A 57419-nucleotide genomic window follows, 5' to 3' on the forward strand; every position below is an offset into this window, starting at 1 on the left:
CCGACCAGGCAGCGGCCGAACCAGTGAACCTGAAAACATGTCAACCCGCCCTGACCTGCTAGTCAGCCACTCCCGCGCAGCGGGGGAACCTCAAGCTGACATCAGCGCCCGACATCAACAAGCTTGAACGGGGCCGGCCACCCACGCGACCACCACCAGGGGTAGCCTTCCCGTCCATTCGAAGGCCTCTGGAGGCGCGCAGTGCACACCATCGTTTTCCTGCTGCGGAGCACGCTGGGCCTTGGTGGCAGTCTGGTGTTTATGTGGGAGCTGAACCGCCAGGCTTCGGGTCCGGGCTGGAGGAAGCCGCGGGTCTCCTCCGCGGTGGCGGCTTTGCTGTTCGCCGGGCTACTCGCCGTCTAGAGATCGCCAGACGACGGGCCCTTCCTGTGCCCGTTCGGTCGGGAAACAGCAGGGAGCCACGGTCGCTGGCGGACAACGCTCACGAGAACCACCTCTGAACTATAGATACCTGGTCAGGGGCCGTTCGTAGCCATGTTGTTCGTCGTGCTCGGCGGGGCGCTTCAGATCTTCGGCAGGTCAAAGCCATGAGCAGCCCTAGTGCCGACATCGCTGACTGGTGCCAACAAGCCCGAGCTGCACCGAGCAGTGGCAGACGTCAGCGGTTGACCGGCCGAAGAAGAGCAAGGCTCGACCCCTGTCACAGGTGGCCCACGATCGACCTGACCCGGGAGTCCGCATGGCTCCGCGCCTTGCGGCTGGGCAAGGGCCAGGTGACGTGACGTGTATCGCCGTGACCTGGTTCGGCTCCAGGCCCTGTACGGCGAGGGGACTCTACGGATCGCTTCCATCGTCTTTTGGTGCTGGACGTGCTCTCGGCTGGAGGCGCCGTCCTCGATTACGTCCGCCCTCCTGCGAAGCGGCGCCGGTCACTGGAGAAGCGGGACGCGGGTTGAGTCCTGGCCGACAAGGCGTGCTCCCGCCGCCCGCTCGCGGGCGGCGGATCCGGGATCGGTTGGCGCCGGTTCGCCTTTGGTTGCTTCCCCAGCCCCCCAAGTCAGGCGCCGTATCCGAAGCCGCCGACGCTCGGCGCTCGGCGCTCGGCGCTCGGCGCTCGGCGCTCGGCGCTCGGCGCTCGGCGCTCGGCGCTCGGCGCTCGGCGCTCGGCGCTCGGGCGAGGAAGACCAATGGTGAACGTACAACCGCCGCGCGATGGCCGCCACGGCGCGATCCGCCACACACCCGCAGAGCACGACGGACAAAGCGGCCTACGGCCCAAGCGGCCGAGCTGGATTCGTAGTTGAACCCGAGAAGCTGCACGCTTCCCTCTAGATACGTTACTACTAGTTCCGTTATTGTCCCCGTCACGCCGGAGCGGCACTGGCCTCTGACCTGAACGGGCCGCGCCCCAGCCTTGCCACCGCTGCGATCCACCGACTCTGAAGGAGCCGCTATGCGCAGGCTCGACTGCCAGCACAACGTCTCCGTCCTCGTCCCCGGAGGCGGCGAGAACCGTTTCCGCCCCGGCTGGATCGCCAAAGTCCTGGAGCTCGCCGAACGCGGTCAGGATCTCTGACTCTCGTCGTTGTGGATCCTCCTTGCCACACGGTCGCGCCGGTCTCGTCGACCATCGCCGCCCGGTGGTGCCTTGCGCCCGCATCGATGCAGGCCCATACCTGGGCCCGTCGCTGGGTTCATCCGCCCTTCCTCGTTGCGAGCCGCATGCCGTCGGCCCGAGGAACCCGCCGTCGTCTGCGCAAACAACGACTACAACGCACATCCCAATCAGCAATCAGGGTGCCCCGAACAGCCGGGCGGCCACTCCTGCCGAGTCGCACAAGACAAGCCGCGCATCTGCCAGACCCGGCTCTTGGACCGCCCAACAACGTACGGAGACCGCCATGACCCACCCGCACGCCCCCCGCCTTCATCATCGTCCACGGCCTCACCGCCCAGGTGTGTCCTTCGCCCTGGTCAACGGCTCGGCCTTCGCCGTGCACGTGCTGCTCGCCTGCTCCGCAGCCGAGTTGATGGCCACCCGTGTCTGGGGAGGGGCCAGCGTCGGCATGCTGGCCCTGCTCTTCCAGGGCTCCCTGCTGGTGTGGACAGCGGCGCGGTACGACCGCCGCGCGGACCGACGACCGGCTCCTCAGGAGATCTGGGAGGAGAGCCGATGAGTCAGCGGATCCTGCTCGCCGCGCCCGGCGTCCTGGACAGTGACACGCACGTCTTCGTCCTTCTGGGCTTTCTGGCCTTCATCGTCCCCATCCTGTTCATCTGCGTTCTCAGCGGCCCCGAGAGGGACCGGGTCAACGAGTTCTATACAGCGGGCCGCAGGCTCAAGCCTCTGCGCGGGGCCCTCGTCCTGTCCGGCGTCTACCTGCCCACGGCCGCGGTGCTCGGCAACACGGGAAGTGTCGCGATCTTCGGCTACGACGGTCTGTTCATGACCCTGTGCACCGCGCTGTCCCTCGGCGTCCTCCTCCTGCTGGCGCGCCCCCTGAGGGAGCGCGCCGGTTACACCCTGGGCGACACGTTCGCCCTGCGGGCTCCAGGGCCGGGGGCGAGGATCGCTACCGCCGTCGTGACCTTGAGCGTGTGCGTCCCCGTCATGGTCGTACAGCTCTCCGGCGCGGGCGTGACCACCACGATGCTGCTGGGAATGACGGGGTCCGGTGCGGAGAAGACAGCCATCGTAATGATCGGCGCACTGGTCGTCTGCGCCACGGCGTTCGGCGGGATGCGCGGCACGGTCGTCATCCAGACGATCAAAACGGTGGTGCTGCTCGGCGCGGCCCTGACGGTGACAGCTGTGCTGCTCCATCGTTTTCACTGGAACACCGCTGCCCTGATCGACGCCGCCGGACAGGGCAGCGGCCGACCCGCCGGCTATACGCGCCCCGGCCTCCGCTACGCCGGCAGCGGCGATTGGCAGGGCACTCTCGACTTCATCGGCCTGATGATCACCATCGTGCTGGGTGTGGCGTGCCTGCCACACGTTGCCTTGCAACTGAGCAGCTCACCCGACGCGGCCACCGCACGCCGTACGGTGCGCCATACGATCGGCATCGTCACCTCTTTCTGCCTCATAACAGCCCTGATGGGCTTCGCGGCCGCCGCGTTGATCGGCGTACCCACGATCATTGCCGCCGATCCCGGAGGCAACAGCGCCCTGCTGCTGCTCACCGGCGAACTGGCAGGCGGCGCGTCCGCCGGCGCGAACGGGGCAATTCTCGTCGCCCTGGTCTCCTCCGCGGTATTCCTCACCACGCTGGGGGCGGTGGCGAGCATCACCCTGGCCGCTGCGGGAGCGATCGCCCACGACCTCTACACGAAGGCGCTCCGCCATGGGCGCATGACCGAGGGCCGGGAGGTGGCCGCCGCCCGCCTGGCGTCCGCCGGGGTCGGTGCACTGTGCATCGTGCTGGCAGTCTGGGTCCAGGGATGGAACGTCCTGTTCCTGACAGCGATGTCCCTGGCGGTGGCGGCCTCCTGCCTGCTTCCGGCGCTGGTGTACTCCGTCTTCTGGAGCGGCTACACACGGGCCGGGCTCCTCTGCACGCTGTACGGGGGCCTGCTCTGCGCCGTCGGACTACAGATATGCAGCCCCGTCTTCTCCGGCACCCCCTTGGCGCTCTTCCCTGAGTGGCGTATCGACTGGTTCCCCCTGCAGACGGTCACCCTCGTCTCGCTTCCTAGCGGCTTCCTGTTCGGCTGGCTGGGCAGCATCGTGCGAAGGCGCGATGCTCCACCAGCGCCACCGACCAGCTCGCCGGGCGTGATGTCGGCTCCGACACCGGCATTTGGCCACGTTGAGCGTCTGTGATGATTTGCGACTGCGCGCACCGATGGCTCCAGCACGAGTCTCACAGGGGCTTTGTGCGGATATCCAACTGATAGACGGTGCTCGTGCCGGTGGAGCGCCACTGTCTCAGCTCGACCACTGGGCCAGGGGCGTCAGCAGGGGGACGGGATGCTGCCTGCAGCGTTCACAGCATTGGCCGTTGCGGATGGGTCCGCGGTAGTGGCGGACGCGGGCACGGATGCGTGGCGAGAGTTGCGCGATCGGTTGGCCCGATGGTTCGGCCACGGGGATGCGGACCGTGAGCGGGAGGAGTTTGGCAGGGCCCGCGGTCTCACTCCTCGCCCGGCCGCGTGCGCCGCCGGCGCCAGGCCCGTTTGCGGCAACGGGGGGACAAGTGCCTTGCCGAGGCGGGACATTTCACGCCGACCACCCAACTCGCCTAGCACGCAGGGCAGTTCGCCGTCCGGGCAGCCTGGACCGCCTCGGTCCTCGCCCTCGAACGTCTCAGTCGTCGCCCAGTGCCGCGAGCGGCACTGGGCGACGAACAGAACACTGCCGTCGACGTCACCGACGGCATCAGCGGACGCTTCGACAAGGCTGCCAGCAGCTATGCAGCGAACCCTCCCTCCTAACCGCCTGCCCTGAGCCTGGCAGCGTCGTGATCGAAAGAATTTGACTGGCGGGGCAGTCGAACCCCCTTCCGTACCCGTCTTTACGGGGGAACGAGGGAGGGCACGATGAACGCCGACGAGGAACGCCAGTTCCGCGAGTTCGTGGCGGCGCGGTCGAGATCGCTGCTGCACACGGCCTACCTGCTGACCGGGGACTGGGAGCAGGGCCGTGATCTGCTCCAGACCGCGCTTGCCTCCACCGCTCGGCGTTGGTCGAAGCTGCGCGACCGGCAGCAGCCGGAGATCTATGTGCGCCGGGCGATCTACCACGCCCAGGTGGACCGCTTCCGACTGCTCAGCTGGGGACGGGAGACGGTCACCGACACACTGCCGGACCAACCGTCCGCGCAAGGCGCTGACTTGGCCGACGCCGTGGTCCAGCGGCAGGACATCATGGCCGCACTGCGGCGGCTGCCCAAGCGCCAGCGCGCGGTGATCGTTCTGCGCTACTTCGAGGACCGGCCGGACACCGAGATCGCGGCGATTCTGGGCGTCGCCCAGGGGACGGTCCGCAGCCAGACCCACAAGGCCCTCGCTTCCCTCCGCACCACCTTGGCCGAGGCAGGGCCGTCCGCCGCCTCCTCCACTGCCTCCGGAAGGGGCGTCATCGCATGAACGACTCGACCGAACACCCGCTGCACGAAACCTTGCTGCACGATGCCTTGCACGCCCATGTCCGAGAGAGCGGCAGTAATGCCGCCGGTCCTTATCTGGTCGGCCTGGCCGACGGCGCATTGAAGGTCGCCCGGCGGCGGCAGCGGCTGGCCCGCGCCGGGGTCGGCATCGCCGCCACCGCCGTGGTCGCCACCGCCTGGGTGGCCGTCGCAAACGGCGCGCCCCAGCATGCGCACGTAGTTCAGCCCGCCGTAGGGGGCACGGGGAACACCGAAAAGGTGGCACTGATGTCCATCCTGCCGGTCACCTCGTCCACGGAGCACCCCTGCACCCATGGCAGCGGGGGCTACACCGTGCACGCGAGCGCGACCCACCCGGCGTTCTGTATCCGCGCCGACCGGGCCAGGGGCATGACCGACGTCCGTGTCACCTCCGCGAAGGCCGACAAAAGCACTGTCGACGGCACCTGGAAGGTCGAGGTGACCCTCAACTCCGTCGACCGGACCCGCTTCGCCGCCCTCACCGGTTCCATCGCCGCGGCCCCGTTTCCGCGCAACGGATTCGCCATCGTCATCGACGGCACACTCTGGGGCAACCCCTTCGTGACCTCCTCGATCACTGGCGGCCGTCTCGAAATCGTCGGGGCCTTCGACGGGGACCTCACCAGCGCCACCGCCCACGACCTCGCCCTCCGGCTGGATACCGGCAGGTGACCCCCATGCCCTGTGACGTGCACCGATAGCCGGCGCAAGTGAGACGTCCGCCGGACTCCCCCCATGTCGCAGGGCAAACCCGGCTTCTGGGATACCGCCTTCACCCGCGGCAAGTCTTGGCGCCGGGCGAGCTTCCCGGCGCCTGAAGCCAACTCCTGCTGTGGCGTTGACGAACCTCTGACCAAGGTGCGCGAGTCCGTTCCGCACTCGATCGGCGAGGCGTTCAACCACCACCGCCTTCCTTTGAACCCGGTCGAACCGCCGACTGTGGCCATGCCGGCGACGGGAGTTGACCTCCTCTCTCACACGATCAACATCCCCGGCGCAACGCATGATTCGCAGGCCGGCCCGCCGGTCGAGCCGTTCCTCAACCACTCCGACTCGGAGGTGCGCGAGGAAGCAGGAGTCACAGCAGCCCAGATCACCGGATCCACCCCGGGAGCCCTCAACCACAACTCTTGACGACTGCTGCCAGGTTGGCCCCACAGTCGCTGTCGGTGGCGTCTTCTACCATCACCCTCATGGGAAGCCACTTCCAAACCGTCGTCGACCTGGACGCCACTCAAGCGGAAGCTCCAGCTCTTGCAGCCAGCGCCCTTGACTGGCTTGTCAGGGAAGGGATAGTCCGGGCCGAGCTCACCAATTGCGTTCTCGGGGCGCCGCTGGGCCACCCGCCCGGTCCTCTCTGGGGCAAGGCGGTCAGCCAGGCGGACTGGGAGCCCAGCGACGGACTCAAGATCGAGACAGGACGAACCGTCTTCCATGGTGGCCAGGGTGATGCCATGTTCGCGGTTTGCCCTCACTGCGCCGGCCAAGTGCACCTGTACACGGATGAGTGGGACGTGATCGAGGGCGCGTGGGAGCCCTTCGGGAAGGCCATCGAGACCTGGCAAGGCGCGGGCCGAGCCGCCGTTACCTGCCCACGCTGTCACCGAGCCGGTGACCTGACTGCGTGGACTTGGGACGACGACTACTACGCCTTCGGCTACCTGGGCTTTGAGTTCTGGGACTGGCCCGAGTTCAGTCCCAGCTTCCTCGAACAATTCACACACGCGCTGGGTGGCCATCGCATGACCTTGGTGGGGGGCAAACTCTGAGGGACGGAGCTATGCATGACTGCTTCTGGCCCCAATCGGCCCAGCCTGCGATGAACGATGCTCGCTGGGTCGTTCAGGACCCAGAGCCAGCCCGTCTCAGTTCCCGTCCCGGTTCCCGTCTCATTCAGCCCCGTTCACGGCCGTTCGGGGCGGGACCGCCAGCAGGCTTAGCCAGCCGCGCCGGCCGCCCATGAACCCAGGTGAACACCCCTGCACACAACCCAACAGCCCACCAACGCAGTTGGGAAGCGGGTGGTCCAATGCCCGGCGGTGAGTGAGGGGCGTAGAGCAGGCGCCGACGCACGCGCCATGGTCGAGAATGCCGCCATGGCTATGGACCTGGTGGCGTTCCTCAAGACGCGTCTGGACGAGGAGGCCGACCTGGCCCGACGCTGCGCCGGAGCCGGGTTTTCGGCGAAGTGGACCGCGCTCGGAACGGCAGTCGACTTCGGCCAAGGGGATGTCACCGGATTCGCACGCACCGGAGACCCCGCTCCCCCTCGCCGAACAGCCAGCGGGCACGCGGCACGCGGCACGCGGCACGCGGCAGCGTCGCACCTGATCGCCGGCGCCTGCCGACAACCGTGTGCGCACGGTCACGACGCGGCAAGATTCCACCCCGCGGTCGCCCAGCACGTGGCCCTGCACGACCCTGTCCGCGTACTGCGCGAAGTCGAGGCCAAGCAGCGTGCGCTGAACCGGCACACCCTCAGTCCGGCCGAAGGCGATCCCGAGCGGCCTTGGGACGACAGTGACGACTGCCCGTTCGACGGCGACCTCTGGCCCTGCGACGACCTACTCGATCTTGCCCTCCCCTACCGAGAGCACCCCGACTTTCCCGAGCACTACAAGACGAACTGGGCAACCCGGGAACAGGGCGACCGCACCCACAAGCGCACCGGATGGTGCGGAGAACAGCGGGGAATCCCGGTGAAGATATGCGAGCCCGTCGAAGCCGTACCTCGCCCGTACCTCCAGGTCGGCGTCAAGACCAGCCGCAAGTGATCGCAGCTTCCAAAGCTGAGGGCACCGTCCTGTTCTCGGGCGCCGTCTCTCGCTAACGTTGAGCCGTCGACCTCACGCACTTCAGGAGCTCTCGTGGCCATCGTGAAGTACACCTACGACGCAAAGTTGCACCGCGAGGGCACGGTGGGACGACGGGGCGGCTGTTCGTGGCATGGCCAGAATGGGTGTGGGGATCCGACCAGCAGCTACGAGACGCCGAACGGGATGATGGCCGCGTGCCCTCGCGCCGAGCGCCAGATCGAAGACCTTTACGGGCCGCCGTCAAGTCATGAGCGATAGTGTCGCCAGACTCCGCGAGGTGCAAGGCCACGTGCCGCGGGCGCCAGGTGCAGGGGTCAGCCACGGTCAACAAGGTTGGCTGGCGGGCGCAGTCGGGTTCGTCGGCTTGCCCGCGAAGGCGCAGGTCAAGGGGAAGGTACCGCACTCTCTCCTACATCGGGTGTTGATGGTCTTCATCGGACTGACGCCTCTATCCGAAGCCGATCCGCTGGCCCGGACAGTAGGGTGCACGTTCACAGGGGGGTGTGATGAGGTCATGGGGTCTCTCGCCATCACGTGGACTCTGTGGAGTCACGGCTGGGCCTTGGTCAAGGTGACTGACAATGAAAACGACGCGGATATCCTCCCTTCGTACGTCACTGACGGACCCGAGCAGTTCCTGTACGCGATTGCCAGGCTGGTGCTGGGAGACCGAGAGACGCGCGCCGAACTGGAGGGGGAGCCCCAGGTCTACCGATGGCTCTTCCGTCGGGACGGAGCTGAGGTCGACATCCGCCTCGTCGTGGCCGACGGCGACCAGGCGCCAGAAAGTTCGGGAACCGTTCTGTGGTCAGGTCGCCATACCGTTGCGGCACTGGCCAGGTCAGCCATACGCGCATTCGACCAGGTCTCTCACGAGCTCGGTGACGATGCCTACGCTGCTCAGTGGGGGCGTCCGTTTCCCCGAACCGAACTCGAAGCCCTACGCACCGCGATGCGGGCTCATGTCAGGGGCGCCGCGGTTCCTGACATCACCAGCTGAGATCAACGACTGCGGAGACAAGGAACGTTGAACAGTAGCGAGCTGTCGATGCAGAGCAGATCGACGCGCCCGTGGCGGGCGATCGTCTTGGTGAGCTGATTCTCGTCGGCGGCCTCGCTCGAGTTCGTTGACCAGCTTCCCGGCGAGTGCGTAACGGACGCGGGAGCCGGCCATCGCGGCGGCGGAGCCCAGCCGATCAGCAGGTGGGACTTGCCGGTGCCGGAGTCGCCGATCAAGCAGAGTGGTTCGCCTCTCTTGACCCATTCGCCGGTGGCGAGGTTACGGATCTGGGCGGGGTGACGTTGGGGTAGGCCGTGTAGTCGAAGTCGGAGAGCCATTTCTGGGGTGGGAAGCCGGCTGCGCGGATCCTTCGTTCGGACCGGCGCCGGTCGCGGTCCTCGCATTCGGCCATCAGCAGTTCGGCGAGGCAGCCGAGGTAGGACAGGTGCTCGCGTTCGGCGCCGTCCCCGCCGAGGTGGTCCAGCACGTAGGAGCGGACCTCGTCGCGCACCCCGTCGGCGTCCCAGCGTGTGCGCTTCGCAGGAGCCTCTGCATCGCGCCGGGACGGGCGTGGCCGGCCTCTTCGGCCGGCGGCCAGCCGTTCTTGCGTTCGACGCCGGACAGCAGTCCGAGGGTGAACGCCCGTTCCGTCGCCCGCGGTTCCACTCGGCGAAACCGGCCCGCGATGCGGGCGATGGCCTGGTCGAACATCGTCTGCCGGCGGGCCGCGTCCATGCTGTGGCCCGCGGCCATCGCACGATCTTCAGGAGTCCACACAATCGCTGATGATCACGCGTTGGCCGTTCTCATACTCACCCGGGCCCAGCGCAAAATCGCGAGGGCCGGCTGGATGGGGATGGCGCGCTCCGGCCCGAGGCAGCTGATCCACCTGTCAATCCCTTTGCGCGACCGGGCAGGTCATCCCTAGCGTGCCAGCGCATAGGAACCGTGCGCCAGAGCAGCGCGCCACACGAATGAGGAGCAACCGCCGTGGGAACCATGGTCTCGGTCAGGGGCTGGCTGGAGTGTGACGACGGACAGTTGGCCCAGATCCGTACCGAGCTGATGGTGGACGCCTCGACCACCTGGGCGGAGCTGCCCATCGACGACTACGCGGAGCGCACGGCGGCCACCAAGAAGGCCTGGCAGTCCATGAACGGTCAGCAGGTCGGTGACCCGGCCGAACTGTTCGCCGCCCTGCTCACCCTCTTCGGCCAGGAGCAGCCCCCGGCCCGTTTCATTGCCGGTGCCGACGCGATCGAAGCCGTTACCGTCAAGACCGACGCGCTGCGTGCGCAGGCCGATGCCTCGCGCGAGCTCGGCTCCGACCTCGCCTGCACCAACGTCTGAGGATCAGCCCCGGCAACTCCTCCCGATCAAAGAAGAGAGCCATGGAACACATCACGTCCACCACCACGCTGAAGGCCCCCGCCGAGCGCTTCACAGGCGACGTCTACCTCAACATGATCGAAACGCCCACCGAGCCCGCCCGCCTCACGGCCGGTCTGGTGCGCTTCACGCCGGGCGCCCACACCAACTGGCACTCCCACGCACTCGGCCAGGTTCTGTACATCACCGACGGTATCGGCCTGGTAGGCACCCGCGACGGGAACGTCGTACGTGTGAGCGCGGGCGAGACCGTCAAGTGCCCGGCCGGCGAGGAACACTGGCACGGTGCCACGGACACCACCCTCATGGCACACATCGCCCTGGTGGTCGGCGACGGCAATGGCGATGGCACCACCTGGCTGGAGCCCGTCACCGATGAGCAGTACGCCGCGGCCCTCGCCAGCGTCACGGGCTGAAGGTCTGGAGGAGACGGAGAGGAGGGTGAGTCACCGCGGCACCGGCCGGGGGCGGCGAAGGCTCTGGCGACCTGTCAGCCGCGGTCCAGTGGCAGGGGTGGCAGGAGTCGAACCTGCGGCATCCGGTTTTGGAGACCGGCGCTCTGGCCTCTGAGCTACACCCCTTCGATGCGTGACAGCTTTGCACGGACACCAGGTCCCTCTCCAACGGTTTTCCGTCTCCTCAGAGCAGGTGCGAGATACAGGCGTCCTTGCCCGGGATCACGCCTTGGTTGGTGTGGGGGGGGCGGCCGCAGGTGGTGCAGGTGCCGGTCGAGCACGGCAATATCTCTCGCCGGCACCGCCCGTTTGGCGGCGCTGGGGGCACCCGCGCGCGAGGAATCCATCCATCATGCAGCCCTCCACGCGCACCGCCGCCGGACAAGCCCCCGCCGAGTCCCCTGGTGGCGCCCCACCAGTCGGCGCGAGGCCATTGCGGCCTCCGGTCGACGGTCTCGAGGCCCGCATGGCCGCCGTCAAGAAGGACATGGACGCCCGGCTCGCGCTGGCGGCCGTCGCCTACGAGGTCAACACCGCGCACATCGAGACCACCCCTGTCGATTGGTCCCACATCGCGGCCCCACCACTGATTCCCACAGCACCGCTGACAACCCCGTGCCCGTACACCACACCCATTGCGGCGCTCCTGCACAGCGCCTCCCTGCGGCTGCAGGAAGGAGGCTGGTGCGCGGGAGCACTGATCGATGAGGACGGGAGCCTGTGTTCCCAGGGCGCGATCCGCATGGAGTCCGGCGGCGACCGCCACCTGGAGGCGCAGGCCATGGAGGTGCTGATGGAAGCAATCCGCAGACGGTTCGGCCCGCACGTGGAATCGGTGCCCTCCTTCAATGACGCCTGGGGCAACGGCCGTGAACCGACACGCATGCTGGAGCAGGCCGGCATCCTCGCGGACGCCCGTGGCATCTGAATCCGCGCGCTTGGACCAGATGGATGTGGGTCTTTTCGGGTCGCCTGGCCGTAGCCCACATGAAGGCCGTCACACCGGTGAGGGAAGTGCGGCCGCGCGCGCTGGGAGAAGAGGAACGCCGTGCTGTTGTGGTGGGGGCACGTCCCGGGCAGTCCGTGGGAGCCCGGCCCCTGCCCAGAACGTCCACCCAGCCCGAACCCGAGAGCCAGAGCAACCCAACGGAGTCCTACTCGCCGGCGCCGCCACCGGGCCCGTCCAGGGTGATGTCGTCGGCGTAGTACCTGCCCTGCGCGTACCAGCCGTGCACGTAGATCGTCGCGCTGGTCTGGGAGGCGCCGGTGGTGAAGGAGACGGTCAGTGGGCTGTATCCGGAGGGGGAAGTGGTCCAGGTGGAGGCACCGCCGTTCACGCCCAGGTAGACGTAGGAGCCGCGGACCCAGCCGCTGAGTGAGTAGGTGGTGTGCGGCCGTACCGCGATGGTCTGGTTGCACTGCGCGGTGTCGCTCGAACTCACCGTCCCCTGGAGGGCCTTGGAGCCGGCGTGGACGGGCGAGGTGACGATCGAGCCCGGGTTGCCGGTGCAGCTCCACGGCGAGAGGCTGCCCGACTCGAAGCCGGGGTTGGTCAGGACGTCGGCGGCTCCGACCGCGCCCGGGGCGGCCGACGTCGGGGCCGCCGACGCGCTCGCCGAGGGTGCGGCTGGGGTGGCGTCGGTACGGCTGGGGACCAGGAGGGAGCAGCCGAAGCCGACGACGGCCGCCGCGACGACCGCGATCACCACGGCCGCCCGGCGCTGTCCGGGCCCCAGGCGCGGGCGACCTGCGGGACCCGGTGGGCGGGAGTCGCCGTCGGGTGCGGGGAGTTCCTCCGTCTTGCCGCCGGGGACGGGCGGGAGTTCCTCTGTCTCGCCGCCGGCCTGGGTGTGTGAGAGGGGTGTGGCCACGGTCTCGTGGCTGCGGTAGTCCTTGTCCTGGCGTATCTCGTCGAGCAGTTGGGCCAGCGCGTCGGTGCGGCGCCGGCGCAGCACGCGGATGGGCTCCAGCGCGGGGCGGTCGTCCGGTGAGTCGGGCGCGGGCGGTGTGGGCACGGTGCTCTCCTTCCGTCCCGTGGCAGAGACCTGAGCTGTCGCTCTGGAATTGATACGCAACGCGGGCTCCGGAGGTTCAGCCGACGCCGCGCCTGGGGACAGGACGCGGGACGCCCGTGAGGTCAGGGACAGCCGTACGTCGATCAGGCGTTGACGCGGGCCGGTCCGAAGTCCTCGACCTTCATGCGCGCGGCGTTGGTGCCACGACGGCCGTAACGCATGACCCTCGCTGCTGAGTGTTCCGGTCGTGCCTGGGGGCATACCCGAGTGGCGCACCCACGACTACGTCCGCAACGGCCTGACCACCCAGTTCGCCGCGGTGATGGAGGCGATTCGGGTGCCTGGGCCCGGGCCGCCCCCGCATCAAGCCCTCCCAGTGATCGGCGGCAAGGGCTACAGCTCGAACGTGATCCGCAACTGGCTGCGTCGACGAGGCATCGCCCACTCCATCCCCGAGCAGGCCGATCAAGTCCGCAAACGCCTCAGGCGCGGCAGCCGCGGCGGTCGGCCACCCGTCTTCGACCAGCACTTCTACAAGCGGCGCAACGTGGTGCAACGGTGACAGGTTCCTGATCCCCAGCCGGGCGCAGGCCCGTCGGCTGCTGGAGACCGCGCGTGACGAGCTCGTGCGACTGACGGTGAAGGCGTCGAAGAGTGGTCTGGCCGCGATGGCGGTCCACCGGTTCGGGCGCCGATGATCCGGGCCGGCTGGGAGTGCGAGGTACTCCCAAATCTCCTGCCGCCGTGCAAGCAGGTCACCATCAACGTCCCCCGGCCGCCGGGTTCCGGCGGCGCTCGCCTGTCCTCGTTGCCGAGTCGCTTGATCTTGCGCCGTACCCGCTCCCCCATCCCCTGCCGCTGTCCGGCCTTCGACGCTGCCTGGTGCCGGCAGAGGTCAGCTGCCGATCGCGGTCATCACGTGCTTGATGCGCGTGTAGTCCTCAAAGCCGTACGAGGACAGGTCTTTGCCGTACCCGGACTTCTTGAAGCCGCCGTGTGGCATCTCGGCGACCAGCGGGATGTGGGTGTTGATCCACACGCAGCCGAAGTCCAGGCGGCGGGACATCCGCATGGCACGGGCGTGGTCCTTGGTCCACACGGAGGAGGCCAGCGCGAACTCCACGCCGTTGGCGTAGAAGATCGCCTGCTCCTCGTCGGAGAACTTTTGCACGGTGATGACCGGGCCGAAGACCTCGTTCTGGATGATCTCGTCGTCCTGCCGCAGCCCGGAGACGACGGTCGGGGCGTAGAAGTAGCCGACCTCTCCGACGCGATGGCCGCCGGTCGCTACCGATGCGTGGGCGGGGAGGCGCTCGATGAATCCGCTGACTTGCTTCAGCTGGTTGGCGTTATTGAGCGGGCCGTAGAACACGTCCTCGTCGTCGATCCCGCCGGTCTTGATCTCGGCTGCGGCCTTGGCCAGCGCGGCGACGAACTCGTCGTGGATCGACTCGTGCACCAGGACGCGGGTGGCGGCGGTGCAGTCCTGGCCGGCGTTGAAGAAGCCCGCCGCTGAGATTCCGTTGACGGCCTCGGTGATGTCGGCGTCCTCGAAGACCACGACCGGGGCCTTGCCGCCGAGCTCCAGGTGGACCCGCTTGACGTCCTTGGAGGCGGACTCGGCGACCTGGATGCCGGCGCGGACCGAGCCGGTGATGGAGGCCATCGCCGGGGTCTCGTGCTCGACCATCAGGCGGCCGGTCTCGCGGTCGCCGCAGATCACGTTGAGGACGCCGTTCGGCATTCCCATCCCGCGCAGCACGTCGCCGACGATCTCGGCGAGCAGCACGGTGGAGGCCGGGGTGGTGTCAGAAGGCTTGAGGACGACGGTGTTGCCCGCGGCGATCGCCGGGGCGAACTTCCAGACCGCCGTCATCATCGGGTAGTTCCACGGCGCGACCTGGGCACAGACTCCGACCGGTTCGCGGCGGATGATCGAGGTCATCCCATTCGTGTACTCGCCTGCGGACTTGCCCTCCAGCAGGCGGGCCGAACCGGCGAAAAAGCGGATGTGGTCGACCATCGGGCCGATCTCTTCGCTAGCGGTGATCCTTTTGGGCTTGCCGGTGTCGCGGCACTCGGCGTCGATCAGCTCCTGTGCCCGCGCCTCGACCGCGTCCGCGATCTTCAGCAGAGCCAGCTGGCGCTGGGCCGGGGTGGTGTCTCTCCAGCGTCCGAAGGCGGCTGCGGCGGCGGCCATCGCCCGGTCGACGTCGGCGGCGGCGGACACCGGCGCGGTGGCGTAGGCCTCGCCCGTGGCAGGGTCGATGACCAGGGTGGTCCGTCCGTCGGCCGCGTCGGTGAACGCACCGTCGATGTAGTTGCGCAGCGTGCTGAGCGCGCTCATGGCTCTCCTCCATAGGGTGTGGCGTGGTGGGTCGGAAGGACGGATGGGGCCGGGCGGGATTCCGGCCCGGCGGGCCGTCGACCCGAACGAGGCGACGGGCGCTGCCGGAATGTCGGGGGCGGACGTCAGCGATGCGCGGGGTTCAGGACTCCAGGTGGGTCGGTGCGAACATCCGCAGCAGGGCCGGCAGGACGACCACCGATGGCCCGGGGGCGGCGAGCGCCGCCGCCAGGTCCTCGCTCAGCCGTTCCGGGGTGGTCGCGATGGCGGAGACGCCGAAGGCCTCCGCGAGCCGGACGAAGTCCGGGCGGGTCAGTTCGGTGGCGGTGGCCTCGCCGAAGACGCCCTCCATGTACTCGCGCAGGATGCCGTAGCCGCCGTCGTCAACGATCAGCCAGGTGACCGGCAGCTGGTGCTGGGCTGCGGTGGCCAGTTCGGCAACGGAGTACATCGCGCCACCGTCGCCGGAGACGGCGAGCACGGGACGAGACTGTCCAGCCGCGTCGCCGTTGAGGGCCGCGGCGGCGCCGAGCGCGGCCGGCAGGCCGTACCCGAGGCCGCCTGCGCCCTGGGCGGACTGCATGGCCCCGGAGCGGCGGGCGTCCCAGGCGGACCAGGCCCAATAGCCGAGGATGGTCATGTCGAAGAACACGGGGGCGTCGTCGGGCAGGGCTTCCCGGACGGAGGCCAGCACCTGCTGCTCCAGCTCCAGGCCCTGGCCGTCGATCCGCTCACGGACCCGCTTGAGCAGTTCAGCGGTGGCGGCCTCGGCGCGGCCGTCGGCCTCTCTGGCCGGTACCGCGCCGGACAGCGCGGCCAGGGCGTTCCGGGCGTCGGCGTGGATGCCGAGCGCGGGATGGTTGGACTCCAGCTTGCCGAGGTCGGCCTCGATCTGGATCACCCGCCCGCGCGGGGCGAAGGTGTGGTAGTTGCTGGAGAGTTCGCCGAGCCCGGAGCCGACGACCAGGAGAACGTCGGCGTTCTCCAGGAGGTCGGTGGTGTGCCGGTCCTCGAGCCAGGTCTGAAGCGAGAGCGGGTGCTCCCAGGGGAAGGCGCCCTTGGCTCCGAAGGTGCAGGCGACGGGAGCGCGCAACTGTTCGGCGAGGCGCAGCAGTTCGGTCTCGGCGCCGGAGCGGACCACTCCCCCGCCGGCCAGGATCACCGGGCGTTCGGCGCGGGCGAGCAGCAGCGCCGCCTCGGACACCAGTTCGACGCGCGGGGCCAGCGGGCGGGGCTCGGGGCGCAGGTCGGCGACGGGCGGGATGGTGGTCTCGGCGAGGAGCACGTCCTGCGGGATCTCGACCCAGACCGGGCCGTGCGGGACCGTGAACGCGGACTCCCAGGCGGCCGCGACCGCGGAGGGGATCTGGGAGGCGTGCCGGGCGGTGTGCACGGACTTGACCACGTCGCGGAAGCTGGCCTGCTGGTCGACGAGTTCGTGCAGGTAGCCCTTGCGGCGCCCGCCGAGTCCGGCGCTGGGGATCTGGCTGCTGACTGCGAGGACCGGGACGGAGGCGGCGGCGGCCTCCTGCAGCGCGGCCAGTGAGGTGAGCGCGCCGGGGCCGGTGGAGAGGAGCAGCGGGGCGACGGTACCGGTGGTACGGGCGTACCCGTCGGCCGCGAAACCGGCGTTGTTCTCCACCCGCAGGCCGACGTAGCGCAGCGGGGAGCGGCGCAGCGCGTCGAACAGGCCGAGGGCGTGCTGGCCAGGGATGCCGAAGACGGTCTCGGCGCCGAGTGCGGTGAGCGACTCGACGACCAGGTCGCCGCCGTTGCGTGCCTTGGTCACTGGACGGTCTCCTTGCGGGCGGCGGCAATCTGACGGGTCATGATGGTCGTGAGTTCGCAGGCGGTGTGGGAGGCGGCGACGGAGGTGATCTCGGCGTGGTCGTGCGCGGGGGCGACCTCGACCAGGTCGGCCGAACCCGGGTTGCACGAGGGCAGCCCGCGGACGGTCTCGAGGAGCTCGCGGGAGGTGAGGCCGCCGGCCTCGGGAGTACCCGTGCCGGGTGCGTGCGCCGGGTCCAGGGCGTCGATGTCGATGGAGATGTGGAGCGGGCGGTCGCCGATACGTCGGCGCAGCTGATCGGCGACCTCGTCGACACCGTGGCGCATGACGTCGGCGGAGGTGACGATGCCGAAACCCAGCTTGGCGTCGGAGTCGAGGCCCTGCTTGCCGTACAGCCGGCCGTGCGTTCCGAGGTGGGAGAGCGCGGACGTGTCGAGGATGCCCTCCTCGACGGCGCGGCGGAACGGGGTGCCGTGGGTGTACTCGGCGCCGAAGTAGGTGTCCCACGTGTCGAGATGGGCGTCGAAGTGGAGCAGTGCGACCGGGCCCTGCTTCTTCGCGACGGACCGCAGCAGGGGCAACTCAATGGTGTGGTCGCCGCCGAGCGGCATCAGGCGGGCGCCGGTACCGAGCGGATCGTCGGCCGCGGCCTCGATCGTCTCGACGGCCTCGTCGATGTGGCACGGGTTTGCCGCGATGTCACCGGCGTCCGCGACCTGCGCGAGGGCGAACGGGGAGGTGTCCTGCGCCGGGCTATACGGGCGCAGCAGGCGCGGCCTCACGGATGGCGTTGCCACCGAAGCGGGCGCCGGGGTGGTACGAGACACCCGTGTCGAAAGGCACGCCGCCGACGGCGACATCGGCGGTGCCGACCTCGTCGAGTCGCGGCAGCCGCGCGAATGTCGCGGGACCGGCACAGCGGGGGAACGGCTGGCGTCAACCGGCCCCCGCGGGTGGAAGGTGCTGCTCATGAGGGTCCTCAGACGTTCTCAGTCGATGTGGTCGGGGGCGATCCGGAGCCGGGCGGCCCAGTCGAGCCCGTAGACCGTCGAGGTGGGGAATTGTTCAGAGCGCCGCGGTGGCGGGCTCGGCCTCGACCGAGGTGCGGTCGGACAGGCGGTCGCGCCAGTTCTCCAGGACCCGGGCCTCGGTGGGCCGGGTGACCAGGCTGACCGCCAGGTAGGCGCAGAGACTGACGCCGAGGCCGTAGTAGATCGGCTCGTTGGCCATGGTGCCCTTGATGATCATGAGCGCGATGACAGTGACACCACCGCCGATCATCGAGGCGAGCGCGCCCTGGACGTTTCCGCGCCGCCAGAGCAGGCCACCCAGGATCGGCACCAGCAGGCCGCCGACCAGCAGGTTGTAGGCGACGGTCAAGGCTGCAAGCACGTCGTCCAGCAGGCAGGCCAGGCCGATCGCGACCGCACCCAGGACGATGATCGCCAGCCGGTTGGAACCCACCTCGTCCTGCCCGGCGGCCTCCGACCGGTCCCGGCCGAAGCGGGTCCGCAGCCGGGCCCAGATGTCGTTGTTGGCGACGGTCGCGGAGGCGATCAGTGCGCCGCTGGCGGTGGACATCATCGCTGACAGCGCGGCGGCCAGCACCAGGCCGCGCACGCCGGTGGGCAGTGCGCTCTTGACTATGGTCGCGAAGGCGCTGTCGGCGCCCGGCAGTTGCGGGTAGAGCGCCTTGGTGGCCATGCCGATGACGGCCCCTGCCAGCGCGTAGACCAGGCAGTAGGCGCCGGCCACGGTGCCGCCCCAGGAGGCGACCTTGTCGGTGCGGGCGGTGAACACACGCTGCCAGATGTCCTGGCCGATCAGCATGCCGAAGGTGTAGATGAGCACGAAGGTGAGGATTGACTCACCGCCGATCGAGCCGAACGAGAAGTAGCCGTCGGGCAGCTTGTCGGCCATCGCGCCGAAGCCGCCGGCCTTGACCACGGCGATCGGCAGCAGGAGCAGCAGCACGCCGATCGACTTGACCACGAACTGCACCATGTCGGTCAGGGTGATCGACCACATGCCACCGAGCGCCGAGTAGCCGACCACGATGGTGCCGCCGATCACCACAGCCGCCCAGCGCGGCACGTCGAACAGCACGTCGAAGACGGTGGCGTAGGCGATGGTGGAGGTCACCGCGAGCATCAGCGTGTAGACCCACATGACCACGCCGGAGATGACGCTGGCGGCGTCGCCGTAGCGCAGCGAGAGCATCTCGGCCACGGTGTAGACCCGCAGCCGGGCGATCCTGGCGGAGAAGAAGATGCTGAGTGCCAGCAGGCCGAGGCCGATCGCGAAGACCATCCAGGCGCCGGAAAGGCCGTAGGTGTAGCCGAGGCGGACGCCGCCGATCGTGGAGGCGCCGCCGAGGACCACGGCCGCCATGGTGCCGGTGTACATCAGCGGGCCGAGGCGACGGCCGGCGACCAGGAAGTCACTCTTGGACCGGGCGCGTCTCTTGCCCCACCAGCCGACGCCGATGATGCCCAACAGGTAGGCGATGATCACGACATAGTCGACGGCCATGCGGTTCTCCGAATCCGTTGCGCCCCGTCGGTCGGGGACAGTGCTGTGGGGTGTCGCCGACGCGCGGTGGCTCGACAGCGGGTGGGGCCGGGTCCGTGGCGGACCGGGCCCGTACCAGGGTGGGAGGGCGGCGAAGACCTGGTGCGGTCCGCCGGGGCGGGAGCGGCGTGTACCGGCTCTCGGTACGAACCTAGGCCGGGCAGCCAGGCGGGTGGAAGTGTGCGTTCTGCCCATTGGTCAGTGCTGCAGTGGATTCGGTGCACACTGGGTCTGGGGCCGCGGGCACACTCGGACGGGGCACGCGACCAGCCCCTTCCCGAGCGATGAGGCAGAGCAATGTCGGATGCCCAGCAGGACGCGAGCGGTCCTTCCTCTCCGGCGGTACCGCCGTTGCCGCCCGGGCAGATTCCGCAGATCACCGTGCCGTTGAGCGCTGTGCTCGCACACGCCGAACTGGGGCTGCGCCGCGTGGCCGGGCCGGCCGAGGACCGGCCGGTTGCCATGGTGCACACCACCGAGTGGGAGGACCCGAGCGAGTACCTGCTCGGTGGCGAGCTGCTTCTCACCGCAGGCCGGCACCTGGGCACCGATGCATGGGATGCCGACGCCTACGTGCGGCGGCTGGTCGCTGCAGACGTAGCGGCACTCGGTTTCGGGGTGGCTCCGGTGCACGACGAGGTGCCCGCCACGCTCGTCGAGGCGTGCGACCGACACGGTCTGCGTCTGCTGAGGGTGCCGCCGCAGACGCCGTTCGTGGCCGTCGGACGCGTGGTGCACCTGGCCATGGCCGAGGTGCGCAGCCGGGACCTGCGGCGCATGTCCCAGGCTCAGGCCTCCTTGGCCTCTGCCGCGGCTCGGCCCGATGCGGTGGAGGCGGTGCTGCGGCAGCTGGCGTCCCACCTCGGTGCGTGGGTGGTGCTCTTGGACGGTGAGGGCGAGGAGCTCTTCGGTGCAGGTATGCGCCCCGCCGAGCCGGCGCCGCAGCGGCTGCGCGATCTCGCGTTCCGGTTGAGCGCACGACGGCGTCCGACGGCGGAGAACCCCCAGACGGTCCGCACTCCCGGGTCGGACACCGAGCACCACGGCGGAAGGCAGTTGCTCGCCCACACGCTGCCGGGCAGCGACACCAGCCCACTGGTGCTCGGCCTGGCCGCCCCGGCGCAGCTCTCCGCCGGCGACCGGTCGGTGACCGGTTTGGGTGTGGTGCTGCTGTCGCTGCTGACCGGCCCGCGACACGCGCTGGGCGGAGACACACGCAGCGCGGCGGCGCTGGTCCGGCTCCTGTTCGGCGCCGACGCGGCGGAGGTTGCCGCGCTGCTGCACCCTGCTGCGGGCACCCCCGACGGGTCGGCGCAGCGCTGGGTCGTGATCCACGGCCGCCGGGCCGCAGGGACCGCCCGCCGCTCGCAGCCGTCCTCGGACCCGGTCCATGTCGCGGCGCTGGGCACTGCGCTGGGCACCCCGTATCTGGAAGTCGACGGCGACGCCCTGCGTGCTGCGGTTCCGCTGGTCAAGGGCGGGCTCGGGGACGAGGCGACAGGCACACCCGCGGCCTGGGACGCGGCTGCCCGGCTCGGCTGGACGCTGGGCATCAGCTCACCGGCGACGGCCGCGGAGCTCCCGCTGGCCGCGGCCCGCGCCGAACGCGCCCTGCGCCAAGCGCTGGGCACACGGAGCAGGGTGGTACGCGATCGCGGCGGCGAGTTGAGCCTGCACACCCTGGTCGCGCCGGACGGTGCGCGCGCGCTGGCCCAAGCCCGGTTCGCTCCGCTGGCGGACGCCGGGGCACCGGGCGCGGAAGCGCTGCGAGAGACCCTGCAGACGTGGCTGTCGCTGAACTCCAGCTTCGACCGGACAGCGGCCGCGCTCGACCTGCACCGCAACACGGTGCGCCAGCGCATCACGCGCCTTGGTGTGCTGCTGGACGCCGATCTCCAGGACGCAGACGTGCGCATGGAGTTGTGGTTCGCTCTGCGCTGGCTGCCGGGCGGGGACGAGGCGGGTGGGCGGCCGACCGCAGCCACGTGACGGCACCGACCCGGCCGGGCATGCCGCGCCGGTAGTTCGCATGGTGGGCCGGCACCGCGAGTGTGTCTGCTGAGAAACAATCGTTGACGCATAGACAACTCGACCCTATGGTTGCGGCACCCGGCAGCGATCACGCAGTCCGAACGGACCGGTGATCCCTCAGGATCCAAGGGTCCGCGGCGCAGACGGGGCGAACCCGCAGAGCGCCCCGGCGGCCGACCACGGCCGCGCGAGGAGCGGCTGCACTCTGGACACCATCTCGTGGCGTGGATTCCCCTTTGCCGGCAGCGGCCGTCATCGTCCGATCCCGCATGCGCGAAAAGCCAAGAGAGGCCATGCCAAGATGAACGAGCAGACGACGACACCCCTCAACCGGCGGTCCTTCCTGCGGGCGGGGGCCGTCACCGCGCTCAGCGTCCCGTTCGCGGGCAGTCTCCTCACCGCCTGCAGCACCAAGTCCTCCAGCACGGCCGCGGCGAACACGACGGTGACCGTCACGTCGTACGGCGGTTCCTACAACGACCAGTTGACGAAGACGATCCTGACGCCGTTTCAGAAGAAGACGGGCATCCGGCCGACGCTGCTCGCCAATACCAGCCTGGCCGCGCTCAAGTCGCAGGTGCAGTCCGGTGACGTCCAGTGGGACCTGGTGGAACTCACCGCCCCCGAGTACGTCCAGGCCGTCGGCGAGGGGCTGCTGGAGAAGTTCGACTACGGCATCATCAGCGACAAGGGCCTGCCGGCCTACGCGAAGGCCGACTACGGCATCAAGTACCTGAGCTTCCTGTTCGTGATGGCCTGGGACCAGACGCACATCCCAGACGCCTCGGCGCCCACCAGTTGGGCACAGTTCTTCGACCAGGGACGGTACCGCACCAAGCGATCCGTGTACGGGCAGCTGTCGGACAGCTCGGTCCTGGAAGCGGCGCGCCTGGCGGAGGGCGTCCCATTCGACAAGATCTACCCGCTCGACGTGGACGCTGCCTTGCGCTACCTTGCGCAGCACCCGGGCCGCGACCGGCTCATTTACCACACCGCGAACCAAGAGCCGATCCAGCAGCTGACCTCGGGAGAGGTCGCGCTGTCGACGAGTTTCAACAACCGTATCAACGCCGCTCGCAAGGACGGCGCCAGGCTCAACTTCTCTTCCAGGAACGGGGTCTTGGCCGGCGACTACTTCGTGGTCCCCAAGGGCGCCCGCAACAAGGAGGCGGCGTTCCGGCTGATGGACTTCATGAGCAACGACGCGGACGCCGGCGCCGACTTCGACACGACGACCAACCTCACGCTGGCGAACACCGCCGCGCTCGCGAAGCTGCCCGCCGACGTCGCGGACGCCCTTCCCACCAGTCCGAAGCTGGCGGACAGCATCCTGGTCCGCGACGACCGCTGGTGGGCCGAGAACCTCAAGGCGACGGAGCAGGCATTCAAGCTGTGGCAGGCGGGTAGCTGACGATGCCCCTCGCCACATCGGCTCCCCCGCGGGCACCAAGCGCCGCGGCCCGCAGCCCCCTCCGCCGCCTCCGCGCAGGATGGCTTCTCCTCCTCGCGCCGATCGCCGTGTTCGACGCGCTCCTCTTCCTCACCCCGCTGGGCCGGCTCGTCACCTCCAGCATGCGCGACCAGGCCTACCAGCGGGTCCTGCGGGACCCGTTGGTCATCCGGTCACTGGTGAACACCCTCGAAATCAGCGCGCTGTCCACGCTGGCGACCATCGTCCTCGGCTATCTGCTGGCCATGGTGATCTGGCGTCGAGGCCCGCTCGCACGCGTCGTGCTGTTCGCGCTGGTCCTCCTGCCCTTTTGGACCGGCGTCCTCGTGAAGAACTTCGCGTGGGCGGTCCTCCTGCAGGACAACGGACTGGTGAACAGCGCCCTGCAGGCACTGGGCCTCACCGACCACTCGCTGGCGCTCTTGCACAACCGGTTCGCCGTCGTGGTCGGCATGGTGCACTACCTGCTCCCCTATGCCGTGTTCCCGATCTTCGCGGCACTGGCCGCGATCGACAACCGGCTGGAGCTGGCGGCGCGTTCCCTGGGCGCGAGCGAGTCCTCGATCTTCCGCCGGGTCATCCTGCCCCTCACCATGCCGGGCGTGTCCGCGGCAGGGCTTCTGGTGTTCATCATCAGCACCGGCTTCTTCATCACACCGGTCGTCCTCGGCGGCCCCGGGGACATGATGATCGCCAACGAAATCGACTTCTACGCGCGGCAGTTGACCGACTTCGCCGGCGCGTCGGCACTCGCGCTCGTACTGACCGCCATAGTGAGCGTCCTTGTGGCCGCGTACCAGCGGATCCTTCGCGCAGGAGGCGCACATGACGTCGGCTAGACCTCGGTTCTCGCCAGCCCTGCTGGCCGCTGTGCCCATCTTCGTCTTCCTCGTCGTGCCCACGGTGATCGTGGTACCGATGGCGTTCAACCAGAGCCGGTACATCACGTTCCCGCCTGACCATCTCTCTCTCGACGCGGTCAACGGATTCCTCGGGGATCAGGCCTGGACCAGCGCCGTGGCCGCAAGCATGCAGGCTGCCGGGATCGCGGTGGCACTCGCCGTGTTGTTGGGCGGCACCGCCGCCGTGGCCCTGCACGGACGCACCTTTCCCGGGCGGGCTGCTGTCACCGGGGTGATCCTCGCCCCCATGATTGTCCCGGCCATCGTCCTGGCTCTGGCGTTCTATCAGTTCTTCACCTCCGCCGGCCTGGTCGGCACCATCCTTCCCATCGGCCTGGCCCACGCGGTCATCGCCACGCCCTACGCCTTCCTCACCGTCCGCGCCAGCCTGTCCGGACTCAACCCGGCCCTGGTCCGCTCGGCTCGGAGCCTCGGAGCGGGATGGCTGTCGGTGGCGCGCTTCGTCCACCTGCCCGTCATTCGGCCCGGACTCATCGCAGGAGCGCTCTTCGCCTTCTCCGTCTCCATCGACGAGACGGTGATCGCCCTGTTCCTGCAGTCGCCGGCCGCCACGACACTCCCCGTCAAGATGTTCACCGACATCCAGTACAACCTGACACCGAAGATCGCGGTCTCCTCGGCCATGCTGGTCACCGTCGCCACGCTCGGGCTGCTGGTGCAGGTCTGCTTCACGATCCGCCGCCGTTCCACCACCCAGATGCTGCCGCTGACCACCACGGCCGCCGAACCGAAAGGGTGAGCCCATGGCCACGTCAGCTGCACTTCAAGCAGCCACCCCCACCGCCAGTGCCGCGGAAGAGGGCTCCATCGAACTGCGCCGCGTCCGCAGGACCTACGGTGATGTCACGGCCGTCGACGATCTCGACCTGACCGTGCGCCCCGGCGAGTTCGTCACCCTCTTGGGACCGAGCGGCTCGGGCAAGACGACGACCATGATGATGGTCGCCGGCTTCGAGGAACTCACTTCCGGCATGGTCCTGATCAACGGCCGGCCGGTCGACACGCTGCCGCCCAAGGACCGCGACTTGGGCATCGTGTTCCAGAGCTACGCGCTCTTCCCGCACATGAGTGCCCGGGAGAACGTCGAGTTCCCGCTGCGGATGCGTCGGGTCCGGCCGACCGAGCGACGCCGCCGGGCCGAGGAAGCACTCGACCGCGTCGGCCTGGCGAAGCTCGGCGACCGCCGCCCCCGCGAGCTCTCCGGCGGGCAGCAGCAGCGCGTCGCCCTGGCCCGCGCCCTGGTCTTCAATCCGTCGGCGCTCCTGCTCGACGAGCCAATGGCCGCGCTGGACAAACGGCTCCGTGAGCAGATGCAGGAGGAGATCAAAACCATCCAGCGTTCCCTCGGGATCTCCGTCCTGTTCGTCACCCACGATCAAGACGAAGCCATGTCCATGTCGGACAGAATCGTGGTCATGCGAGACGGCAGGATCGTGCAGCAGGGCCCGCCCGAGGACGTGTACGCACACCCCGTGAACGACTGGGTGGCCAACTTCCTCGGCGACACCAATCTCCTGCCCTGCACCGTACTGGAACGATCCGGCGACACCGCCGTCGTCGACCTCGGCGCCCTCGGCACGGGCCGGGTACGCGACCGCGGAGCCCACGGCGAACGGTACGCCGTGTCCATCCGCCCCGAACACCTGGCGTTCCTTCCCGAAAACCGGACGGAGAACAGCGCTACGGGCCGCCTCACTTCCTCCACCAACCTCGGCGCGACCATCCGCCACCGCGTGCACGCTGGAGGACAGGACCTCCTCCTGCGGGAACTCTGCGCAAGCCAACGCGCCCCCCGCGCGACCGGTGACGACGTGTGCATCGGCTGGAACCAAGAGGAAGCCCAACTGCTCGTCCTCGATTCCTGACCGTCCAGGATTCCCACCCCCCAGTCGTACCGACGCCCAACCGACCGGCGGCAGGGCCCCGACCCGCTCGAAGGCGGAGTCGGGGCCCTGCCTACGGCCTCCGCCGGCCCCGACATCACCCGAACACCCCGGCCACCGAGCCGCTAGTCTTGAACACGCCACGGCGTGAGCGCTGAATCGCAGGCGGAGGGGACATCTTGAGAGCACTGCCCATCTCCCCCCGGCACGCCAAGCTGCAGATCGGCGCACGGCTCCGCGCGGCCCGCCAGGCCTCCAGGCTCACCATCGAACAGGTCGCCGACAGCACCGGGCTCACCAAGGGCTTCATCAGCCGCGTGGAGCGCGACGAGACCTCCCCCAGCGTCGCCACCCTCGTCACCCTGTGCGATGTCCTCTCGCTCCAGATCGGCAAGCTGTTCGACTCCGCCGACATCGAACTGGTCCGCCACACCGACGCACCTCTGATCAACCTCGGCGGAACCGGCGTCGAAGAGCGCCTCATGACCCCACGCGGACAGTCCCGGCTACAGATGATCCACTCGATCGTCGAACCCGGAGGCAACGGCGGAAGCAAGCTTTACACCATCAACTGCGAACTCGAGACGGCCTACGTGCTCACCGGCACGATCGACCTGCACTTCAGCGAAACCAGCACACGGCTCGAAGCCGGCGATGCACTGACCTTCACCGGAGGCGAACCGCACAACTGGAGCAATCCCGACGACTCCCACGGTGCCGAGATCATCTGGATCCTCGCCCCCGCCCCATGGAGCGGGACCTCATAGCCGCCCCGCCGGACGTCATCGTCCGCCGAGCGGCCGCCGGCATGCTGCCCCACGTGCACGACCGCTTCCCCATGATCACCCCGAAACGAGGTCACGCCACCCAGCCGACCAGCCACTTCAAGATGGCGGAGCTTCACTGACGGGTCACCTCGGCAGCCCAGCGCCAGGCACTCGCGCGGCTGCCCTGCGCGTCCTGAGTTCCGTTCGCGTATTTGAGATCTCCGGTGTGCTGCTCGCACCGGGCCTGGTGCATCTGACGTTCGAGACCATGCGCGGCGAGCGCAGGACGAGGCATGGCTCGATCTGGCGCAAGAGGAACGAAGCCACCGGCTGGCGGATGTACTACCACCAGGCCACGCGCGTGCCACCCGGCGTCGACCCGTGGGCTTGGCGCCCATCGTGCAGCCATGCTCGCGCGCCGCCAGGACTCGCTTGCGCTGAAGGCGGGGGTCACGGAGGCTCAGTCCATTTCCCGTTCCCCGCCGGCTCACCCGGGTTCCGACGGTTGAAGCCGACGCAGCTCATGACCTTCAGGCGCGGTGCCCGCTTCAGCTTCGGATCATCGACATCAGCAGCCGGTGGGTTTCGGCGTCGGCCGCCGCCACAAGTCCGTGGCCTGTCTGCCCGATCGGGGCACCGTCGATCCCGGTGACGACGCAGTCGGCGGCCTGGCACAAGGCGATGCCGGCGGCGAAATGCACGCTCCCGGACAGCTCGCCTCCGTCCGTCACGTACGCGGCGCGCCGACCGGCGGCTACCCAGGCCAACGCCAGAGTCGTGGACACGACCCGGGGCCGGAAACGTTCCACGAAGTCGGGCTGAGCCAGCAGGTCCACAGCCCGGAAGTTGGGCGCGCTGGTGAACGGGGGGTCGAGATTGACGTCGACTAGTCGGCTGGCGGACGTGGGCGCCATCGGGGCATCGACGCCGTCGCGCCGCACCCAGGCCTTCTCACCGTCGGTGAAGAAGACCTCGCCGCTGAACGGGTCGGCCACTGCCGCGGCGCCGCCGCGAAGCGCCACGTTGACCGCCACCAGCATGTTGCCGACCGCGTAGTTCAGCGTGCCGCAGAGGGGATCCACCAACCATTGGCGCGCGGCCTCCGCGACACCTTGCTGTCCACTCTCTTCGCCGAGCACGGCGTCGTCGGGCCGCGCGGCACGAAGGACATTGAGGATCGTCTCCTCGGCCTCTACATCCGCGGCGGTGGCGAAGTCTCCGCCACCTTTGTCGATGCGCGTGAGCCGCCTGCCGTACATGGCGCGCACCACGTCCGCGCCCGCACGTGCCGCAGTTGTCGCTACCTCGACATCGTCAAGGCTCGCATACGAGTTGATCACGTCACGCAGGATATCGGCGGAATCAGCGGGCCGGTCCGCGGCTGCTTCAAGAGCCGGAAGCCCGGTTGCCGGACCCACGCCCTGAGGAATTCCGCTGAGCCGCAGGCCGCATCCGACAGATCTGTCGTCGTCGCGACGATGCCCGGAAGGCCGGCCACGATCGGCACTTGATCCTCACGAAGTTCGGCGTTGGCGACGCCGCCGATCACGTCGGGCCAATGGGGACTTCCGACCCCACTCGATTGCTCGCCGCCCCCCTCCCCCACCTCCGGGCCGCGAACCGTCGCTCGAGCGCGTCGGGGGCGCCCTGCGGACCGGCAAAGGCTCCGGTGCGCCGGGCGGGACCTTTGTGGGTGCCGGGAGCGATTGTCAGTGGCCGACGCTAGCGTTCAGCGCATAGTCGCACTCGGCCCGGGACGGACTGACCTGGCTGAACTGTGCTCTCAATCTTGTGTTCTTGACGCGGAAGGCTGTGCCTCGTGGGTTGGCTGTCAGCGGGTGACGGGTATGAAGTCGCCCTTGTGGAGGGGCGGGTGGCGGCGCGTGCCACCGCGGGCCGGTCGGCGGGACGGCAGTTGAAGTCGCTCCCGCGCGCGCTCAAGAACCACCCGGAGGTGGACCGGCTGCGGCGGTTCGCCGAGTGGCTGGACCGGCATGCCACGGCGTGTGTCGCGCAGGTCGACGCGTGGATGGTGTCGTCGCTGCCCGTACCCACCGGGCTGCTGGCCCGGGTGTGGCCCGACGAGGCCTGGCAGTCCGCGCTGCGGGATCTGGCCGTGGTCGGCGACGACCCGGACGAGGTGGGCTTCCTGCGCGGGGCCACCGAAGCCGGCGAGCTGCGACTGGTGAACCTGGACGGCGAGACCGTCCGGATGGCCCCGCGCACGGTCACGCTGCCGCACCCGGTGCTGCTGCCGGACCTCGACGACCTGCGGGAGTTCGCCGCTGAACTGGGCATGGTCCAGCGCGTCGAGCAGATCCACCGGGCGATGTGGCGGCGGCCCGAGGACCTCGACGCCAAGTCCACCGAGGTGCGGGACTTCACCGGGGGCTCGTTCCGCTCGCGCTTCGCCCTCGCCGCACGCGCCAGTTCGCTCGGCTACCGCGTGTCCGGTGGTTACGCGACCGCCCGGGTGCGGGACGGCGGACGCACCGTGGAGGCCTCGGTGTGGATCGGGGAGCCGTACTCGGAGGACGGGGTCGAGACCGGCGCTCTCACCTGGCAGGACCAGGACGGCCGCGCCCTGCCGCTGCGCGAGGTCGGACCGGTCGCCTGGTCGGAGGGGATGCGGATGGCCGCGGCGCTCTACGCCGGCCGTGTCATCGAGGAGGGCAAGAACGCATGAGCGGGGGGACGCAGGTGTCGTACGAGGAACTGCTGACGGCGGGCGCGGTGCTGCCGCCCGACACGGAAGACGCCGGGGAGCGGGGGGTGCCGCTGACCGCGCGGACGTACCGTCACCCGGGCCTGGACGACCGGGTGGTGGTGCGTCTGGTCGCCGGCGAACTGGGGGCGGCGGAGGATCTGGCCGCCGGATTCCTCGGCCTGGAGCAGGACGCCGAGCCCGCCGTGGTCGGATTCGGGCTGCGCCAGTCGCTGGGCTTTCCGGAGTGGGTGCTGGTGCACCACCCTAAGGACGGTCACCACGCGCTGGGCGTCGTACCGGATCTGGAGCGGGCCGCCCGGCAGGCCAAGTCCCGTCCGAAGACCGCGATGGACGCCTTCGTGGAACTCGGCGAGCGGCTCGCGGCCTCGGTGCCGCACTTCCTGCCGACGTTCTACGAGCAGGCCGGGCGGGTGTTCCTCGCGGAGGAGAACGCCACGTACGCGGCCCAGTTGTTCACCCGCGCGCGCAAGGCCGAGGCGGAGCACGGGCTGACGGTCCAGGAGGAGCGGCTGGACGCCGTGTTCCTGGAGTTCGCGCTGGCCGGGGCGCTCCCGGTGAAGGTGCTGTCGGCCTACGCCAGGGAGCTGGCGGCGCGCGTGCCGGCCGAGGAGGCGCTGCGGCGTTTCACCCGTCTGTGTCTGCGCCGTACGGCGGGCGGGCTGCCGCCGTCGGCGCAGATGGCGAACGACCTGCGCAAGCTGGCCCGAGCCGCCGGCCGGGACGCGGACCTCGCCGAACAGGAGTACCTGTCCGAACTCCTCGCTCTGCCGGCCACCCTGCGCGCGGCGGCCGGCTGGTGGAAGGGACACCGTACGGCGCTGGTGGCGCTGGCCGCACGCGAACCGCGCGTGCGGGGCACCCTGCTCGATCTGATCCCTGTCAGTCATGAGGCCGAGATGCCGGCCTTGTGGCTGGGGCTGTTGGAGGCCTCCGGTGCCACGGCGGGACTGTGGGACGCCACCCTGCCCGAGGAGCAGCGGCCGCACGACGGTGCGGCGGGCTGGCTGGAGCGGTTCCTGACCTACCGGGAGCGGGCCCGGTCGTGGCGTGACTCCAGCCGCATGACTGAGCTGTATCCGCTGGTGGAGCGGACGGCGGACCGGCTGCGGACCGAACTCGCAAGTTCCGGCCGCGCGTTGAAGGTCCTCCACGACATGGACCTGATCGACCTGCTGCTGTCCCTGGACGTTCCGGTGGCCGCTCCGAAGAAGGACGAGCCGCTGCTGCTGACGCAGTGGGCCCTGGGCGAGGGCCACCGTGACCTGGTGTCGCTGGCCGCCGACACCCGCTTCCACGAGGCCTTCCGGCGGGGCGCGGACCGGTTCGGCAACGACGACCACACGCTGCGGGCCATCAGGCTCCTGGCGTCGTCGCCGGGCGGCAGCCCGCTGCTCGCGGACTGGGTGCGCGCCGTCGTACGGCGGTTCACCGCGGTCGGCCTGCCCGAGCTGCCCGATGCGCTGGCCCGTCTGAAGTGGTTGCCCGCCGAGGCGCTGGCGCTGGCCGAGGACGAGGTGCGCGCGGCCGCCGGAACCGACCTCGCGCCGGTCCTCGCGCGCACGCTGCGGGCCGGGCTCTTCGACGAACTCGGCTGGCCCGCCTGGGAGGACGCGGTCGCCGCCCTCGTCCCCAAGGCCGACATCGAGGACGTGATCGTCGCCGACGCCTGGCCGAACCTGATCGTCGCCGGCGCCGCACAGGCCCGGGTGATCGGCGCCGAGGGCACGCTCCTCACCCACGACCTGCGGATCCCGGCGAACAGCAGCTGGGGCGATCCCGGCTTCCACCATGTCGACGAAGAGCTCCTCGTCTACTGGAACGACCGCACCGATGGCCTGCGCGGCTACTGGCACACCCGTGCCGGCCTCCCCCAATCCCTGGAAGGCGCCCGGCACACCCGGGGCACCCAGATGGACTGGTACCGGGGCGACATGCCGATCACGCTGGCCCTGCCGGGCGGCGGCCGTACCACCGGCGGCGGTGTCCTGCATGCTGGGGACACCACTCTGCCCCCGGAGCGGCACGTGCTCTGCGACGGCGTCTCGTACTGGGTGTGGAGCGCGGAGGGCGAGGACCACAAGGAGCACGGCTGGTACGAGTACGACCCGGTGACGGGTGAGCGGGGTCGTATGAGCAGGCCCGCCTTCCTCGCGGACGCACTGGGCGACGCCCCCGAGGGCAGCACTTTCGACGGCGGCCGGCTGCACCCCTCGCCGACCTCCGGTGCCGCGCCGGCCTCCGCTCCCGTGGACGGGCTGGTCGGTCTGCGCGTGGTGCAGTTGCCCGATGGCTCCGTGCGCGCCCAGGATCTTTCCGGACACACCGTCACCGTGCCCGCGAACATCGGCCGTCCCGGCACGCTCGTGGTCTTCCCCGGCGCCGAGGAGGCGCGGGCCGTCGTCCGCTACAACTGGCAGCTCGCCATCGTGGACACGGACGGCGTCACGACCTCGGTGGCCAAGACCGACCGTGCTCCCGGTGTCTTCGGCGAGGGCTCGCTGCTGCTGCCGCCGTTGCAGTACTGGGAGTGCATGACGGCCCGCGACCGGCGGGGATCCGAAGCGCTGCGGACGATCGATCGCGACACGGCGGCGGCTCTGTTGGCAGCCGCGGCCCACGAGAACGAGGAGGCGCTGCCCGACACGATCCGTTCCCTCCTCCCGGTCACCCACACCGCGCTGGTCGCGGGCATCGCCGGGGTCGTGCGCCACGCGGCCGGTCAGCAGGCCGTCCTGGACGCGGCGGCCGCCAGGCTCACCCAGGCGCTCGACGGCGGCCTGCGGGACGAAGGCCCGGCCGGGCCACCGGACGCCGTGCTCCTCGACGCGGTCAACGGTCTCTGCGGATCCACCCGCTCCTGGTGGAACCGTGACCATGAGGCCGACACCGTGTTCCGTGTCCTGCGCGAGATGAAGCGGGCGGCCCAACTCTCCGATGCAGCCGTGGTGGAGGGACCGGCCGCGCGTCTCCATCTCGACGGAAGCCGGCTTCCCGTCGGACAACCTGGCCTGGAGACGCTGCTCGACCGCGTCACCGCCCTGGCCTTCCGGGCAGCCGCCCGCACCACGCCCGACGATCACCGGGAGGCGCTGCACGCGCTGCTCGCCGAGTTCGACGCCCTGGGTCTGGTGCCGGCTGCCGAGCCCGCGCACTGGCGCAAGGTGGAACTGCACCTGGAGGCCGGCCCGTTGCGCACCGCGTCCGGCGCATGGCGTGAGGGCGCGTGGAACGGGCTGCTGCCCCTGGGCGGCGGTTCCTTCATCGCCTTCGTGGGACGCACCTCGCAGGGTGACGACGGCTGCGTGTTCACCGGATACTTCCATGATCCCGTCGGGCGCTTCGCGACCCCGGAGCCCTACACGCTCCGGGCGTCGGCCGGGCTGGGCGAGGGCGAGGACGCGGGCCGCCTCGGCGCTCTCCTCACGGAACTGGCCGCGCGCGGACCGGCGCCGTGGTTCCCGCAGGCCGCCGAAGAGTTCGCGCGGCTGACGGGCGTCACCGAGACGATGGCCCGGCTGATCGTGGCCGGTCTGCCGCAAGTCGACGTCTACGAACGGACGTTCCTCACCACACAGGCACGCGACGCCATCGGGGTGAAGGCCGCTCCGGTGGCGGTCGCCAAGGATGAGCTTCGATATGTCGATCCCGCGATCCGTTCCGCGGTCGTGGCCGCGCTGCTGCCCGCCGAGCCCGCCCGGCTGTGGACCGAGGGACCGGATTGGGCCGCCGCGGCCGAGGTCTGGAACAGCAGGATGGGCCGACGGGAGGCCGTACCCGAGGAGTTGCTGAGCGAGGCGGTACGCGCGTTCAAGCACGGGCAGTGGAATGTCCGCGAGGCGCTGCCCGCGCTGCTGAACCCGGCAGGTGAGCCCCGGCTCACCCGCGACCTGGAGTGGGCGGTCGACGGCGACCGGGTCAAGCCCGTCGACAAGGAGTCGGTCGGATTCAACGGAGCGACGCTGGTCGGCGCCGTCGGCCTCGCCGCCTGGCTCGCCCACCGTCTGCCCGCCGGCGATCCGATCCGCGCCACGCTGCCGGGTGCGCTCGGCGCCGTACGTGACCGGCTGGCCCACCCCGGGCTGATGCTCGACCTCGGGCAGTACGTCAGCCTCTCCGGTTTCCGGAAGACCGCGGGCGCACCGACCGAGGTCGGCAAGGGCTTCGAGCGGTACGGTGCCGTCGTCCTCGCCACCCATGACGACCAGCCGTCCCCCGCGCTCCGGGTCGCCCTGCTCGACGAGGCGGGCCAGGACCCGTACCTGCCCGCACTGCGCGTCGACGGCCAACGCCCCTACCAGGTCGAGGTGGCACTGCGCCTGGCCCGCTCCGCCCGCTTCGCGGCCCTCCTCGCCGACCCGGGCGACCCGCAGGCGGGCGAGCGGGGCAAGGACGGCACCTGGTGGCCGCAGGACCCGGGCCGCTCGGTGCCGGATCTGGTGACCGAGGCCGCCAAGGAGTACGGCGTCAGCGAGGACGCCGCGACGCTGTATCTGATGCTGCTCGCCATGCCCGACCCGACCGACCGGATGACGGCCCGGTGGACGGGGTGGAAGCCGGCCCGCCTCAAGGCGGCCCGAGCCGAACTGGCCGCCACCGACCTGGTGGTGGAGGCCACCCGCACCAGGGCCGGACGTTCGCTCTTCCTGCCCGGCGGCTGCGTGGACCCGAAGGCTCCGCGCCTTCCGCTGGAGCGGTGGAAAGAGCCGCTGTTCGACGGCCTGCTCAGCGGCGAGGCGGCTCTGCTGGCCGCCATCGTGCCGACCGAACCGGCAGCGGACCTGTACCGCAGGGTCTGGCAGCTGGTCCAGGACGGCGGCGGCCCCCGCTTCGAGGAGCTCAAGGTGCGGCGGGGTCGCCGCCGCTGACGTACCTCCGGGGCGCAGTCACTGACCTACCTCCCGGGCGCCGGCCCCGACCGGCCGGCGCCCACGGCACCCCCTGCCACGACGACAGACCGACCCACCGAACAAGGACGAACCCATGCCCCCGACCGACACGGCGACGGCCCTTCCGGCCCGGCAGACCCTGCCCGCCGAAGAGCGCCACGCCACCGAACTCGCCTTCCTCGCCGCCCACGACACAGGCCCCCGCCCGCCCGGCTGGTGGCTGACACCCCGATCCGTGATCACCTTCGTCTGCGGCAGCGGCGGCGAGGCCCTCAAGCTCCCCCAGCGGCACGCGACACTGCCGGACCGTCTGGTGATCGCCCCCAAGTTCGTCGGCGAACGCGCCCTGGTGGAACGGTGCGTGGTCACCCTCGCCGGAGAACGCGGGCTCCTGCTCGTCGGTGAACCGGGCACAGCCAAGTCGATGCTCTCCGAGCTGCTGTCCGCCGCCGTGTGCGGCACCAGCGCGCTGACCGTGCAGGGCACCGCGGGCACCACCGAGGACGCCATGCGCTACGGGTGGAACTACGCCCTGCTTCTGGCCCAGGGCCCCACGCCGAAGGCGCTGGTCGACTCCCCCGTGCTGGCCGCCATGCGCGCCGGCCGGGTGGCCCGCGTAGAGGAGATCACCCGCTGTCTGCCCGAGGTTCAGGACGCCCTGGTGTCGATCCTGTCCGACCGGCGGATGAGTGTGCCCGAACTGGTCGGCACGGACGATGCCCAGGTCGCGGCCGCCCCCGGATTCACCGTCATCGCCACCGCGAACCTGCGCGACCGCGGTGTCTCGGAGATGTCGGCCGCGCTCAAGCGCCGGTTCAACTTCGAGACGGTCCACCCGATCGCCGATGTCGACGCCGAGACCGCGCTCGTACGGCGGCAGGCCGTGGCGGCCGTCGAGCGGGCGGGCGCCGTCTTCGGTGTGGACGACGCGGTGCTGGATGTGCTGGTCACCGTCTTCCGTGACCTGCGGGCCGGCCGGTCCGCGGAGGGCTGGGACGTGGAACGGCCCGGCACGGTGATGTCGACGGCCGAGGCCGTGCAGGTCGCCGTCTCCCTCGGGGTGGCGGCCGCCTACCTTCCCGGGGCCGACTCCCTCGACCTGGTCCCCGGTCATCTGCTGGGCGTGGTCCGCAAGGACGACCCGGCCGACCACGCGCGTCTGCTCGGCTACTGGGACGGTCCGGTGCGCCGCCGCGCCGAGGACGGTTCGGCGCTGTGGCGCCGTCTGTGGGACCTGCGGGAGAACCTCCGGTGACACACGCCCAGGATCCACGGGCGGCCGTCTCCGCCCTCGCCGGCTCCGTGACGCCGTACCTGCTGGGCGTACGGCATCACAGCCCGGCGCTCGCCGCGGCGGTGCCCGCCCTGCTCGACGCGTGCGGGGCGGAGGTCGTCTGCGTGGAACTGCCCGCCGACTTCCAGTCGTGGCTGACCCACCTGGCCGCGCCGGGCACCATCGCGCCGGTCGCACTCGCCGGGGCGGGTGAGAACGGGCGGCTCGGCTTCTATCCGTTCGCCGACTTCTCCCCGGAGCTGGCCGCGCTCCGCTGGGCGCGCGAGCGGGGAGCGGAGGTCGTGTGCTGCGATCTGCCGATGTCCGATCCGCGATGGAACGCGGACGGGCCCCTGCCGGCGGCAGACACGCGAACAGCGGTCGCCGACGTGGCGCGCGTGGCGGCCCCCGTCTCCTTCGGGAACGCGCTCGCCGCATCCGGGACCGGCCGTGACGGCGACGATCTGTGGGACCGCTGTGTGGAGGTCCTCGCCCCGGGATCCGCCCCCGAGGCGATCCGCCGCGCCGCCCTCGGTGTCGGCTGGGCGCTGCGCAGCGACGCCGAGGCCGGGGGTGGGGTACCGGCCGTGGACCTGGCCCGGGAGTCCCACATGCGCGAGACGATCGCCCGCGCCACGGGTGACGGGCGCCGGGTCGCGGCCGTGGTCGGCGCGTTCCACGCCCCGGCGCTGACGGCAGCCGCCCTGTCGCCCGATACGGTTCCGGTTCCGGGCCAGGACGCCGCCGATGTCGTGTCGACCGCGGTCGATCACAGCGTCCTCGGGGAGCACCCGGGCGTCGTCACCTCTCTCGTGCCCTATGCCTTCGATCTGCTGGACTCCCGTTCCGGCTACCCGGCCGGCATCCGGGACCCGCGCTGGCAGCAGGCGGTGTTCACGGCCGGCGGCGATCCCGAGCGGGTGCGGGGCGCGGCCGCGCGAGCGGTCACCGGCGTGTGCCGGGAGCTCCGCGCGGCCGGGCACACCGCCGGAACGGGCGAGGCCGCCGAGACGCTGCGGATGGCGTGCGACCTCGCGCGGGTGCGCGGGCTCGCGGCGCCGGGGCGGGGCGAGGTCATCGAAGCGCTGACGAGCGTGATGGGCCAGGGCGAACCGCTCGGCCGGGGCCGAGCCCTCGCACGGGCGCTCGAAGTGGTCCTGGTCGGCACCGACCGGGGCCGGATCGCGCCGGGCACCCCGCGCTCCGGCCTCGGCCCTTCGGTGGAGGCGGAGGTCACCGCGCTGCGGCTGCCCGGCCCGGACCACCCCGCGGCGCGCGAGGTACGGCTCGACCCGCTGCGTTCCGCTCTCGACGGCCGACGCGAAATCCTGCTCCAGCGCCTTGCCGTGTGCGGCGCCGGCTACGGCGAGGCCGTGGCGGTGGCCGGAACGGGCGACGCGGCTGCCCTGACCACCCGGTGGCGAGTGGCGTGGACGCCGGCCGTCCCCGTACGACTGGACCTGGCCGGGATACGGGGTGTCACCGCGGCCCTGGCCGCCGAGGGCACCCTGCGGGAGACCTTCCGCAGAGAGTCGGCGGACGGCGGTCCCACCTGCGCCCTTGTCCTCGCGGCCCTCGGTGCGGCCGCCCGCTGCGATCTGCCGTCGCTGGTGGCCGAACGGCTCACCGATGCCGCCGCCGTACTCCCCGCCACCGCCACACTGCCCGAACTCCTCACCGCACTGGACCTGTTGGAGACCCTGTGTCGCGGCCATCTGCCCGGCACCACCCCGGACAGTCGGCAGGCGGCCGCCGAACTGGCCACCGGTCTCACGGAGTCGGCGGTCCGCGCCCTGCCCGGGTTGGCGGGCAGTGACCGGCCGGAGGACGCGGGCGCGCTCATCGAGCTGGCCTCTCGGGCCGGTGAACACCGACTCGGACTGCGGATGGACGACGCCCTCGACGGCCTTGCCCGCAGCGGCTTCCCGCTCATCCAGGGTGCCGCGCTGGCAGCCCGGGTCCTGCTCGACCTCGACGACGCCGGCACCCTCGGCGCGCGTACGGCGGGCTGGATCGACACAGCCACGGGCCCGGAGGCACGGCATGTGCTGGGCCGTCGGCTCGGCGGGCTCCTCAGCGGTGCGGCCGCGTTGCTGCAGTCCGCGCCGACGGCGCTGGACCCGCTCCTCGACCGCATCGACACGCTCACCGACCAGGGGTTCCTCGACCGACTGCCCGCCCTGCGCGGGGGCTTCGACACGCTCACCCCTGCAGGCCGCGACCGTCTCCTGCACACCGTGACCGAGCGGCTCGGCGACCGCCTCGACCTGTCACTCACCGCCTCACCGCGACTCCTCGCCCTGTGGACGGCCGCGGACGCGGCGGGACTCGCGGCCCTGCGCGAACTGCGTCTGCCCACCGGGACGAACGCTGCGGCGCCCGCGGATTCCCGGCTCCCCGCGGTCCCGGACAATCCCGAGCGCCCCACAACCGCACGCTCTGCCGTACCACGCTCCACGGAGACACCAGCCTCCACGGCCCCGTCCCCCACGCTCCGGATCACTGCCACCGACCGCTGGCGGCTGCTTCTCGGCCGACAGACCGACAAACTCCCGCAGAGCGCCCGCCGATACGCGCACGCGCTCGACGAGTTGTACGGCACCGGCCGCGGTGAGGGCTCCTCCGACCTCGGCCGGGAAGGCGGCACCCGGGGGCAGGGCGGCGGCCGGGACGCGTCCTTCCCGACGGCCCGCGAATGGGCCGAGGAACTGGAGGCGTTGTTCGGCGCGGAGGTCCGCGAGGAGGTGCTGGCACGCGCCGCCGACCAGGGCCGCAGCGACGTACTGGCCGAACTCGACCCCGCCGCGGTCCGCCCGTCGGTCGACCTCCTGACCTCCGTGCTGTCCCTCGCCGGCGGAATGCCCGAGCAGCAACTGGCCACGCTGCGGCCCCTCGTACGCCGTCTGGTCGACGAACTGGCCAAGGAACTCGCCACCCGGATGCGCCCCGCCCTCACCGGGCTCGCGACACCACGCCCCACCAGGCGGCCCGGCGGCCGGCTCGACCTGCCCCGCACCCTGCGCGCCAACCTCGCCCACGCGCGCCGGACGTCCGACGGCCGGACCGTGGTCGTACCGGAGCGGCCGGTGTTCAGCACCCGCTCGCGCAAGGAGTCGGACTGGCGCCTGATCCTCGTGGTCGACGTGTCCGGGTCGATGGAGGCCTCCGTCATCTGGTCGGCCCTGACCGCGGCCGTCCTGGGCGGCGTCCCCACCCTGTCAACGCACTTCCTCACGTTCTCGACGAACGTGATCGACCTGACGGACCGGGTCGACGACCCGCTGTCGCTGCTCCTGGAAGTGCGGGTCGGCGGCGGCACCCACATCGCGGCCGGGCTCGCCCACGCCCGCTCCCTGGTCACCGTGCCCAGCCGGACCCTCGTGGTGGTGGTGAGCGACTTCGAGGAGGGCTACCCGCTGGGCGGACTCCTCGGCGAGGTACGGGCCCTGGCGGGCTCCGGGGTGCACCTGATGGGCTGCGCCGCCCTGGACGACACGGGCACCCCGCGTTACTCGGTCCCCGTGGCCCAGCAACTCGTCGCGGCCGGCATGCCCGTCGCCGCGCTCAGTCCTCTCGCTCTCGCCCGCTGGGTGGGCGACCGTCTCCGCGGAGAGACCCGTTGAACACCGAACTGCCCCCGGTGACGCCCGATGTGGTCGCCGCCGCCGTCGAGAGCCTGACCACCAGGCTCCGCAAGAAGCTGGACGCCGCGATCGAGTCGTACGCGGCCGTAGCGGTCGTCACTGACGGTACCGTCCGGCGCGTACGCTGCGGTGAGGATGCGGAGGTCACGCTCACACCCGGTCCTTCCGGCACCGTCACGGACGCGGTCCAGGTGGTGTGCAGTTGCCTGCTCGCGCCCCGGTGCCTGCACCGGGCCGCTGTCCTCGGCGCGTGCCCACTGGCCGACGCGGACACCGAAGCCGGTGCCGACGGCGACGGCGCGCCGCAGGAGACCTCCGACGCGGTGGCAGCTGCGGCTGCGGCCCTCGGCACTCCGAGCGCCACCGGGCCCGCCGCCCCGATCGTCGCCGATACCGTCGCGGAACCAGATGAGGACGTCCCCCTCAACGATGCCCAGCTGGCCGCCGCGTCCGAGCTGTGGACGGCGGCGGCGGCCGTGCTGGCCGCCGGGGTACCCGCCGCGGGCGCTGTCCCCCAGGCCGAGTTGCTACGAGCCGCGCACACGGCCCGACTCGCCGGGCTGCACCGCGCCGAGGCAGCCGCACTGCGGGTCGTACGGGGGCTGCGTGGCGCGCGTGCCCGCCACGACGGCCACCGGCTGTCCGACCTCATCGCGAACATGCGGGAACTGCTACTCACCACCGCCCTGTTGGCCGCGGCCGACCCGAAACAGGCCCTGATCGGCACCGCCCGCCGCAGTTACCGACCGGGCGGCGGCCTGCGGGTTCACGGAGTGTGCCGGGAACCGGTGATCGCGGCCACCGGGTACGGCGGTGTCGTCACTCATCTCGTCTCCGAAGACGGACGCTGGTTCTCGGTCGCCGACGTCAGGCCCGGCGGCCCGGCCCGCGCCCAGGGCGCGGCCACGGCCACCGTCGCGCTCGGCTCGGGAAACCTCAATCACGCCCAACTCGCCCGTGGCGGGCTGCTGATCTCCGGCGCGACGGTCTCCTCCGACGGCCGCCTCGGCTCCGGCAAGGGGGTGCGCGCGACTCCGCTCACCGGTCACTCGTGGACATCGGGCCCGCTCGCCGCGCTGTTCGCCCGCCCGCTGACCGAGGTCGTCGCCGAACGGCTCGCCGTCACACCGGGCGCCGACCCGGAGCGGGCCGAACAGGCGACGCGCGAGCTGGTCGGCTGCGACCTGGTCCTCGTCGGAGCGGTCGGCGAGCATCTGATCGCCCGGGAGCTGTCGCCCGGACGGCCCGATGCGGACGGCCTGTTGGTCCGGCTGGCCCCGTCCAACAGTCACCCCGGCCTCGCCCACACGGCCAACTTCCGTCGGCTCGCGTCCCGGCCGGGGGTGCGGCTCCGCGTGATCGGCCGCCTTGACCCCGACCGCGCCGCCACGCTCCGCCCTCTCGCGGTCGCCCCGCTGCCGGACACCGAGGCGACGCTGCGGCTGCCCGCGGACTGGCAGGGCCACGCCGACCTGGGCTATGACCGACTGGAGGGCGCGCATCTCCCGCCGACGGACGTCCTCCCCGCCGTGCCCACCATGGACGGCCTGAGCGAGGTCCCTCCAAACCCGCTGGCGGAGGCTCCCCTGTGGCGGCTGCGGCGGCTGATCGAGGTCGCCGTGTCGGGTGGTCGCAGAGCCGTCGCGGAACCAGCGCGCGACGGCGACCGGAGCGGGGGTGGGACAGCGATGCGCCGCGGCGGCTTCCACACGGCCGCGGACCTGGCGGCCGACCTCACCGCCGAGGCGGACCGGCGCACCCGCGATGTCTTCGGCCGCATCGGCGAGGCCGACCCGGACCGTTACGCACGGGCGTGGCTCGCCGCGGCCGTCTATCTGACGGGCGTCGAGCGGGCCTTGGTTCAGGCCACCTGGCGGCCGGAGACCGCCGATTCCTGATCACCCGACCCCGAGGGTTCTGGTGGGCGGACCCGGCTCGGGGCGAGCGAGTCCACCAGGACTTCTTGGTACGTGAGGCCGGCGCCGAGGACGGCGAGGCGGTGCCGACATGGACCAGCTCGGACGCGCCTGTCGGCGGGCCGCGTGGACGGGTGTGTGGTGTCGCCCGTGAAAGATCCGTCACCCGCTGGGCCGACTGCCATGGCCGGTGGCGGGCATGCGCCCTGTGAAGGGCTTGCCGCCCGGTGAACCCGCGAACAGTGACTGAAGGTGCCACGGGTCAGGGTGGCGGACGGCCTCGAAGGGACTTTGCCTCCACGGCGAAAGGCGATGCGATGGTTGAGGCAGTGCGTGACGTGATGACCGGGCCGCCTCGGTCGGTCCTGCCGCAGACCCCCGTCACCGTCGTCGCCCGGTACATGCGCGACGAGGGGATCGGCGCCGTCCTGGTCACCGAAGGCGGACGCCTGCGCGGCGTCGTCACCGACCGGGATCTCGTCGTCCGCGTGATGTGCCAGGGCGGGAACATCGACCATGTGACCGCGGCGCAGGCTTGTAGCGACGTACTGGTCACGGTCTCGCCCGACGACGACATCGACCGGGCTGTCACCCTCATGCGCCAGCGCGCCGTCCGGCGCATCCCGGTCATCGACGACGGCCGCCCGGTCGGCATCGTCACGCTCGGCGACATCGCCGTGGAGAACGAACCCGACTCCATCCTGTCCGCGATAACCACCGCCGCGCCCAACGAGTGACGAGAACACCCGAGACGAGCAGCTGCCTGCCGGACTCCACCGCGAATCCCGGCGGGGCCGGTGGTGACCGGGCCAGGCGGCTTCCCGTCGGACTCCGTGGAGCAGCCCCCGGGCCGTCAGCCGTTCTGCCGGGGCAGGCGCACCACCGGTCCCCTCCTCGGCGAGTCCAGTGAGCACCACGACGGCGACGTGTTCGGCGCGCTCGCGCACCCGCGACACCGCCTCCAGGCCCTGCACGTCCGGGAGGTGCAGGTCGAGAAGCACGCAGTCCGGGGCTTCGGACGTGAGCACGTCGCACGCCTCGGCCATCGAGCGCACCCAGCGCAGGCGCATACCGAGCGCGCTGTCGGCGACCATCTCCTCCACGAGCAGCGGGTCGCCCGGGTCGTCCTCGACTAGCAGTACCGACGGTTCTTCCGTCCCCCAGGCCGCCGCGCGGTCCAGCTCAGGCGAAGCCAGGCCGGTAGCCCCGGGCTGCGACGTCATCATTGAATGAACCGTTGCTGAGTCCGTAGTCAGGTCTCAGCATTCCGGGCATTTCGGCCAGGAAGGTCCGTCACATCACCAGAGCGTTAGGGGCTCGGCTTGAGTACGGTCTCCCGTTTCTGTCTGCTGCTGGTGCGGCAGTGTTGTGCCACCTGCCCGCCCCGTCCCTGCCTTGCCCGCCCCGTCCCTGCCTTGCGACGGGGGCGGGTGGTGCGGGTCTTCCGGTCGGCTCCACGGGGTTTCGACACCCGGGGGGTGTCCTGGTCTCCGGCCACTCCGGTACCAGTGACTGCGGTTGCTGCGAGGGCGGCGAGGTTGCGGGCTGCGTTGTCGTCCCGGTCGATGACCAGGCCACAGGCGTCGCATTCGTAGGTCCGGATGTGCAGCGGCAGTTTGGCTTTCACCACGCCGCACCCGGAGCAGGTCTTGGAGGAGGGGAACCAACGGTCTGCCGCGATGATGCGGGTGGCGTGGCGCTGGCGGGTCTTGTAGGTGAGCCGGCGGCGGATTTCGCCGAATCCGGCGTCGGCGATGTGCCGGGCAAGGCGCCGGTTCTTCACCATGCCGGCGACGTTGAGGTCCTCGATCACGACGGTGCCGTACTCGCCAGCCACGCTCGTGGTGAGCTTGTGCAGGGCGTCCGCGCGGAGGTTCGCAACCCGGTGGTGCACGCGGTTGCGCTGGGCGTTGGCCTTCTCCCACCTGCGGGAGGACTTCCGCCCGGTGGGGCGGTCGGGGCCGCGTCGGCGGGATGACTATGAATGACTAGAAAACCTGCACCAGTTAGCCCCACACCCGCCACCATTCCGCCGCTCCCTGACGGATAAACTCCGCGAGCATACTCACGCTTGCATCGGCATACGCAGCGGGGGACTTGTCTACTCCCCCGCCATCGCGCGGCAGCCCTCACCGGTCATCGCCGGATCAACAACGCGAACAACGCCGTAGCGAACCGCACTTGGGGCCGTGGGGCTCCTCGACCGAATGTGCTCCTGCTTCCAGCGCCGAGCCATTCGCGCCGGAATTGGCTTCCCTCAGCTGCACGCGCGCGCCCTGCAACTGCACTTCGGACTTCCCTCATCCAGTCAACCGCCTTACGAATCGGCCTGGAGCAAGGGGGACGCGTCACGGCTCCCGGCTTTCAGTGCGGACATCCCGAAGGCCAGCCCACCCGCGACGAACCAGGGGTTCCACAGCACCAGGGTCCAGAACCGTTGCCCCGAACTCACGTTGCCATCAAGGTGCGTGACGTCGGTCAGCAGCAAGAACTCGACGCTGATGCCTCTCATGAGCAGGATGAAACCGACTCCCCAGCACAAGCACTTCAGGATCGACCTCGCCGCTCCCCGCGGACGCGACGCGGCGAGCAGCCACGGCAGCGAGGCTCCGACCAGGCAAAGAGCCCCAACACACCACAGCCCCAACACCACGAACCACAGCGGGCGCGCGGTGGCGAGTTGCCGCCCTGCGGACACGCTCAGCCCCACGTCGCCTCCCACAGCCCAATAGAAATGGGCTGCGGCGAATATCAACGCCCATAAACAGGCCGCATACCCCCACGGCCGAACCGGCTTCGTCCTCAACGACACGTGCCCCACCCTTCGACGACGATCAACGCCCCGGCCGATTCTGTCTGTTCACGCGACCCCGGTTTCAATAGGGGTGGGAAACCCGCGCCGAGTCATCGCGGGGTGCGCTGCGACTGCTCCTTCGTCAAGGCGTAGGTATCGCGGACGTAGGGGACTTGTAGGGCCCGGCCCCGCTGGTGAGGGTGGGCCCGGGCCGGTGGGTTGATCGGTCCGCGGGTCTTGATCGCTGCCGAGCGTGCTGATTGGTTGGTCGGCATGACTGAACTCGGACCCGTCGCCTGGCCACCTGCCCCGATCAAGACCGAGCGGCTCGTGCTCCGCGAGTCCGAGGCCCGGGACCGTGCGGCGTTCATCGAGCTGCTCGCGTCGCCAGAGGTGCACACCTATCTCGGTGGCCCCCGGCCGCGTGACGAACTTGAGCGCGAGATCTCCGGGACGCCCGAGCGGTGGCCCGGGAGCTTCGTCGTTGATCTCGACGGGTCGATGATCGGCCAGATCCTGCTCAGGAGAGCAACGGAGCACCGTCGCCCGGCTGCCGCGGGCAAGGCCGATCTCGGCTACATGTTCCTGCCGCGGGCATGGGGATTCGGGTACGCAGCCGAGGCGTGCGCGGCGGCACTCGACTGGCTCGCCGGCGCGCTTCCGGGCGAGCCGGTGGTGCTCGCCACCCAGACCGCCAACGTCCGCTCGATGCGTCTCGCGGCGAGGCTGGGGTTCACTGAGGTGGAGCGGTTCGAGGCCTGGGGTGCCGAGCAGTGGCTCGGCATGTGGTCCCCGGCCACGCCGTCCGCCTGAACTCGCGCCTGGCATCGTGGATCCGGAACTCAACAGCGCTGCGAGGGCGGAGCCCAGCGCTGTTGAAACTCGGGTTGTGGCTCAACTCTTGCGGCGCTGGAGCCGTGCGTCGAGAGACGACGAGGCGGACGCCTCGGTGGTCAGGGCTGGATTCGATCCGACCCCACGAGGTCAAGGTGCCGATTCACGATGCGAGGAGAACTGGCGTGCCCGTCCGGTCGGAGGAAGCCCTCGATTTCCTGCGTGCCGAGCTGGCAGCCGGGCGATCGACGACGACCGAGTTGACCACCACTCGGGCTGTATGGCTGGCGTTCACGCGATTCGGGCGGCAGCGTTTTGACACAGGACCCGCGCCCGACTCCGACGGCTTGCTCTTCCAATACGGCACGTACGCCTTCAGCGGGCGACCGATGTTCACGTTGGACCTCACCCGACAGTTCGACATCGGTGACGACGGCGGTGAGCACGACCACTACGTGCAGGTTCACTGCGAACTGCGCTACGAGCCCGAACCCGCCCTCGACGCCCTGGGGAGCTTCGACTCCTGGTTCTTTCACGACGCCAAGGGGGACCTCGGCGAGTGGTTCGCCGTCGTGGAGGGGCATCTCGAGCTGCTACTCGATCGCGGGCCCTCCGAGATCGATCTGTACGAGGAGCCGGTATAGGCCGTGCCAGCAGTGGCAGTTCGCGGGTCGGGCCAGATATCTGTTTCACGGCACCTTTTCGGCCCTCCGGGGCGCCCGTGCTCTGGCCCACCTTCCGTTTTCGTGGTCGGGCTACTGCGGGTTCGAATGCCCATGAAGATGAGCTCGGAGTGAGTGGGCTATTTGGTCGGCCTGGTCAGCCGTTACTCGTTCCTGCTCTGGTTGCCGAAGCAGCTCGAAAATGCCCGGCCCGCGATGTTCTGGTTGCAGGTCTGCCATGCGCGGCACGATGTGGAAGTGAACGTGCGCGAAGCCCTCGGCTTCGGCAAATTGGACAACGTAGGTCTTCACGCAACCAGTCACGCTCCGGAGAGCCTGAGAGAGCCTGACCTGCCATACACCCAGGGCAGATGCCTCCGCATCGGTGAGGTCATGGACCGCGGCAACGTGGCGCCGAGGCAGCAGCACCAGCCAGCCGCGCACTCCGGTGTCGAAGACGTGGGCCACCCGCCAGAGCCGGTCATGTGCCACGCACTCGCGTGGTGGGAGGTCGTCGAACTCTGCTTCCTTGCTGCATGCGTAGCAGTCGGGAGTCGCCATGAACTGAGATCGTAGGACTATTTCGCTTTCGGGTGGCCCTCGCGGCCTGACCCGATCAATGAGGCCCCCGGCCGCTGGGACGCGGTTTCACCGTGCGCTGTTCGATGTCCAGCGAAGGGTCATGTCGGGCAGATTCTCCATGTTCCGGCGGCCGTCGCTGGTGTCGAGGACGGTAAAGCCGTGACGTTCGTAGAACGCGCGGGCATCGGTGTTCTGCTCAAAGACGTGCAGGGACACACCGTCAGGGCTGTGCCGTCTGACCTCGTCGAGCAGAAGCGTCCCGATGCCCTGGCGGCGGACGTCCGGCCGCAGATAGAGATGTTCGAGCATGTCGCCCTCAAGGGCGGCATAGCCGAGGATCTCCGTGTCACGCACCGCCACCCACATGCGGCATGTCTTGAGCAGGACGTCCTCGATCCACCGGGTGACCTGGTCGTGACTGCGCTTCTGCGGGGGCAGGTACGGCATCGCCGCCACTCGCGAGTCCATGTGGATACGTGCGATCACCGCTGCGTCTGCCGCATCAGCGAGCCGGATCTCTGTCACGCCAACGTCACTCATAGCCGGGGAACCTACAAGACCAGCCGGAAGTCAGCCAACGGATATCCCGGTGAACCATCCCGGTCACAGCACCAGGTCAGGGGTCGCGCTTTCTTCAGCCCGGTCCCGAGGCCTCTCGGTCCGGCTCCCGCATAAACGCCGGACTGCCGCCAAGGTCCAGTACGTTCTGCAGGCCGACTTGGCATTTGGCCGCCTACGGCGGCTGAACCTCCCGGCAGGCACGCAGCCAGGTGGGCTACTTCGGCAGCTGCCCTGTCAGGTCCCGGAGGAGTCGACGACCTCCGCAGCCATTCGAAGATCCTCCGGGAGGTCGTCCAACTCTCCCCGTCCGCCCTCGAGGTCAAGGCGACACCCTCCTGAAGCACGACCGTGGCCCCGAGCCGGCGCGTCAACCGGGCGATCACGTCGAGCACCGGCCCCCGGTTGAAGTGGGTGGCCATGACGCTCATCAGGCGCTGGCCGGCGGACGGTCAGTCCTCGTACAGGCCGAGGCCCTCGCCGGCCGCCGCGCGCACCAGGACGTCGGCCAGCTCCACCGGGGTGGACAGCATCGGGTAGTGGCCGGTGGCCAGTTCGAAGAAGGTGACTCCGGGCTCGGCGAGCTTGGCGAACCGCGGCAGGCCGGTGCCGTGCAGCGTGCGGGCGAACTCCCGGCTGAGGCCGTTCGCGAGGCAGAACACCCCGGTGGTCGGGAGCTTGAGCCAGGCGCCGGTCAGCTCGATCGGCTCGGTGACGGTCCGGACCGGGTGCGGGGTGGCCAGGCGGTGGTAGCGCTCCAGCTCCGCCGGCGGGACGGCGTGCACCGCCGGGATCTCCTCGGGCACCGGGATGACGCCGCCGAGGGCGCGGTCCGGCAGGCCGAGCTGTGGCATCTGCGCCACCACCGACTCACCCGGCTCCGGGAAGCCGGTGTCCACGAAGACCACCCGGGCGACCTGTCCGGGGCACCGGTCGGCCGCCGCGAGGGCGGGGAAGATGCCGTAGCTGTGCGCCACCAGCACGATCCCCGGGCCCTCCGCGTCGAGCAGCGCCGCCACGGCGTCCGTGTGCTCGCCCAGGCCGACGCCGGCGGGGTCCTCCCCCGCACGTTCGGCCAGGCCGGGCAAGGTGACCGGAAGCGCCCGGTGCCCCTGCGCGGTCAGCTCGGCGGCCACCGCCTCCCAGGCCCAGCCACCCATGAAAAGCCCCGGGACCAGCAGAAACGTCGTCATGACAGACCTCTTTCGAAACATCGCCTGTGCGGTGGTCAGGACGGTAGGACCTCCCCCTGGGGGAGATTCCAGCCGTCGCTGGCGCGCGGGCCCGGCAAGATCCGCCGGAAAGGGCCTACTGGTGTCTTTGATCAAGCGTTGAGTGAGTGTGGGCGAGGGGGTCTGCAGACCAGTGTCACCGCTCGAACACGGGACGCCCTTCAACTCCACCAGGGCGGCGAGAAGTCAGAGGTCACTGCCGCGGTCCTCGGAGCTCGTCGACAGGAGTGCACCGGACTCACGGCGTCAGGTCGGGGTGCGGGATGCGCACCGTCTCCACCCAACTCGGGGGCTGCGGCGCGGCCGAGCCGATCAGAGCCGCGATGACGCGGCAGGGCAGGTTCTCGTCGGGCCAGGGGGTGATCCCGTCGGTGAGCACCACGACGATGTTCGGGCGGTCCGGCGTCGCGAGCGCCGCGCGTATGCCGACGCACATGTCCGTGCCGCCTCCGCCGCCCAGGGTGATCTGCTCGGTGGCCGCCACCCGGGACACGGCCTGCACATCGGCGTCGCACGCCAGCACGGTCACGCGATTGCCCCGTACGCCCACCTCGCGCAGGACGCCCGTCACCTCCGCGAGGGCGGCGGCCAGTTCGCCGTCGCCCATCGAACCGGAGGTGTCGATGACCACGGCCACCCGCGGCAGCGGCCTGCGCAGGCTCGGCAGCACGACACCGCGCAGCGCCGGGGTGCGGCGCGAAGGGCGGCGATAGGTGTAGTCGACGGCTCCGCCCGCCCATGCGGCGGCTTCCCGGACCGCGCCCGACAGGGCCTGCCGCCAGTCCACAGTGGGTTCCAGGACCTCCTGGGCCCAGCGTTGCCAGCCCTCGGGCAGGGAGCCACGGCTGCGCTGATGGGCGCGCATCGCCTCGGCGGTCTGCCGCCGCAGCGCCTGCGCCTCCACCTCGCCGATCCGCGCGGGCCCGGCGGACCCCGGCAGGTCCCAGGGCGCGGGCCGGCCGTGGGCGCCCGATCCGCAGTTCGGCGTGCGCACCTGCGGCGGCAGCAGGTCGAGGTACGCCTCGAACAGCCGGCCCTCGGGAAGGCCGAACCGGCGTGGTTCCATGCGCCCCTCGGGCAGCCGCAGGCCGTCGGCGAGCAGATCGTCGTTGATCTCACAGTCCTGAGCGACGTTCACGCGATGCCAGTCGCGCTGGGCGGCGGCGGGCAGCCGGTCGGCCCGGCCGTGGTGGTCGCGCAGCAGATGCGCCACCTCGTGCACCCACACGCCCGCGAGTTCGGGCACCGGTGTCACCTCGACGAAGGCAGGGGACACGTAGCAGCGCCAGTGCCGGTCCACCCCCATCGTCGGCACCTCGGTGCTCGGCACGACGGTCAGGCTGTACAGCGCCGCCGCCAGGTACGGCCGGTCGCTCGCCGCCCGGTAGCGGGCGGCGAGCAGTTTGGTCATGTCCAGGGCGCTGCGGGCGTCTCCCGTGGTCCCGGCGCCACTCACCGGCTGCCGCCGGGCAGCGCCCCCGACATCTGCAGCAGGTCCAGGAACCCGTCGATGCCGGGCGGTACGGGCCAGTCGAGGTGCCGCATCGCGGCGAGGTCGGTGGCGGCCCGGGCGGCCACGTCGGGTACGCCCGCGTCCACGGCCTTGGCCAGCACCGTCCAGCCGGCCTCCCAGCGGGGCCGGGTGAGGTCGCTCTGGATGGCGGCGACCACCGCGATGAGGAACGCCAGTTGCCGGTCGCCGCGGTCGGGCAGGGCGAAGGCGTCCGGGTCTGCGAGGACCCGGTCGGGGTCGGGCAGATCGAGGTGTTCGAGGTAGGACAGCAGCTCCAGGCCCGCGCCGTCGCCGACTGCGCCGGTGAGCGCGGCGGCCAGTGCCTCGCGGCCGGCCCCGGCCGCGTACCCGGTGGCGAGCAGCTTGAGGGCCATCTCCCAGGTCCGGGGGGACGGCCAAGAGCGACCTCGGCTCTCGGCGTCGCCGGGGAGGTGGTGGACCAGGCCGGGCCGGGCCGTGAGGAAGCCGGAGATCGCGCCGCGGGCCCGTGCGACCGCACCGGGCACCCTGGCGGCACCGACGACGGGCACGGTCACCTCCGGCCAGGTGCCGGCCATGCCGCGGGCGACCGTCCGGGGGTCGTGGGTCCATTGCAGATGGACGAACCGGTTGGCGAGCGGCGGGCTGAGATGCCAGCCGTCCGCCGCGCTGGACGGCGGGTTGGCGGCCGCGACAATGCGCACCGCCTCCGGCAGGACCAGACTGCCGACCCGTCGTTCGAGCACCACCCTCAGCAGCGCTGCCTGCACGGCCGGCGGCGCGGAGGACAGTTCGTCGAAGAAGAGCAGGCCCTGTCCGGCCCGAGCGAGACGCACCGCCCAGTCCGGCGGAGCCATCGGGACTCCGGTCACGGCAGGGTCGTCACCGACGATCGGCAGTCCGGCGAAGTCGGAGGGTTCGTGCACGCTGGCGATGACCGTCTCCAGTGGCAGGCCGAGCCCGGCGGCCAGCTGCTCCAGGGCGGCCGACTTGCCGATACCTGGCGCCCCCCACAGCAGTACGGGCTGATTGGCCGTCACGGCGAGGGCCAGCGCCTCCAGCTGCGGGTTCGCGGCGGGCTCGGTCCGTAGCGTGCGCAGCCTGCGGTTGAGGTCGTCCGCGGCCGCCAGCGGGCCGGCCGGTGCGGCAGGGGCGGTACCGTCGGTGCTCAAAAGGGCTGCTCTTCCTCGTGGTCGGGCTCGTCCGCGTAGTGCTGCTGCGGCTCGTCATCGGGTGCGGCGAGGCCGGCAGGGTCCTCCGCGAAGTGCCGCTCCCCCGTATAAAATTCGGCGAGTTCGGCGAGGCCTTCCGCCGAGTCCCGCTCTTCCTCGTCATCGGGTTCGACGGGTTCGGCGGGGTCCTCCGCGTAGTACTCCGCCTGCTCGTCCATCCATTCGTCCCACCACTCGGCGCCGGCGCCCGGATGCTCCTCGCGTACGCGGTCCTGGAGGAAGGCCAGGTCGGGCCGCTTGTACCGGCGGACGAGCTGGGCGAGCGACAACTCCGACTCGTCGGTCACGTCGAGCCGCGCCCCGGCGGCGACGAGCGCCTCCACCAGCGCCTTCGTGCCGAGGTCGTTGACGGCCACGAACAGCGGCGTGCGCTCCCGCCGGTCGCGCGCTTCGAGGTCCAGTCCCTCCGCGAGCAGCCGCGGCAGCAGCGACTCGTGGTCGAGCAGGTTCAGTACGTGGAGCAGAGTGCGGCCGCCGGCGTCCCGCACCCGGGGATCCACACCGGTGTCCAGGAGCTCCAGCACGCCGGGGGTGTCACCGTGCTGGGCGCGCTGGAACAGTTCGTTGCGCTGCGCCCGCAGTTCCTTCGGCAGGCGGCCTTGTCCGGATGTCCACGTCTGCCCCACGGCGAAGCATCCGGCGACGGCACCGCCGAAGGCGCGCAGGGCCCGTTCGCGCTGCTGCTCCTCGTCGCTGTGCGGCATGCGCAGCAGGGATCCGGGCCGGAAGCCCACCTCGTGCCATTCCCCACGACATCTGACCTGTACGGGTGTGGGCGCCGTCGGCCCCGGCGGGCCGAACGGGCCTTGCGCGACCTGGAGAGCGGGGAACAGGGCCGCGCTGACGAGCGGATGCAGATGCTCCGGTGCAACGCCTCCGGCGCGCATCAGATCGAGGTCGGGGAGCCTGCGCCACAGGGCCTCGTCGAGGGTGGACTCGCCCTTCGCCTCCTCCCGGTCGACGAGGCGCGCCAGCAGCCCGCCGGCCTCCGCGGGCTCCAGCAGGAGGAAGGTCCGCCAGTGCTTGGTGGGGACGAGGAAGCGATCGGAGACGCCCTGGGCCGCCTGCCGGCGGATCTCCGGCTCCAGGCGAGTGTGGTTGAGTGCGATCCCGTCCAGGAGCCGCTCCGGCTCCTCGCGGTACCCAGACCTCTTCGAGGATGTCAGGTCCAGCTCGATGCCGACGGCGGCGCACGCGGTCCGGGTCTCGCCCCTCTGGTGCAGCATGGTGGCCCACTCGGCCCGCCCCGCCGGGTCGCCGTCGCCGGGATCTGCCGTCGGCAGTTCGTCCGCGTCGCGCGGGGTGGCGTCGGCGTGGAAGAACGGCGGCCGGTCCGTGCCGCCACCAACCCGTTCGCGCAGCTCGGCGGTGTGCCGGACATCCCACAGGTGTCGCGCGTCGCGCCAGTCATGCGTGGTCTGCCCGAAGACGCCTACGGTCCCCAAGTCCTTGACGGCCGCGAACCGCAGGGTGATCCGCTGCGGCCCGTCGATCATCGCGGGAGTGGTGACGTGCAGGTACGGCGTGGCCGGGCGGCGCACGTCAGGTGGTCTCGGGTGGTAGTGCGCGAGGACGACGGTCGTGTCCTTGGCGAGTGTCGTCCGCCCGCCGAGTGCGCGCGGCAGGTGCCAGCGCAACAGGTCCGGGGCGAAGTGCCGGAGGTCGTCCTCCAGCACGGCTGCGACGTCCTCGCCCCAGTGGCGGGCGACATCGGACAGGTCGAAGGTGACGTCGACGTGGGCCGCCGCGCAGGACCCCCGCCAGTCGCCGGCCAGACGGTATTCGCTCGCGCGCTCGATCATCCAGCGGGGCACCGCGTACCGACGGATCCGGCGTCGGCTCGACACCTCGTCCGGGGGGAAGCAACGCAGGTCGCCACGAGAACTCAACGGTAGACGCTCCCTATCGCACGCAGGTCGGGATGCGCCCCGGCGGCGGGCCGCAGACGTCGAGTGAAGGACCGCTTCACCTTGCGGGGCAGGCCCGGTCCCAGACCGACGTACTCCAGGGGCGAGTTGTCGGGCACGGCGGCCAGCAGTGTCTTCGCGCCTCGCCCGGTCAGGCCGGTGTGGCACAGCTCCAGCCGACGCAGCGGGCTGCCCGGCAGGGCGGCGGCCAGCACCTGGGCGCCTTCGTCGCCGGTGGCGTTCGCGGGGGCGCCGAGACTGCGTTCCGACAAGGGCCGGCCCAGGTCGAGTGCTTCGATCCCGTCGAGGCGGTCGGCGAGGGCCCGGACACCGGCGGGACCGATCCCGTTGCCGCCCAGGCCCAGGCGCACCGGCCGTACGGGGTCGGCCGCGGCGGCGAGGATCGCTGCGCCTTCGTCTCCGAGGTGGTTGGCGGGGAGATACAGCTCGCGCACACCCGCCTCGCGGATCAGCGCCGCCAGCAGGGGGGCGGCGTCGGCGGTCAGGCCGTTGCCGCCGAGGAAGAGGCGTTCCACCGGGCTGGTCCGGCTGGTGAGGGCGTCGAACAGGGCCCGCAGACCGTCGGTGGTCAGACCGGTGTTGACCAGGTCGAGCGAGCGCAGCGTGGTGTTGCGGCGCAGCATCGCGGCGAGCGCGCGGGCTCCGTCGTCACCGACCGGGTTGCGCTTGAGCCACAGGGCGCGGACGGTGTCGTCCGTCGTCAACGCGTCGGCGAGTGCGGTGACACCCTCGGGGCCGATGCGGTTGCAGCCGAGGTAGAGCGTGCGCAGGCCATGGCCGTCGACCAGCGCGTCGGCGACCGTATGGGCTCCGTCGTTCCCGATGGCGTTCGTCCCGAGCAGGACGTGCGCGGCGTACGGGGAGGCGGCGGCGACGGGCATCAGCCGCGCGGCGCCCACCGCTCCGAGTCCCTGCTTGCACAGGTCGATACGCCCGTCCGCCCGCACGGTGCCGAGCGGGAAGACCTCGTCGGCCTCGACCGGCTGCACGGACCGCAGCCGCTCCAGCAGGGGCTGCAGAGCGGCGGGGTCACTGACCGGGATGTCCGGGTGCTCGATCGCGGGGCAGCGTACGGGTGTCGGCTGCGTCATCACCACTCCACCGGTCCATCGCCGGTGCCCGGCTCGCCGAGGGCGGCATCGCCCTTCGACCGCCCGGGACGAACCGACGCCAATCGACTTTCCTCCACGACAAGGGCGGCAAGGCTGGCCGGATTCGAACCGACGTCCTCCAGCTCGATGCTTGGGCGCGACGACCTCTGCGCTACAGCCTTGCCACGAAGATCATAGCGGCTTTCATCCCTGCGTTCGAACCCAGTTGGGCACATCAGGAATCGGACGACCCGGTGGGGAGGTCCGCCGGCCGCTCGGGAACGGCCCACGGATCTCACCCCCGCCACACGTGCCGATCTCCTCGCCCATCCGGCTGACCGCTCTCGGCCATGACAACTGCGCTTACCCGATGGAGCGTTGGCGGCGCGAAGCCGTCCGGGCCACACCGCCCCACTCGGCGTCGGTCCCGGCGTTCAAGGGCACCCACCCGTCCGCCCCGTGGACACCGCCGACCGGAACTGCCCCAGCGCACCGAAGCGTTCGACCGGAACAAGCAACCGCGAGTGCCCGACCACAGGTGCGCGAGCCGCCGGTCACGCTCGGCCGCGGCTCGCGCGTACGGACGGGTTCGGGGCCCTTCTCAGAGCGGGGCGGCCGGCTCAAGGGCCTCGACTGCGGCTGCCGCGGCGGCGGAGTCCCGGCCGTAGAAGATGTCGATGTCGACCTCCTCGCCACCCATGGTGAGTGTGTCCCAGGCGCCGCTGAGCACCAGCATCCGCAGCGTGGTGCCCTCCAGGGTCTCCAGCCGTTCCAGGATCGCCTCGTCGTCCGGCAGACCGGGCATGCGCTTCGCCAGCCGGGTACGGATCTCACGCAGCCGCTCCAGCAGCGTCGCGGTGTCCGCCTCGCGGTCCGGCTCCTCGGCGATTCCGTCGATGCCGTGCGCGATGATGTCCTTGATGGCCCAGGTGGCGCCCTGGTCGTCGGTGGTCACCATCGCCTTCCAGGCGCGGCTCTTGTGGCGGTACTGGAGCATGGACATGGCGGCCTCGTGGCGCAGGAAGTCCGCGTCCCGGAAGGGCTTGCCGTTCCATGCCCCGTTGAGCGACCGTGCGAGCGAGATCGCGGAGGCCAGGCCGCTGTTGAGTCCCCGCCCCGGCCAGAAGTGGATGGCGTTGGCGGCGTCGCCCAGCAGAAAGCCGTACGTACCGGCGGAGTTGGCCGTGGGAGGTAGCAACTCGGCGGTGAAGCGCGGACGTTGAACCATGTCAAGACGGAAGGAGGTGACCGCGCTCAGGTCGTGCGGCTCGACGCCGAACAGGCGCAGCCCTTCGCCCACCCGCTTCCACAGGGCCGAGCCCTTGATGAGGGCCGGCAGGAACAGCGTGCTGTGCGTGGAGCACTGGAAGTCGCCGTACTCGTCACGCCCCATCAGGCAGGGGCGAGAGGCGATGCACTCTTCGAAGACGCGGCGCACCGGATCGATGCCGACGACCTCCGCGGCCTCCGCGTCCGTCAGGCGCATGTTGAGGAAGCCTTCGCCGCGCAGGGAGTTCAGCAGGAACCGGTTCTGCCCGACGGTCAGCAGTACCGCCATGGGGTCGCTCAGACCCGATTTCACGCGCAGGCCGAGCACCACGTCCTGGAGATGACGGTCGTTCAGCGAGTAGATGGACTCGTCCGCTCTGCCGAACTTGGCGGCGAAGTGCTCGCGCGTGTGCGACCGTCCGCCGTCGCAGATCGCCAGTACGTGCTGGGTGGCCAGGGCCTCCTGCTGCTCATCGATGCTGAACCGGGCGGGCACGAGTCGGATCCGGCCGGGTTTCTCGTTCGCCACCTCCAAGAGCCGGTCCTCGATGTAGGCGATGCGCATGTTGCGCGGGTGGTGATCGCCGATCGAGTCCGGGCCGGAGGGCCACATCTCGGTGTAGCTGTCCGGATCGAAGAGGCGGGTCTGCACCTCCTCCGGCAGGCTGAGGTACTGGCGGCTCTGTACGGTCACGACCTGCTGGCGCCGCACATTGCCCTGGCTCACGTCCTTCCAGACGATCTTGCGGCCCTGCTTGCGCCACCGGCCGTCGTAGACGGTGATGTTCACCTGGGTACCGAGGAATCGCTCCAGCAGCAGGGCGAGCGACAGGCCCACGGGGCCCCCGCCCGCGATGGTGACCCGCAGCACCGGCCCGTGTTCGATCTCCTCGTCGCCGTGGGTCAGCGACCTCGGCAGAGAGAGCGCCATGATGGTCTCCATGGCGTCCGGGACCTCGAAGCGGAACCCCTGGTCGCCGATGGTGATGTCGTCCCCGGGCTCGAGAAGTCGGGCATCGATTTCCTCGCCGTTCACCAGCGTTCCGTTGCTGCTGCCGCAGTCGCGCAGAACGTAGCCCTGAGTGTCGTCGAGGACGATTTCCGCGTGGAAGCGTGAAACGTTCAAGCTGGAGAGGACGATGGTGTTTTCCGGATTGCGTCCGAAGGTGACCCTGGTGCCTATCACCGGTATCCGCTCTCCGGCCAGCAGTCCTTCGTGTCCAACAAGCACCGGTGCCACAGCACTTCCTTCCGAGATCGACGACATGGCCGCTGCCGCGGTGCCACCAGAACGCACCGCGGCGCGGGCATGACCAGGCAGCGTGTGACGGTTGGGACAAAGGGAGGTGGGCTCGACGTATCCGAAGGGGAATGGATCAGTTTGACGACGCCGTGGCATCGCTTGACCGGTACGGATGGCCCATCATGCCCGATTCCGAAGCCATTCGGGAGAGGCCGTCCGGCGGCGGCGGAACGGACCTCGCCAGGAACGCGTCAAGGTCCGTGGCGGGCCTTGACGGCGGACCGCGCATCGGTTCCTCTGCTGCTTCGGTCCGCGCCAGAACCCCGGCCTTCGATCGCCTGCGGAGCAAGCCATCAAGTCCTGGGTCCCACCGGCCGAATTCCCGTGGCGCTGCCCAGAGGAAGCCCCAGGTACTGGCGGATCCGCCGTCGCGTAGACGCATCTGTTCGCCGTCATTCAATCGAGGCGTTCGACAGCGAACCCAGTCGTTCAGGCTTCCTTGTCAGCGAACCTGGTCGCTCTTCGGCCCGATGCCTTTGATCCTGGTCGGAGTTCCGTCCGGGGCGAATGAGTGGTGGAAGGTGAAGGCGTGCGGCGCGGAGCCGTGGTCGTGGAGGTGTTCCAGCCTGGAAACCCCGTCCTGCCAGGTGGGTATCACGCCGTCGGAGACCCACCAGCATACGTAATTCGGGTGTCCCGCCCTCTCGAACCAGTCGTAACGCCTGTTCAGCGCCTCACGGTGCAGACCGGTGTAGACGGCGTCGAAGGCGGGGCTCAGGTCGGTCCAGAGTGAGAGGGTCGCGGCCAGGGCGGTGGTTTCCACCGTACGGCCCTTGCCGTACCAGGTCGGTACGGCGAACTCTCCCCATGCACCCCAGTCCGCCTCGAAGAGCATGCCCCGGTCACCGTCTGCCGCTTCAGCACGCGCGAGGTATCCGGCGTGCTGACTGATATTCCGGTAGACGGCCTCACCAATGTCGTAGAACTCGCGCGTGAGAGGTGCGGGATCGGCGAGAGGTGACTTCAGGACGCCGAATGTGTACAGAGCAAGATGGGGCATGCGTCTCTCCCTGGTTGGGGCTGCCTGGCGTGGACTCGGTTCGGTGGCTTACGCATGGGGGCGAGGGTTCGTGGGGCGTGACCGACTCGTCCCGTCGCGGGTGGCTCAGCCCGAAGGAACTCCTGTGCGACCGTGGGCGATCGCCGAAGACCAGGTGAAGGTAGCTGTCTCCGCGGGCCCTGTCGAAGTTGCGTTTTCCGTGTCCAAGTGGCCTCTTGCACCGGTCATTGCGGAGGCTGGCGCGGTGACGGCGGAGCAGGCTGCGGGGTACCAGTGATCCACTTCGGCCGATCGGTTCGCCCGCCATGCCCGTCCGCACCCCCTGTCCGACAGCCCCGAGGGCCGCCGAACGCGGGCGGTTGAAGAACATGGCCTACAGCCACAAGACCGAGCACCGGCTGCGGGTGCGTGCACAGGCGGTGCCGCACGCCGCGCGTGGACGCTCCAACGCATGCATCGCCAGGGA

Annotated in this window: 43 protein-coding genes, 2 tRNA genes and 6 pseudogenes; 28 read left to right on the plus strand and 23 right to left on the minus strand. The window is 70.4% G+C overall.

Annotated elements, in window-relative coordinates; translation table 11 throughout:
* Positions 1-1414 precede the first annotated feature (1414 nt).
* The 9 genes from ACZ4N5_RS38330 to ACZ4N5_RS38370 all read left to right on the plus strand — a co-directional run bounded on the left by ACZ4N5_RS38330 (position 1415) and on the right by ACZ4N5_RS38370 (position 8909).
* Positions 1415-1537, plus strand: a complete 123-nt coding sequence (locus ACZ4N5_RS38330) for a hypothetical protein (protein ID WP_467761632.1) — start codon at positions 1415-1417, stop codon at positions 1535-1537.
* 382 nt (positions 1538-1919) lie between these two features.
* Positions 1920-2138: a hypothetical protein gene (locus tag ACZ4N5_RS38335; protein WP_467761633.1), complete on the plus strand. Its 219-nt coding sequence runs from the start codon at positions 1920-1922 to the stop codon at positions 2136-2138.
* Positions 2135-3787 (plus strand): sodium/solute symporter, encoded by a 1653-nt coding sequence (locus ACZ4N5_RS38340; RefSeq protein ID WP_467761634.1) that lies wholly within the window; start codon positions 2135-2137, stop codon positions 3785-3787. The genes ACZ4N5_RS38335 and ACZ4N5_RS38340 overlap by 4 nt, the downstream gene beginning before the upstream one ends.
* 716 nt (positions 3788-4503) lie before the next feature.
* Complete coding sequence (locus tag ACZ4N5_RS38345; RefSeq protein ID WP_467761635.1) at positions 4504-5052, plus strand: SigE family RNA polymerase sigma factor; 549 nt, start codon at positions 4504-4506, stop codon at positions 5050-5052.
* Positions 5049-5765, plus strand: a complete 717-nt coding sequence (locus ACZ4N5_RS38350) for a SecDF P1 head subdomain-containing protein (RefSeq protein WP_467761636.1) — start codon at positions 5049-5051, stop codon at positions 5763-5765. Before ACZ4N5_RS38345 ends, ACZ4N5_RS38350 begins: the two co-directional genes overlap by 4 nt.
* Before the next feature lie 63 nt (positions 5766-5828).
* A complete protein-coding gene (locus ACZ4N5_RS38355; protein WP_467761637.1) occupies positions 5829-6227 on the plus strand; it encodes a hypothetical protein in 399 nt (132 codons plus the stop codon).
* Between the two features lie 59 nt (positions 6228-6286).
* On the plus strand, positions 6287-6862 hold the full coding sequence (locus tag ACZ4N5_RS38360) for a hypothetical protein (protein WP_467761638.1): 576 nt from the start codon (positions 6287-6289) through the stop codon (positions 6860-6862).
* Between the two features lie 327 nt (positions 6863-7189).
* Entirely contained in the window at positions 7190-7867 is a 678-nt protein-coding gene (locus ACZ4N5_RS38365) for a DUF6221 family protein (protein ID WP_467761639.1), read from the plus strand.
* A 289-nt stretch (positions 7868-8156) separates the two neighbouring features.
* Positions 8157-8909 carry a hypothetical protein gene (locus ACZ4N5_RS38370; RefSeq protein ID WP_467761640.1) on the plus strand — a complete coding sequence of 251 codons (753 nt, stop codon included), beginning with the start codon at positions 8157-8159 and terminating at the stop codon, positions 8907-8909.
* Between the two features lie 44 nt (positions 8910-8953).
* On the opposite strand, the pseudogene ACZ4N5_RS38375 reads toward ACZ4N5_RS38370, so the two are convergent.
* Positions 8954-9369: pseudogene (locus ACZ4N5_RS38375) on the minus strand (ATP-binding protein); the annotation flags it as partial.
* Positions 9370-9605, minus strand: a pseudogene (locus ACZ4N5_RS38380) (IS701 family transposase); the annotation flags it as partial.
* 303 nt (positions 9606-9908) lie between these two features.
* On the opposite strand from ACZ4N5_RS38380, the gene ACZ4N5_RS38385 reads away from it, so the two are divergent.
* Both ACZ4N5_RS38385 and ACZ4N5_RS38390 read left to right on the plus strand, forming a co-directional pair.
* Complete coding sequence (locus ACZ4N5_RS38385) at positions 9909-10259, plus strand: short-chain dehydrogenase/reductase SDR (RefSeq protein WP_467761684.1); 351 nt, start codon at positions 9909-9911, stop codon at positions 10257-10259.
* Positions 10260-10300: 41 nt separating this feature from the next.
* Positions 10301-10714, plus strand: a complete 414-nt coding sequence (locus tag ACZ4N5_RS38390; RefSeq protein WP_467761641.1) for a (R)-mandelonitrile lyase — start codon at positions 10301-10303, stop codon at positions 10712-10714.
* Positions 10715-10803: 89 nt separating this feature from the next.
* Here ACZ4N5_RS38390 and ACZ4N5_RS38395 read toward each other — a convergent pair.
* Positions 10804-10879: transfer RNA gene (locus ACZ4N5_RS38395), tRNA-Trp, on the minus strand.
* A gap of 226 nt (positions 10880-11105) precedes the next feature.
* Between ACZ4N5_RS38395 and ACZ4N5_RS38400 the strand changes: the two genes are divergently transcribed.
* Positions 11106-11681, plus strand: coding sequence for a DUF6197 family protein (locus ACZ4N5_RS38400; protein ID WP_467761642.1), 576 nt, complete (start codon positions 11106-11108; stop codon positions 11679-11681).
* Between the two features lie 232 nt (positions 11682-11913).
* Here ACZ4N5_RS38400 and ACZ4N5_RS38405 read toward each other — a convergent pair.
* Positions 11914-12459, minus strand: a pseudogene (locus ACZ4N5_RS38405) (carbohydrate binding domain-containing protein); the annotation flags it as partial.
* A 556-nt stretch (positions 12460-13015) separates the two neighbouring features.
* Between ACZ4N5_RS38405 and ACZ4N5_RS38410 the strand changes: the two are divergent.
* Complete coding sequence (locus tag ACZ4N5_RS38410) at positions 13016-13330, plus strand: hypothetical protein (RefSeq protein ID WP_467761643.1); 315 nt, start codon at positions 13016-13018, stop codon at positions 13328-13330.
* 333 nt (positions 13331-13663) lie between these two features.
* Here the strand turns inward: ACZ4N5_RS38410 and ACZ4N5_RS38415 are convergent, their stop codons facing one another.
* The 4 genes and pseudogenes from ACZ4N5_RS38415 to ACZ4N5_RS38430 form a co-directional block, all read right to left on the minus strand.
* Positions 13664-15115 (minus strand): gamma-aminobutyraldehyde dehydrogenase, encoded by a 1452-nt coding sequence (locus tag ACZ4N5_RS38415; RefSeq protein WP_467761644.1) that lies wholly within the window; start codon positions 15113-15115, stop codon positions 13664-13666.
* Positions 15116-15257: 142 nt separating this feature from the next.
* Positions 15258-16964 carry a thiamine pyrophosphate-binding protein gene (locus tag ACZ4N5_RS38420; protein ID WP_467761685.1) on the minus strand — a complete coding sequence of 569 codons (1707 nt, stop codon included), beginning with the start codon at positions 16962-16964 and terminating at the stop codon, positions 15258-15260.
* A pseudogene (gene speB, locus ACZ4N5_RS38425) lies at positions 16901-17875 on the minus strand (agmatinase). The gene ACZ4N5_RS38420 and the pseudogene speB overlap by 64 nt, the downstream one beginning before the upstream one ends.
* Positions 17876-17969: 94 nt before the next feature.
* Positions 17970-19436, minus strand: a complete 1467-nt coding sequence (locus ACZ4N5_RS38430; RefSeq protein ID WP_467761645.1) for a sodium:solute symporter family protein — start codon at positions 19434-19436, stop codon at positions 17970-17972.
* 336 nt (positions 19437-19772) lie between these two features.
* Here ACZ4N5_RS38430 and ACZ4N5_RS38435 point away from each other — a divergent pair, with 336 nt between their 5' ends.
* The 7 genes from ACZ4N5_RS38435 to ACZ4N5_RS38465 all read left to right on the plus strand — a co-directional run bounded on the left by ACZ4N5_RS38435 (position 19773) and on the right by ACZ4N5_RS38465 (position 26669).
* Entirely contained in the window at positions 19773-21464 is a 1692-nt protein-coding gene (locus tag ACZ4N5_RS38435) for a PucR family transcriptional regulator ligand-binding domain-containing protein (protein WP_467761646.1), read from the plus strand.
* Between the two features lie 343 nt (positions 21465-21807).
* Positions 21808-22917: an extracellular solute-binding protein gene (locus tag ACZ4N5_RS38440; RefSeq protein ID WP_467761647.1), complete on the plus strand. Its 1110-nt coding sequence runs from the start codon at positions 21808-21810 to the stop codon at positions 22915-22917.
* 107 nt (positions 22918-23024) lie between these two features.
* On the plus strand, positions 23025-23795 hold the full coding sequence (locus ACZ4N5_RS38445) for an ABC transporter permease (RefSeq protein ID WP_467761648.1): 771 nt from the start codon (positions 23025-23027) through the stop codon (positions 23793-23795).
* Positions 23782-24618 (plus strand): ABC transporter permease, encoded by an 837-nt coding sequence (locus ACZ4N5_RS38450; protein WP_467761649.1) that lies wholly within the window; start codon positions 23782-23784, stop codon positions 24616-24618. The genes ACZ4N5_RS38445 and ACZ4N5_RS38450 overlap by 14 nt, the downstream gene beginning before the upstream one ends.
* 4 nt (positions 24619-24622) lie before the next feature.
* The gene (locus tag ACZ4N5_RS38455) at positions 24623-25744 is read left to right on the plus strand and encodes an ABC transporter ATP-binding protein (protein WP_467761650.1); all 1122 of its coding nucleotides are present in this window, start codon (positions 24623-24625) and stop codon (positions 25742-25744) included.
* A gap of 197 nt (positions 25745-25941) precedes the next feature.
* Entirely contained in the window at positions 25942-26529 is a 588-nt protein-coding gene (locus tag ACZ4N5_RS38460) for a helix-turn-helix domain-containing protein (RefSeq protein WP_467761651.1), read from the plus strand.
* Complete coding sequence (locus ACZ4N5_RS38465; RefSeq protein ID WP_467761652.1) at positions 26511-26669, plus strand: hypothetical protein; 159 nt, start codon at positions 26511-26513, stop codon at positions 26667-26669. The genes ACZ4N5_RS38460 and ACZ4N5_RS38465 overlap by 19 nt, the downstream gene beginning before the upstream one ends.
* A 408-nt stretch (positions 26670-27077) precedes the next feature.
* Here the strand turns inward: ACZ4N5_RS38465 and ACZ4N5_RS38470 are convergent, their stop codons facing one another.
* Both ACZ4N5_RS38470 and ACZ4N5_RS38475 read right to left on the minus strand, forming a co-directional pair.
* Positions 27078-27869 (minus strand): inositol monophosphatase family protein, encoded by a 792-nt coding sequence (locus ACZ4N5_RS38470; RefSeq protein WP_467761653.1) that lies wholly within the window; start codon positions 27867-27869, stop codon positions 27078-27080.
* Positions 27866-28078 carry a DUF6368 family protein gene (locus ACZ4N5_RS38475; protein WP_467761654.1) on the minus strand — a complete coding sequence of 71 codons (213 nt, stop codon included), beginning with the start codon at positions 28076-28078 and terminating at the stop codon, positions 27866-27868. Before ACZ4N5_RS38475 ends, ACZ4N5_RS38470 begins: the two co-directional genes overlap by 4 nt.
* Before the next feature lie 270 nt (positions 28079-28348).
* Between ACZ4N5_RS38475 and ACZ4N5_RS38480 the strand changes: the two genes are divergently transcribed.
* The 6 genes from ACZ4N5_RS38480 (at position 28349) to ACZ4N5_RS38505 (ending at position 41713) form a co-directional block, all read left to right on the plus strand.
* Positions 28349-29215 carry a DUF4132 domain-containing protein gene (locus ACZ4N5_RS38480; RefSeq protein ID WP_467761655.1) on the plus strand — a complete coding sequence of 289 codons (867 nt, stop codon included), beginning with the start codon at positions 28349-28351 and terminating at the stop codon, positions 29213-29215.
* Positions 29212-34122: a DEAD/DEAH box helicase gene (locus ACZ4N5_RS38485; RefSeq protein ID WP_467761656.1), complete on the plus strand. Its 4911-nt coding sequence runs from the start codon at positions 29212-29214 to the stop codon at positions 34120-34122. The genes ACZ4N5_RS38480 and ACZ4N5_RS38485 overlap by 4 nt, the downstream gene beginning before the upstream one ends.
* Positions 34123-34237: 115 nt before the next feature.
* On the plus strand, positions 34238-35398 hold the full coding sequence (locus ACZ4N5_RS38490) for an ATP-binding protein (protein WP_467761657.1): 1161 nt from the start codon (positions 34238-34240) through the stop codon (positions 35396-35398).
* Positions 35395-39039, plus strand: a complete 3645-nt coding sequence (locus ACZ4N5_RS38495) for a vWA domain-containing protein (RefSeq protein WP_467761658.1) — start codon at positions 35395-35397, stop codon at positions 39037-39039. Before ACZ4N5_RS38490 ends, ACZ4N5_RS38495 begins: the two co-directional genes overlap by 4 nt.
* Positions 39036-40958 (plus strand): hypothetical protein, encoded by a 1923-nt coding sequence (locus tag ACZ4N5_RS38500; RefSeq protein ID WP_467761659.1) that lies wholly within the window; start codon positions 39036-39038, stop codon positions 40956-40958. The genes ACZ4N5_RS38495 and ACZ4N5_RS38500 overlap by 4 nt, the downstream gene beginning before the upstream one ends.
* Before the next feature lie 335 nt (positions 40959-41293).
* Positions 41294-41713 carry a CBS domain-containing protein gene (locus ACZ4N5_RS38505; protein WP_467761660.1) on the plus strand — a complete coding sequence of 140 codons (420 nt, stop codon included), beginning with the start codon at positions 41294-41296 and terminating at the stop codon, positions 41711-41713.
* A 126-nt stretch (positions 41714-41839) separates the two neighbouring features.
* On the opposite strand, the pseudogene ACZ4N5_RS38510 reads toward ACZ4N5_RS38505, so the two are convergent.
* The 3 genes and pseudogenes from ACZ4N5_RS38510 to ACZ4N5_RS38520 all read right to left on the minus strand — a co-directional run.
* Positions 41840-42199 (minus strand): annotated as a pseudogene (locus tag ACZ4N5_RS38510) (response regulator); the annotation flags it as partial.
* Between the two features lie 86 nt (positions 42200-42285).
* Positions 42286-42879, minus strand: a pseudogene (locus ACZ4N5_RS38515) (RNA-guided endonuclease InsQ/TnpB family protein); the annotation flags it as partial.
* A 414-nt stretch (positions 42880-43293) separates the two neighbouring features.
* Positions 43294-43797, minus strand: a complete 504-nt coding sequence (locus ACZ4N5_RS38520; RefSeq protein ID WP_467761661.1) for a DUF3995 domain-containing protein — start codon at positions 43795-43797, stop codon at positions 43294-43296.
* A 246-nt stretch (positions 43798-44043) separates the two neighbouring features.
* Between ACZ4N5_RS38520 and ACZ4N5_RS38525 the strand changes: the two genes are divergently transcribed.
* On the plus strand, positions 44044-44583 hold the full coding sequence (locus tag ACZ4N5_RS38525) for a GNAT family N-acetyltransferase (protein WP_467761662.1): 540 nt from the start codon (positions 44044-44046) through the stop codon (positions 44581-44583).
* A 206-nt stretch (positions 44584-44789) separates the two neighbouring features.
* Positions 44790-45248 (plus strand): hypothetical protein, encoded by a 459-nt coding sequence (locus ACZ4N5_RS38530; protein ID WP_467761663.1) that lies wholly within the window; start codon positions 44790-44792, stop codon positions 45246-45248.
* A 111-nt stretch (positions 45249-45359) separates the two neighbouring features.
* Here ACZ4N5_RS38530 and ACZ4N5_RS38535 read toward each other — a convergent pair whose 3' ends face one another.
* The 10 genes from ACZ4N5_RS38535 to ACZ4N5_RS38580 form a co-directional block, all read right to left on the minus strand.
* Positions 45360-45827, minus strand: a complete 468-nt coding sequence (locus ACZ4N5_RS38535; RefSeq protein ID WP_467761664.1) for an HIT family protein — start codon at positions 45825-45827, stop codon at positions 45360-45362.
* An 87-nt stretch (positions 45828-45914) separates the two neighbouring features.
* Positions 45915-46388 (minus strand): GNAT family N-acetyltransferase, encoded by a 474-nt coding sequence (locus tag ACZ4N5_RS38540; protein WP_467761665.1) that lies wholly within the window; start codon positions 46386-46388, stop codon positions 45915-45917.
* A 470-nt stretch (positions 46389-46858) separates the two neighbouring features.
* Positions 46859-47599 carry an alpha/beta fold hydrolase gene (locus ACZ4N5_RS38545; protein ID WP_467761666.1) on the minus strand — a complete coding sequence of 247 codons (741 nt, stop codon included), beginning with the start codon at positions 47597-47599 and terminating at the stop codon, positions 46859-46861.
* A 277-nt stretch (positions 47600-47876) separates the two neighbouring features.
* Complete coding sequence (locus ACZ4N5_RS38550; protein ID WP_467761667.1) at positions 47877-49049, minus strand: vWA domain-containing protein; 1173 nt, start codon at positions 49047-49049, stop codon at positions 47877-47879.
* Positions 49050-49090: 41 nt separating this feature from the next.
* A complete protein-coding gene (locus ACZ4N5_RS38555) occupies positions 49091-50302 on the minus strand; it encodes an AAA family ATPase (protein WP_467761668.1) in 1212 nt (403 codons plus the stop codon).
* Entirely contained in the window at positions 50299-52164 is a 1866-nt protein-coding gene (locus ACZ4N5_RS38560; RefSeq protein WP_467761669.1) for an ankyrin repeat domain-containing protein, read from the minus strand. Before ACZ4N5_RS38560 ends, ACZ4N5_RS38555 begins: the two co-directional genes overlap by 4 nt.
* Positions 52165-52247: 83 nt before the next feature.
* Positions 52248-53381 carry a leucine-rich repeat domain-containing protein gene (locus tag ACZ4N5_RS38565; RefSeq protein WP_467761670.1) on the minus strand — a complete coding sequence of 378 codons (1134 nt, stop codon included), beginning with the start codon at positions 53379-53381 and terminating at the stop codon, positions 52248-52250.
* A 109-nt stretch (positions 53382-53490) separates the two neighbouring features.
* Positions 53491-53563 (minus strand) — tRNA-Arg (locus tag ACZ4N5_RS38570).
* 419 nt (positions 53564-53982) lie between these two features.
* On the minus strand, positions 53983-55881 hold the full coding sequence (locus ACZ4N5_RS38575; protein WP_467761671.1) for an FHA domain-containing protein: 1899 nt from the start codon (positions 55879-55881) through the stop codon (positions 53983-53985).
* 514 nt (positions 55882-56395) lie between these two features.
* Positions 56396-56953, minus strand: coding sequence for a DUF3291 domain-containing protein (locus ACZ4N5_RS38580; RefSeq protein ID WP_467761672.1), 558 nt, complete (start codon positions 56951-56953; stop codon positions 56396-56398).
* Between the last annotated feature and the right edge of the window lie 466 nt (positions 56954-57419).

The sequence above is a fragment of the Streptomyces sp. NPDC026500 genome, from assembly GCF_055567635.1.

What these genes read in the sequence shown, in the direction of transcription:
- ACZ4N5_RS38330 (WP_467761632.1), top strand. Translation starts at nt 1,415, where the DNA reads ATGCGCAGGCTCGACTGCCAGCACAACGTCTCCGTCCTCGTCCCCGGA.
- ACZ4N5_RS38340 (WP_467761634.1), top strand. Translation starts at nt 2,135, where the DNA reads ATGAGTCAGCGGATCCTGCTCGCCGCGCCCGGCGTCCTGGACAGTGAC.
- ACZ4N5_RS38345 (WP_467761635.1), top strand. Translation starts at nt 4,504, where the DNA reads ATGAACGCCGACGAGGAACGCCAGTTCCGCGAGTTCGTGGCGGCGCGG.
- ACZ4N5_RS38350 (WP_467761636.1), top strand. Translation starts at nt 5,049, where the DNA reads ATGAACGACTCGACCGAACACCCGCTGCACGAAACCTTGCTGCACGAT.
- ACZ4N5_RS38355 (WP_467761637.1), top strand. Translation starts at nt 5,829, where the DNA reads ATGTCGCAGGGCAAACCCGGCTTCTGGGATACCGCCTTCACCCGCGGC.
- ACZ4N5_RS38360 (WP_467761638.1), top strand. Translation starts at nt 6,287, where the DNA reads ATGGGAAGCCACTTCCAAACCGTCGTCGACCTGGACGCCACTCAAGCG.
- ACZ4N5_RS38365 (WP_467761639.1), top strand. Translation starts at nt 7,190, where the DNA reads ATGGCTATGGACCTGGTGGCGTTCCTCAAGACGCGTCTGGACGAGGAG.
- ACZ4N5_RS38370 (WP_467761640.1), top strand. Translation starts at nt 8,157, where the DNA reads ATGAGCGATAGTGTCGCCAGACTCCGCGAGGTGCAAGGCCACGTGCCG.
- ACZ4N5_RS38385 (WP_467761684.1), top strand. Translation starts at nt 9,909, where the DNA reads ATGGTCTCGGTCAGGGGCTGGCTGGAGTGTGACGACGGACAGTTGGCC.
- ACZ4N5_RS38390 (WP_467761641.1), top strand. Translation starts at nt 10,301, where the DNA reads ATGGAACACATCACGTCCACCACCACGCTGAAGGCCCCCGCCGAGCGC.
- ACZ4N5_RS38400 (WP_467761642.1), top strand. Translation starts at nt 11,106, where the DNA reads ATGCAGCCCTCCACGCGCACCGCCGCCGGACAAGCCCCCGCCGAGTCC.
- ACZ4N5_RS38415 (WP_467761644.1), bottom strand. Translation starts at nt 15,115, where the DNA reads ATGAGCGCGCTCAGCACGCTGCGCAACTACATCGACGGTGCGTTCACC.
- ACZ4N5_RS38430 (WP_467761645.1), bottom strand. Translation starts at nt 19,436, where the DNA reads ATGGCCGTCGACTATGTCGTGATCATCGCCTACCTGTTGGGCATCATC.
- ACZ4N5_RS38435 (WP_467761646.1), top strand. Translation starts at nt 19,773, where the DNA reads ATGTCGGATGCCCAGCAGGACGCGAGCGGTCCTTCCTCTCCGGCGGTA.
- ACZ4N5_RS38440 (WP_467761647.1), top strand. Translation starts at nt 21,808, where the DNA reads ATGAACGAGCAGACGACGACACCCCTCAACCGGCGGTCCTTCCTGCGG.
- ACZ4N5_RS38450 (WP_467761649.1), top strand. Translation starts at nt 23,782, where the DNA reads ATGACGTCGGCTAGACCTCGGTTCTCGCCAGCCCTGCTGGCCGCTGTG.
- ACZ4N5_RS38455 (WP_467761650.1), top strand. Translation starts at nt 24,623, where the DNA reads ATGGCCACGTCAGCTGCACTTCAAGCAGCCACCCCCACCGCCAGTGCC.
- ACZ4N5_RS38465 (WP_467761652.1), top strand. Translation starts at nt 26,511, where the DNA reads ATGGAGCGGGACCTCATAGCCGCCCCGCCGGACGTCATCGTCCGCCGA.
- ACZ4N5_RS38485 (WP_467761656.1), top strand. Translation starts at nt 29,212, where the DNA reads ATGAGCGGGGGGACGCAGGTGTCGTACGAGGAACTGCTGACGGCGGGC.
- ACZ4N5_RS38490 (WP_467761657.1), top strand. Translation starts at nt 34,238, where the DNA reads ATGCCCCCGACCGACACGGCGACGGCCCTTCCGGCCCGGCAGACCCTG.
- ACZ4N5_RS38505 (WP_467761660.1), top strand. Translation starts at nt 41,294, where the DNA reads ATGGTTGAGGCAGTGCGTGACGTGATGACCGGGCCGCCTCGGTCGGTC.
- ACZ4N5_RS38525 (WP_467761662.1), top strand. Translation starts at nt 44,044, where the DNA reads ATGACTGAACTCGGACCCGTCGCCTGGCCACCTGCCCCGATCAAGACC.
- ACZ4N5_RS38535 (WP_467761664.1), bottom strand. Translation starts at nt 45,827, where the DNA reads ATGGCGACTCCCGACTGCTACGCATGCAGCAAGGAAGCAGAGTTCGAC.
- ACZ4N5_RS38540 (WP_467761665.1), bottom strand. Translation starts at nt 46,388, where the DNA reads ATGAGTGACGTTGGCGTGACAGAGATCCGGCTCGCTGATGCGGCAGAC.
- ACZ4N5_RS38545 (WP_467761666.1), bottom strand. Translation starts at nt 47,599, where the DNA reads ATGACGACGTTTCTGCTGGTCCCGGGGCTTTTCATGGGTGGCTGGGCC.
- ACZ4N5_RS38550 (WP_467761667.1), bottom strand. Translation starts at nt 49,049, where the DNA reads ATGACCAAACTGCTCGCCGCCCGCTACCGGGCGGCGAGCGACCGGCCG.
- ACZ4N5_RS38560 (WP_467761669.1), bottom strand. Translation starts at nt 52,164, where the DNA reads ATGATCGAGCGCGCGAGCGAATACCGTCTGGCCGGCGACTGGCGGGGG.
- ACZ4N5_RS38565 (WP_467761670.1), bottom strand. Translation starts at nt 53,381, where the DNA reads ATGACGCAGCCGACACCCGTACGCTGCCCCGCGATCGAGCACCCGGAC.
- ACZ4N5_RS38580 (WP_467761672.1), bottom strand. Translation starts at nt 56,953, where the DNA reads ATGCCCCATCTTGCTCTGTACACATTCGGCGTCCTGAAGTCACCTCTC.